The 57,671-nt window shown below is 51.9% G+C and carries 50 protein-coding genes, 1 tRNA gene, 2 rRNA genes, 1 pseudogene and 1 riboswitch (1 of these 55 running past the window's edge); of the genes and pseudogenes, 23 read left to right on the top strand and 31 right to left on the bottom strand.

The genetic code is table 11. From position 1 onward, the window contains the following. Together DW47_RS0111020 and soxR are read right to left on the bottom strand one after the other, a co-directional pair. On the bottom strand, positions 1-1,327 hold the 5' portion of the coding sequence (locus DW47_RS0111020; RefSeq protein ID WP_029686478.1) for an NCS2 family permease. It extends 23 nt beyond the left edge of the window; the window shows 1,327 of its 1,350 coding nt (coding positions 1-1,327); its start codon is at positions 1,325-1,327; the stop codon falls past the left edge of the window. A 160-nt stretch (positions 1,328-1,487) separates the two neighbouring features. Further along, on the bottom strand, positions 1,488-2,018 hold the full coding sequence (soxR, locus tag DW47_RS0111015) for a redox-sensitive transcriptional activator SoxR (protein ID WP_051150909.1): 531 nt from the start codon (positions 2,016-2,018) through the stop codon (positions 1,488-1,490). Positions 2,019-2,118: 100 nt separating this feature from the next. Here soxR and soxS point away from each other — a divergent pair, with 100 nt between their 5' ends. Beyond that, on the top strand, positions 2,119-2,523 hold the full coding sequence (gene soxS / locus DW47_RS0111010) for a superoxide response transcriptional regulator SoxS (RefSeq protein ID WP_029686476.1): 405 nt from the start codon (positions 2,119-2,121) through the stop codon (positions 2,521-2,523). A gap of 167 nt (positions 2,524-2,690) precedes the next feature. Then, positions 2,691-2,972, top strand: coding sequence for a YjcB family protein (locus DW47_RS0111005; protein ID WP_029686475.1), 282 nt, complete (start codon positions 2,691-2,693; stop codon positions 2,970-2,972). On the opposite strand, the gene DW47_RS17900 is transcribed toward DW47_RS0111005, so the two are convergent. Next, positions 2,918-3,790 carry a TSUP family transporter gene (locus tag DW47_RS17900; RefSeq protein WP_420911403.1) on the bottom strand — a complete coding sequence of 291 codons (873 nt, stop codon included), beginning with the start codon at positions 3,788-3,790 and terminating at the stop codon, positions 2,918-2,920. The two genes, DW47_RS0111005 and DW47_RS17900, sit on opposite strands and share 55 nt — an antisense overlap. Positions 3,791-3,897: 107 nt before the next feature. On the opposite strand from DW47_RS17900, the gene DW47_RS0110995 reads away from it, so the two are divergent. Beyond that, positions 3,898-4,671: an AraC family transcriptional regulator gene (locus DW47_RS0110995; RefSeq protein ID WP_029686474.1), complete on the top strand. Its 774-nt coding sequence runs from the start codon at positions 3,898-3,900 to the stop codon at positions 4,669-4,671. 90 nt (positions 4,672-4,761) lie between these two features. On the opposite strand, the gene DW47_RS0110990 is transcribed toward DW47_RS0110995, so the two are convergent. Together DW47_RS0110990 and DW47_RS0110985 are read right to left on the bottom strand one after the other, a co-directional pair. Then, positions 4,762-7,140 carry a glucose/quinate/shikimate family membrane-bound PQQ-dependent dehydrogenase gene (locus DW47_RS0110990; RefSeq protein ID WP_029686473.1) on the bottom strand — a complete coding sequence of 793 codons (2,379 nt, stop codon included), beginning with the start codon at positions 7,138-7,140 and terminating at the stop codon, positions 4,762-4,764. A 663-nt stretch (positions 7,141-7,803) separates the two neighbouring features. After that, a complete protein-coding gene (locus tag DW47_RS0110985; RefSeq protein ID WP_029686472.1) occupies positions 7,804-8,346 on the bottom strand; it encodes a single-stranded DNA-binding protein in 543 nt (180 codons plus the stop codon). Positions 8,347-8,789: 443 nt separating this feature from the next. Here DW47_RS0110985 and uvrA point away from each other — a divergent pair, with 443 nt between their 5' ends. The 3 genes from uvrA to DW47_RS0110970 all read left to right on the top strand — a co-directional run bounded on the left by uvrA (position 8,790) and on the right by DW47_RS0110970 (position 14,134). Beyond that, positions 8,790-11,618 carry an excinuclease ABC subunit UvrA gene (uvrA, locus tag DW47_RS0110980; RefSeq protein WP_029686471.1) on the top strand — a complete coding sequence of 943 codons (2,829 nt, stop codon included), beginning with the start codon at positions 8,790-8,792 and terminating at the stop codon, positions 11,616-11,618. Positions 11,619-11,770: 152 nt separating this feature from the next. Continuing rightward, entirely contained in the window at positions 11,771-12,823 is a 1,053-nt protein-coding gene (locus DW47_RS0110975) for an NAD(P)-dependent alcohol dehydrogenase (RefSeq protein ID WP_029686470.1), read from the top strand. A 129-nt stretch (positions 12,824-12,952) separates the two neighbouring features. Next, on the top strand, positions 12,953-14,134 hold the full coding sequence (locus tag DW47_RS0110970; protein WP_029686469.1) for a uroporphyrinogen decarboxylase/cobalamine-independent methonine synthase family protein: 1,182 nt from the start codon (positions 12,953-12,955) through the stop codon (positions 14,132-14,134). 14 nt (positions 14,135-14,148) lie between these two features. Here the strand turns inward: DW47_RS0110970 and DW47_RS0110965 are convergent, their stop codons facing one another. Next, the gene (locus DW47_RS0110965; protein ID WP_029686468.1) at positions 14,149-15,081 is read right to left on the bottom strand and encodes a LysR family transcriptional regulator; all 933 of its coding nucleotides are present in this window, start codon (positions 15,079-15,081) and stop codon (positions 14,149-14,151) included. Between the two features lie 102 nt (positions 15,082-15,183). Between DW47_RS0110965 and DW47_RS0110960 the strand changes: the two genes are divergently transcribed. After that, positions 15,184-15,573: a tautomerase family protein gene (locus tag DW47_RS0110960; protein WP_029686467.1), complete on the top strand. Its 390-nt coding sequence runs from the start codon at positions 15,184-15,186 to the stop codon at positions 15,571-15,573. 62 nt (positions 15,574-15,635) lie between these two features. Here DW47_RS0110960 and DW47_RS0110955 read toward each other — a convergent pair whose 3' ends face one another. The 4 genes from DW47_RS0110955 to dnaB form a co-directional block, all read right to left on the bottom strand. Continuing rightward, complete coding sequence (locus DW47_RS0110955) at positions 15,636-16,832, bottom strand: amino acid aminotransferase (RefSeq protein ID WP_029686466.1); 1,197 nt, start codon at positions 16,830-16,832, stop codon at positions 15,636-15,638. A gap of 30 nt (positions 16,833-16,862) precedes the next feature. After that, entirely contained in the window at positions 16,863-17,498 is a 636-nt protein-coding gene (locus tag DW47_RS0110950) for a YitT family protein (protein WP_029686465.1), read from the bottom strand. A 220-nt stretch (positions 17,499-17,718) separates the two neighbouring features. Further along, positions 17,719-18,198 (bottom strand): Lrp/AsnC family transcriptional regulator, encoded by a 480-nt coding sequence (locus DW47_RS0110945; protein ID WP_029686464.1) that lies wholly within the window; start codon positions 18,196-18,198, stop codon positions 17,719-17,721. Between the two features lie 65 nt (positions 18,199-18,263). Further along, on the bottom strand, positions 18,264-19,670 hold the full coding sequence (dnaB, locus tag DW47_RS0110940) for a replicative DNA helicase (protein ID WP_029686463.1): 1,407 nt from the start codon (positions 19,668-19,670) through the stop codon (positions 18,264-18,266). Positions 19,671-19,777: 107 nt separating this feature from the next. Here dnaB and DW47_RS0110935 point away from each other — a divergent pair, with 107 nt between their 5' ends. Then, on the top strand, positions 19,778-20,761 hold the full coding sequence (locus DW47_RS0110935) for an NADPH:quinone reductase (RefSeq protein ID WP_029686462.1): 984 nt from the start codon (positions 19,778-19,780) through the stop codon (positions 20,759-20,761). A gap of 188 nt (positions 20,762-20,949) precedes the next feature. Here DW47_RS0110935 and pspG read toward each other — a convergent pair whose 3' ends face one another. After that, positions 20,950-21,222 (bottom strand): envelope stress response protein PspG, encoded by a 273-nt coding sequence (gene pspG / locus DW47_RS0110930; RefSeq protein ID WP_029686461.1) that lies wholly within the window; start codon positions 21,220-21,222, stop codon positions 20,950-20,952. 163 nt (positions 21,223-21,385) lie between these two features. Then, positions 21,386-22,420: a tRNA dihydrouridine(20/20a) synthase DusA gene (gene dusA / locus DW47_RS0110925; protein ID WP_071846639.1), complete on the bottom strand. Its 1,035-nt coding sequence runs from the start codon at positions 22,418-22,420 to the stop codon at positions 21,386-21,388. Between the two features lie 230 nt (positions 22,421-22,650). Here dusA and zur point away from each other — a divergent pair, with 230 nt between their 5' ends. Continuing rightward, on the top strand, positions 22,651-23,169 hold the full coding sequence (zur, locus tag DW47_RS0110920; RefSeq protein WP_029686459.1) for a zinc uptake transcriptional repressor Zur: 519 nt from the start codon (positions 22,651-22,653) through the stop codon (positions 23,167-23,169). A gap of 2 nt (positions 23,170-23,171) precedes the next feature. On the opposite strand, the gene dinF is transcribed toward zur, so the two are convergent. From dinF to DW47_RS0110905, 3 genes are all read right to left on the bottom strand, one after another. Continuing rightward, entirely contained in the window at positions 23,172-24,494 is a 1,323-nt protein-coding gene (gene dinF, locus DW47_RS0110915) for an MATE family efflux transporter DinF (RefSeq protein ID WP_029686458.1), read from the bottom strand. A gap of 163 nt (positions 24,495-24,657) precedes the next feature. Continuing rightward, the gene (gene lexA, locus DW47_RS0110910) at positions 24,658-25,272 is read right to left on the bottom strand and encodes a transcriptional repressor LexA (protein ID WP_029686457.1); all 615 of its coding nucleotides are present in this window, start codon (positions 25,270-25,272) and stop codon (positions 24,658-24,660) included. A 108-nt stretch (positions 25,273-25,380) separates the two neighbouring features. Beyond that, positions 25,381-25,746, bottom strand: a complete 366-nt coding sequence (locus tag DW47_RS0110905) for a diacylglycerol kinase (RefSeq protein WP_029686456.1) — start codon at positions 25,744-25,746, stop codon at positions 25,381-25,383. Between the two features lie 108 nt (positions 25,747-25,854). On the opposite strand from DW47_RS0110905, the gene plsB reads away from it, so the two are divergent. Continuing rightward, complete coding sequence (gene plsB, locus DW47_RS0110900; RefSeq protein WP_029686455.1) at positions 25,855-28,293, top strand: glycerol-3-phosphate 1-O-acyltransferase PlsB; 2,439 nt, start codon at positions 25,855-25,857, stop codon at positions 28,291-28,293. Between the two features lie 139 nt (positions 28,294-28,432). On the opposite strand, the gene ubiA is transcribed toward plsB, so the two are convergent. From ubiA to pgi, 4 genes are all read right to left on the bottom strand, one after another. After that, positions 28,433-29,317, bottom strand: a complete 885-nt coding sequence (gene ubiA, locus DW47_RS0110895; RefSeq protein WP_029686454.1) for a 4-hydroxybenzoate octaprenyltransferase — start codon at positions 29,315-29,317, stop codon at positions 28,433-28,435. Between the two features lie 6 nt (positions 29,318-29,323). Beyond that, complete coding sequence (gene ubiC / locus DW47_RS0110890; RefSeq protein ID WP_029686453.1) at positions 29,324-29,851, bottom strand: chorismate lyase; 528 nt, start codon at positions 29,849-29,851, stop codon at positions 29,324-29,326. Positions 29,852-29,998: 147 nt separating this feature from the next. Next, the gene (gene psiE / locus DW47_RS0110885) at positions 29,999-30,424 is read right to left on the bottom strand and encodes a phosphate-starvation-inducible protein PsiE (protein ID WP_029686452.1); all 426 of its coding nucleotides are present in this window, start codon (positions 30,422-30,424) and stop codon (positions 29,999-30,001) included. Between the two features lie 140 nt (positions 30,425-30,564). Further along, positions 30,565-32,211, bottom strand: a complete 1,647-nt coding sequence (gene pgi / locus DW47_RS0110880) for a glucose-6-phosphate isomerase (protein WP_029686451.1) — start codon at positions 32,209-32,211, stop codon at positions 30,565-30,567. 197 nt (positions 32,212-32,408) lie between these two features. On the opposite strand from pgi, the gene DW47_RS0110875 reads away from it, so the two are divergent. The 3 genes from DW47_RS0110875 to panS all read left to right on the top strand — a co-directional run bounded on the left by DW47_RS0110875 (position 32,409) and on the right by panS (position 37,088). Further along, entirely contained in the window at positions 32,409-34,223 is a 1,815-nt protein-coding gene (locus DW47_RS0110875; protein ID WP_029686450.1) for a cation:proton antiporter, read from the top strand. Positions 34,224-34,274: 51 nt separating this feature from the next. Continuing rightward, positions 34,275-34,473, top strand: a riboswitch (Lysine riboswitch). Positions 34,474-34,554: 81 nt separating this feature from the next. Further along, the gene (gene lysC, locus DW47_RS0110870; protein WP_029686449.1) at positions 34,555-35,910 is read left to right on the top strand and encodes a lysine-sensitive aspartokinase 3; all 1,356 of its coding nucleotides are present in this window, start codon (positions 34,555-34,557) and stop codon (positions 35,908-35,910) included. A gap of 260 nt (positions 35,911-36,170) precedes the next feature. Further along, positions 36,171-37,088: a ketopantoate/pantoate/pantothenate transporter PanS gene (gene panS, locus DW47_RS0110865; protein WP_029686448.1), complete on the top strand. Its 918-nt coding sequence runs from the start codon at positions 36,171-36,173 to the stop codon at positions 37,086-37,088. 34 nt (positions 37,089-37,122) lie between these two features. Here panS and DW47_RS0110860 read toward each other — a convergent pair whose 3' ends face one another. The 6 genes from DW47_RS0110860 to DW47_RS0110835 form a co-directional block, all read right to left on the bottom strand. Beyond that, positions 37,123-38,748, bottom strand: coding sequence for a Na/Pi cotransporter family protein (locus DW47_RS0110860; RefSeq protein ID WP_029686447.1), 1,626 nt, complete (start codon positions 38,746-38,748; stop codon positions 37,123-37,125). A gap of 155 nt (positions 38,749-38,903) precedes the next feature. After that, a complete protein-coding gene (locus DW47_RS0110855; RefSeq protein WP_029686446.1) occupies positions 38,904-39,896 on the bottom strand; it encodes an ABC transporter ATP-binding protein in 993 nt (330 codons plus the stop codon). A gap of 7 nt (positions 39,897-39,903) precedes the next feature. After that, positions 39,904-40,683 carry an ABC transporter permease gene (locus DW47_RS0110850; RefSeq protein WP_029686445.1) on the bottom strand — a complete coding sequence of 260 codons (780 nt, stop codon included), beginning with the start codon at positions 40,681-40,683 and terminating at the stop codon, positions 39,904-39,906. Positions 40,684-40,694: 11 nt separating this feature from the next. Beyond that, positions 40,695-41,540, bottom strand: a complete 846-nt coding sequence (locus tag DW47_RS0110845) for an ABC transporter permease (RefSeq protein ID WP_029686444.1) — start codon at positions 41,538-41,540, stop codon at positions 40,695-40,697. Beyond that, positions 41,537-42,358, bottom strand: a complete 822-nt coding sequence (locus DW47_RS0110840; RefSeq protein WP_029686443.1) for an alkaline phosphatase family protein — start codon at positions 42,356-42,358, stop codon at positions 41,537-41,539. Before DW47_RS0110840 ends, DW47_RS0110845 begins: the two co-directional genes overlap by 4 nt. Before the next feature lie 22 nt (positions 42,359-42,380). Then, entirely contained in the window at positions 42,381-43,442 is a 1,062-nt protein-coding gene (locus DW47_RS0110835; protein WP_029686442.1) for an ABC transporter substrate-binding protein, read from the bottom strand. Between the two features lie 221 nt (positions 43,443-43,663). Here DW47_RS0110835 and DW47_RS0110830 point away from each other — a divergent pair, with 221 nt between their 5' ends. Beyond that, positions 43,664-44,371, top strand: coding sequence for a UTRA domain-containing protein (locus DW47_RS0110830; protein WP_029686441.1), 708 nt, complete (start codon positions 43,664-43,666; stop codon positions 44,369-44,371). Positions 44,372-44,382: 11 nt separating this feature from the next. On the opposite strand, the gene DW47_RS0110825 is transcribed toward DW47_RS0110830, so the two are convergent. Beyond that, positions 44,383-45,069 carry a response regulator gene (locus DW47_RS0110825; protein WP_029686440.1) on the bottom strand — a complete coding sequence of 229 codons (687 nt, stop codon included), beginning with the start codon at positions 45,067-45,069 and terminating at the stop codon, positions 44,383-44,385. Then, positions 45,059-46,695 (bottom strand): annotated as a pseudogene (locus tag DW47_RS16410) (ATP-binding protein). Before DW47_RS16410 ends, DW47_RS0110825 begins: the two are co-directional and overlap by 11 nt. Before the next feature lie 344 nt (positions 46,696-47,039). Between DW47_RS16410 and DW47_RS0110815 the strand changes: the two are divergent. From DW47_RS0110815 to DW47_RS0110775, 9 genes are read left to right on the top strand one after another with little or no spacing between them, the layout of a single operon-like run. Continuing rightward, positions 47,040-48,389: a 2-hydroxycarboxylate transporter family protein gene (locus DW47_RS0110815; RefSeq protein WP_051150907.1), complete on the top strand. Its 1,350-nt coding sequence runs from the start codon at positions 47,040-47,042 to the stop codon at positions 48,387-48,389. 21 nt (positions 48,390-48,410) lie between these two features. Continuing rightward, entirely contained in the window at positions 48,411-49,286 is an 876-nt protein-coding gene (locus DW47_RS0110810; RefSeq protein WP_029686438.1) for a fumarylacetoacetate hydrolase family protein, read from the top strand. Between the two features lie 6 nt (positions 49,287-49,292). After that, positions 49,293-50,312: a [citrate (pro-3S)-lyase] ligase gene (citC, locus tag DW47_RS0110805; protein WP_029686437.1), complete on the top strand. Its 1,020-nt coding sequence runs from the start codon at positions 49,293-49,295 to the stop codon at positions 50,310-50,312. Between the two features lie 8 nt (positions 50,313-50,320). Next, the gene (gene citD / locus DW47_RS0110800; protein WP_029686436.1) at positions 50,321-50,614 is read left to right on the top strand and encodes a citrate lyase acyl carrier protein; all 294 of its coding nucleotides are present in this window, start codon (positions 50,321-50,323) and stop codon (positions 50,612-50,614) included. Beyond that, positions 50,611-51,486, top strand: a complete 876-nt coding sequence (citE, locus tag DW47_RS0110795) for a citrate (pro-3S)-lyase subunit beta (protein ID WP_029686435.1) — start codon at positions 50,611-50,613, stop codon at positions 51,484-51,486. The genes citD and citE overlap by 4 nt, the downstream gene beginning before the upstream one ends. A gap of 10 nt (positions 51,487-51,496) precedes the next feature. Beyond that, positions 51,497-53,008: a citrate lyase subunit alpha gene (citF, locus tag DW47_RS0110790; RefSeq protein WP_051150906.1), complete on the top strand. Its 1,512-nt coding sequence runs from the start codon at positions 51,497-51,499 to the stop codon at positions 53,006-53,008. 3 nt (positions 53,009-53,011) lie between these two features. Next, a complete protein-coding gene (gene citX, locus DW47_RS0110785) occupies positions 53,012-53,545 on the top strand; it encodes a citrate lyase holo-[acyl-carrier protein] synthase (RefSeq protein WP_051150905.1) in 534 nt (177 codons plus the stop codon). Then, positions 53,529-54,386, top strand: coding sequence for a triphosphoribosyl-dephospho-CoA synthase CitG (gene citG, locus DW47_RS0110780; RefSeq protein ID WP_051150904.1), 858 nt, complete (start codon positions 53,529-53,531; stop codon positions 54,384-54,386). Before citX ends, citG begins: the two co-directional genes overlap by 17 nt. Before the next feature lie 60 nt (positions 54,387-54,446). Then, a complete protein-coding gene (locus tag DW47_RS0110775) occupies positions 54,447-55,442 on the top strand; it encodes an aldo/keto reductase (protein ID WP_029686431.1) in 996 nt (331 codons plus the stop codon). A gap of 22 nt (positions 55,443-55,464) precedes the next feature. On the opposite strand, the gene metA is transcribed toward DW47_RS0110775, so the two are convergent. From metA to rrf (DW47_RS16655), 4 genes are all read right to left on the bottom strand, one after another. Then, positions 55,465-56,394 carry a homoserine O-acetyltransferase MetA gene (gene metA, locus DW47_RS0110770; protein WP_029686430.1) on the bottom strand — a complete coding sequence of 310 codons (930 nt, stop codon included), beginning with the start codon at positions 56,392-56,394 and terminating at the stop codon, positions 55,465-55,467. Between the two features lie 954 nt (positions 56,395-57,348). Beyond that, positions 57,349-57,464, bottom strand: a 5S ribosomal RNA gene (rrf, locus tag DW47_RS0110765). Positions 57,465-57,491: 27 nt separating this feature from the next. Beyond that, positions 57,492-57,567, bottom strand: a tRNA-Thr gene (locus DW47_RS0110760). A 14-nt stretch (positions 57,568-57,581) separates the two neighbouring features. Further along, positions 57,582-57,671: ribosomal RNA gene (rrf, locus tag DW47_RS16655) — 5S ribosomal RNA — on the bottom strand; the annotation flags it as partial.

Raw genomic sequence — 57,671 nt, 5'->3', positions numbered from 1 at the left:
AAAATACTGCCAGCGCGATAGCAATGATGACGATACCGCTATTAAGTTTGCCCCACTCACCGGCAAATAATCGACCAATCACCAGAGTGACAAAGCCCAGCATAATGCCGGTAACAATGTTACAGGTCAGCACAATAAACACCGCAGTCACCAGACCGGACAGCGTATCCACCGCATCGTCTGACACCAAGGTGGCGACATTACGCAGCATTAACAGTCCGACGTACATCAGTGCTGGGGCCGTTGCATAGGCCGGTACCATCGCCGCCAGCGGCGACATAAATAACACCAATAAAAACAGCAGCCCGACCACTACTGCCGTCAGCCCCGTTTTACCTCCGGCGGCGGTACCGGCAGCAGATTCGATATACACGGCTGCCGGGGCCGCTCCCACCATCCCTGAAAACAGGCTGGTCACTGAATCACTGGTCAACGCCCTACCGCCATTGAGGATCTGTCCGCGTTCGTCAAGCAGGTTGGCCTGACCTGCTACCGCGCGGATAGTTCCGCTGGCATCAAATACCGCGGTCATCACCAGGGCCAGTACCAACGGCAGTACCGCCGGTTGCAGCGCCCCTAGAATGTCTAAGCTAAACCACTGTGAATGACCACTGGCATCTTGGAAATGAGGCAGTGCAAAAATACCGTGGTACTTCAGGGTCGGATCAATGCCCATACCGATAGCAGAAATGGCAATAATCACCCAGATAATGCTGCCGGTTACCCGACGCTTTTCCAGACCAATAATCGCCGCCAATCCACCAAGGGCCAGTAACGCTTGAAAGGAGGTAAAATGCCCGAGTGCCACCGGTAAACCTGGGCCGGGATTTTTCACCACTAGGCCAACATTATTGGCAGCAATCAACAGTAAGAACAAACCGATACCGACGCCAGTACCGTGAGCAATACCGCGCGGCAGGTTGCGTAAAATCCAGCCACGGATGCCGGTGACCGATACCAGGGTAAACAGTATCCCCATCAAGAAGACCGCACCGGCGGCTACTGGCACCGAGACATGTTTGCCGATCACCAAGCTAAAGGCGGTAAAAGCGGTCAGGGAAATGGCACAACCAATCGCCAGTGGCAGGTTTGCCCACAGCCCCATTAACAATGAACCGAAACAGGCGACCAGACAGGTAGCCACAAAGGTTGCCGCGGGAGGAAAACCGGCTGACCCCAGCATCTCAGGCACCACAATGACGGAATACACCATCGCTAGAAAAGTGGTAATACCGGCAGTCATCTCCTGACGCGCAGTGCTACCCCGTTCAGAAATCTTAAACCACCGATCCAGTCGCCCGAGGGATGACTGTTGGTCTGTAGACATAAATAGCCCCTGGTTATACATGTTATTATAGGTAAGGTGGCACCGACGGCCTGAACCGCTGCCGGCATCCGGAATTTCCGGTGGAGAGTGCCATGCGAGGGAGGTCTACGCAGCACTAGTCCCTGAAAGGTCGGTGATTATCCGGTTATAGGCACGACTTTCAACCTTTGTTTCTGTCCACGGCGGTTTCTTTCTGCTTTTCCGGACTCTCCGTAGAAGATCCCTCTGTGCCCTGAACTCTCTCCAATAATACGGCTCCCTGCCCTTGAGCCGCCAGATGGTCGCCGGCATTGCGTAATGGACAGTCGCGCATCGACAAACAACCGCAGCCGATACAGCCCTGCAGATCGTCGCGCAGATGGATCAGCGTTTCGATGCGTTTATCCAATTCATCTCGCCAATAACCAGTTAGGGTTTCCCATTCACTGGCCGACATCCGCTTATCTGCCGGCACCAAGGCCAGGTTTTCACTGATCGTCGACAGCGGCAGTCCAATACGCTGCGCCACCTTAATCACCGCTACCCGCCGCAACACATCACGGCTGTAACGACGCTGATTGCCGGCGTTGCGGGTACTGGAGATAAGCCCCTTACTCTCATAAAAGTGCAGTGCCGATACCGCAACCCCGCTGCGCCGGGCCACTTCACCAGGTGTCAGCACCGCCTTCGGATAATTTCGCTCTTTTTTCATCACCCACCTTTACCTCAAGTTAACTTGAGGAATTATACTTCACCTTAACGACTCTTTCTAACCCCTTCGGGGATACTGATATCGCGGTAAGGACAGGTTTATGATGCAAGAAGAGATCATTCATTCGCTGACACAATGGATTAACCAAAATCTGGGCAAATCGTTATCGATAGATGAAGTCGCTGCCAAATCGGGCTATTCGAAATGGCATCTGCAGCGTATGTTCCGTGCCGTCACTCAGAAAACCCTCGGGGATTATATCCGTGAACGTCGACTCGTGATGGCCGCCGATGCGCTACGAAAAACCCGCCGTCCGGTGTTTGATATTGCTCTACAGTTTGGTTACGACTCGCAACAGACCTTCTCACGGGTATTTCGTCGGCAGTTTGATCAGACACCGACTGCCTACCGTCAGGCGATGCGTAACACCGCTATCCCTACTAAACCTTATACCTCCCAGGGCAGCGAACACCGCAACAGCTCGTCGATGATGGCTTTCCGCTAATAGATTGCACTCAGCCTGTCCCAATCGCGGACTGGCTGAGGTAACGCCTGTTCATTTTTCCATCAGATTGCCGTATAATGTGATATGAATCACATAATCCGCACTCAGCTCCCCTGGTTGACAGCTCGGCGTTTCGCGGAAGACACAGTTATACGCGGAAAGGTTAAATGGGCACTCTCACTGCAAGTTTTTATCTGGTTCGCTGGGGGTTACTCAGCGCAGTCGCCATGTTTCTCGCCAGTACTCTCAAAACAAAATGCCGACAAAACAGTCGCTTTCTCAGCGGTCTGTTGTGCAGCGGACTGGGGATCGCCATGTCATGCTGGTTTGTCACCGGCCTGATGGGGATCACTTTCTCTGCCGGTGAAGTACAGCTGATGCTGCACAATACCCATCAAACGCTCACTGAGTTGGCGAAAATCACTGCCAAAAGCTGGCCGGAATACTGATCGGCCTTGGCTAACCGCGGATCGGTACACAGAGGATCGCCACCATAGACAGTCCTAACAGCCAAGGATAACACGCGGCATGTAACCGGTCTGGGAGCCATGCAGCAAAGCGCCCCGCCCCCCACATGCCGATCCGAGCGCCTATGATCAGCATGATGCCAGCCTGCCAGTCCACTGGACTTTGGGGGACAGAGTTGCCGCTCAGGGCGGCACTCAATACAGGGTACAAGTAGGTTAAGGTTGCCATCAGGGCCATCGGGAGGGTCAATAGATTGGCTACGGCTGCCGCCTGTGTCATTGACGCACCGCGACGCCGCAATAACGGTACCGTCATCACACTGCCGCCCACCCCGAGAAACGCCGCCAGCAGTCCAATGATCCCCCCCCACCCATGCAGGCCAACCTTTCATTTTCGGAGTGACGGACGTCACGCGCAGAAAGCCAGGTCGCAGCAAACAATCCATTAGTGTCCCCCCTAAATAGAGCACAAACCCATCACGGATCACGGTACTGCCCGCTGCCTGAGCAGCAATAGCTCCAGGAACCGCGCCAACAGCAATAGCTAAGGTTAAGCTGCCGATCCCAGGGAGAGAACGACTATCCGGACGCTGACGGCGTAGCACTGCCAGTAATGAGGTGACTAGCATCACCAGTGCTGAAGTAGCGACCGCCACCGTCATCGGTTGTTGCCCGCCACAAGTGCTGCCGTGACTTAGGGTATAAGCCACGATTGGCACAGTGAAAAAACCACCACTGAAACCAAATAGCACCGTGGTGATGCCGGAAAAAAAACCAGCGAACAAAAGGAAAAACAGCATAAAGGTTTACCTGTCAGTAAAGTCAGGTCAGAGTATAAGAACAGATATCACTGGCCCGCATACGGGAACCGGACAACCAATAACGAATTTAGGCCAAAGGTGAGGCGATGCGTAATGTCCGCATTAACGATGTCGAGCAGATACCCCGGTCGGTGATTGCCCTGGCAACCGACTATACCCCAGGTACCCAACTGGCCCCACACCATCACCGCCGCGCCCAGTTTCTCTACAGTATGAGTGGATTGATGGAGGTCACAACCGGCGATGGCCAATGGATGGTCTTACCCGGCAGCGGCGTCTGGATCCCAGCTGGCACCTGCCACAGTGTGCGGATGCTGGCGGCCAGTACCCGCAGTCTGTATATCGAATCTCAACAAGTCCCGCGCCCGGCGCAGCAGTGTGAAGTCCTGAGCGTCAGCCCGTTATTGCATCAACTATTGCTGGCCTCGGCGGAGATCACGCTACTTTATGACCCTGTGGGACGGGATGCCTTGCTGTTAGAACTGGCACTGGCGGAATTGGCTCGGGCGCCGGTGAACCCGCTGTTTACCCCCTTACCCGCTGATCCGGCACTGGCGGCCTTATGCGGCCACTTCCTACAGCAACCGACTATCCAGCAACGTCCTGAACACTGGGCGGCACAACTGCATAAAAGTCTGCGCACTTTCAGCCGCTTTTTCCGCCAGCAAACGGGACTAGCCTTCAGTCACTGGCGTCAGCGCGCCTGTGTTAACTACAGTCTGGTCGCGCTCAGTCAGGGGGAGAGTGTTACCCGCCTGGCCCTCACCCTCGGCTATCAAAACAGCAGCGCATTCTCCGCTATGTTCCGTCAGGCGACTGGCTTTGCGCCAACAACGCTAACGGCCCCTTCTCGAGGCTAACGCACAGATAAAAAAATCCCCGCTAACCGAAGTCCGCGGGGATGATGCACTTTCTTTCAGAGAGGCCTCCAAGGAGACCCACTCTGTAGATTAAGGCAGTTTATACGCGACGATATAGTCACCCATTTTGCTACCGAACGAACCGTGTCCGCCAGCATTGATAACCAGGTACTGTTTACCGTCTACTTCATAGGTCATAGGCGTTGCCTGACCACCGGCTGGCAGACGTGCCTGCCACAGCAGTTTACCATCACGGACACTGTACGCACGGATGTAATCATCCAGTGTCGCGGCGATAAAGAAGACATTACCGGCAGTGGTGATTGGTGCACCCAGCATCGGAGTACCGACAGTGATTGGTGGCAGTGGGATCGGGCCACCGCTGTCGCGGATAGTACCGATACGTTTTTTCCACACAATCTTGTTGGTTTTCAGGTCAACGGCAGAGACGAAGCCCCATGAAGGTTCCATACAAGGCAGACCCAGCGGTGACAGGAACGGATTCAGTTCAACACCGTAAGGAACACCGTACATGTGCTGCAGACCAGCTTCTGAACCTGAACCACCAGCATGGCCTTCACTTGGTTCTTCTGGGTTGTTAGGGCCACGAGGGATCAGTTTAGAAACAAACGGCAGTTGCATCGGGTTAGCAATCGCGTATTGCTCGCCACCATTGATAGACAGGCCACCCCACTCGAACATCCCCAAGTTACCTGGGAATACTAAGGTGCCCTGCTCTGATGGTGGAGTGAAGGTACCTTCATAACGCAGGCGATGGAACATGATACGACAAACCATCTGGTCGAACATACTGCCGCCCCACATCTGCTTACCGGTCAGTTTCGCTTCTGGACGGAACGTCAGGTCAGAGAATGGCTGAGTCGGAGACAGGTGGTCACCTTTTGCTGGGCCTTGCGGAACCGGACGTTCTGTTGCAGGAACAACCAACTTACCGGTTTCACGGTTCAGAACGAAGATGTTACCCACTTTGGTCGGCACATAGATGACCGGAACAGTGTTGCCATCTTTATCCTGGATATCGGCCAGTGAAGGCTGTGCCGGAATATCCATGTCCCACAGGTCGTGGTGGACAGTCTGGTAGAACCACGCTTCTTTACCGGTAGAAGCATGTAAAGCCAAGATACCACTCGCATAACGTTCTTGGTCTGGAGTACGGTCACCGCCCCAGATATCTGGAGTGGTCACACCCATAGGGATGTAGATCATATCCAGTTTCGAGTCATAAGCAGAAGGTGCCCATGAGTTCGGGGAGTTAGCGGTGTAGTGCTGACCGTCAGCAGGGATTGCGTTCGGATCCTGTGCACCCGGATCGAATGCCCATACCAGTTTACCGGTATTCACATCGAAACCACGGATCACACCAGACGGCTCACGGGTAGAGTAGTTATCGGTTACCGCACCGGCAATCACGATCACATTGTTAGTGATGATTGGCGGAGACGTTGGTTCATAGCCACCCGGGAAGGCATTTGGCTGCTGGTGCTGCAGATCCAAAGTACCGTTATTAGCAAAGTCTTTACACAGCTGACCATTTTCTGCGTCAACCGCGATCAAGCGACCGTCGTTAACCGGCAGGTAGATACGACGTGAACACATGGCCGGAGTGACAGAACTGTTAGCCGGAGCAACAGGCTGAACTTCATGGTAAGAGACACCACGACAGGTCATATGCTGGAAGGTTGGGTTGTATTTGACCTTAGGATCAAAACGCCATTTTTCTTTACCGGTCGCAGCATCGATAGCCACTAGGATCTGGTGTGCAGTACAGCTGTACAGCAGGTTACCAACTTTCAGCGGCGTTGCTTCGTTGGTGATTTCACCCGGATCATCCGCACGCTTCAAGTCACCAGACTGATAGGTCCAGGCTACCTGCAGGTTTTTAACGTTACTTTCGTTAATCTGGCTCAGCGGAGAGTAACGGTCACCGGCCTGAGTACGGCCATAGGCACGCCAGTCAGCAGCCGGCATGTTAGAATCTGGCTGCGCGATACCGGTATTTTGTACATTCAGGGTACCGTTGACTTCCTGCGGATCTTTACCAAAGAAGGCAGTCACCACCATCGCCAGGTTGATGACGATCGCAATCACCATCAGCGCTGTCGATTTTTTGTTGGGGGCTGCCAGCTGGCGATAGACAAACGGCAGGATCATCCAGATACCGAACAGAACCCAGATATCTAGACGCGGCGCTAAAGCCCAGAAGTCGATACCAGCTTCGTAGTAAGACCAAACGGCCGTCGCCAGCAGGATGATGGCATAAAGATAGAAAGCACAGCTTCTTTTCTTTAACAGGAGACCAGTAAATACCGCCATAGCGATACCGCTGACCAAATAGTAAGCACTGCCACCTAAGGAAAGTAACCAGCCACCGCCGATTATTAACCACAAGGTAACGAATACCGAGAAGAGTAATGTGATAAGGCGTAAGCCTTTGCGTTCACGAGACATTGAATAACCTTTTAAGTTAACAATTGTATTTATAAGTAAAAGTCGCCATAGGGTAGTCTTTTTTTGTCTGTTTTAATATCGTTTTTTGTGATCAAACCACATTGACAATAACATTTGCTTAATAATTATGACGACATTGAACCAACAAAAACCCTCATTTATTCGAACAATTTTATGAAAAAAAACCGGACGTTAGCCGCATGTTCCAGAATTTTCTGTAAAACAGCATTATAGCGAAATAGAAAATAAAACCAGGTTGAGAGAATAAATAGGAATAAAAAATCGAGGCTCAGCAGGATCTTGCGGCGAGGGAGACCAGAATTGGTAACGTTTCCACTGAGAATGTCACAATCGTAATATAAAAAAACCTTCATAATGATTTAACAAAAAAGCATCAATCAATGGAAAATATCATGAGACCTGCCAAGGACTGGGCTCCTCTCCATCATCGCACCGAGCCTATCCCGACTAAGCAGACTTCCCGCACGGAGTAGCTGTCGCTCACTGCCTCAAAAAATAACGGCTGCTTTACCCACTTTGGTAATGAAAAGACCTCACTAACAGCCCTCACTCCTGCACGCCACCCCATAACCGCTTTCTGGCGGCCAAAAAAAACCCCGCAGTGCGGGGCTTTTAATTGAAAACGTGGTTCATTCATGGAAATCAGAACGGGATATCGTCATCGAAATCCATCGGTGGTTCACTGCTGGCTGGCGCGCTGTTCTGCTGCGGACGGGCTGCTGGGGCATTACCACCACCGCTGAACTGGTTACCACCTTGTGGCTGCTGTGGCTGTCCCCACCCATTGTTATTGTTGTTGCCTTGACCGCCGGCCGGTGCGCCGCCGGTACCACCCGGACGTCCACCCAGCATCTGCATGGTACCGCCAACGTTGACCACTACTTCGGTAGTATAGCGATCCTGCCCGCCCTGATCCTGCCATTTGCGGGTGCGCAGCTGACCTTCGATATAGACTTGGGAACCTTTGCGCAGGTATTCCCCCGCCACTTCCGCCAGCTTACCGAACAGTACTACGCGGTGCCATTCAGTGATCTCTTTGTTCTCACCGGTTTGCTTGTCACGCCAGCTCTCAGAAGTGGCCAGTGTAATGTTGGTGACAGCACCACCATTAGGCATATAACGCACTTCCGGGTCCTGTCCCAGATTCCCGACAAGAATCACTTTGTTAACGCCGCGACTGGCCATAGAGGTCTCTCCTGAAGAATAAATTACTCAAAGTCTAAGCGGTAAACTATAACATAGTCACGTTTCCTAAGTGATACTTTCGACATGTTTTCCAAAGCTACGTACGCCAAACAGCACACTGCTCAGCAGCATTATTTGTGCTGTCCATCTCTATGGCTCCGCGGGGGTCAAGCCATTCTCTGCCTCCACCCGCGACATCCGTTGCCGCCGATCCTTATCCGCACTATTCGCCCGGTAAGGGCGCAAAATTCTTCTATAGTAACACCGGGCATACGGCGGCTTGCCAGCCGTGAAGTCTGCTCCGTGGCCTCGGGTATGAACCTACCAGGCGACAAACTACTGGATATTTAATCAGTTCATTTTTTATGCCATAATAGTCTGTTTGATTCTCCCTGTTGCCGCCGTCGCGGCGACAGACGATGCTGATACTTCGGGAAAGGTGCATGGATAAGATAGAAGTACGGGGTGCCCGCACCCATAACCTGAAAAACATCAATCTGATTATCCCGCGCGACAAACTGGTTGTTGTCACGGGCCTGTCAGGTTCCGGTAAGTCCTCTCTGGCCTTTGACACCCTGTATGCCGAAGGTCAGCGCCGTTACGTGGAATCCCTGTCGGCCTATGCCCGTCAGTTCCTCTCGCTGATGGAAAAACCGGATGTCGACCACATCGAAGGTCTGTCACCGGCCATTTCTATTGAGCAGAAATCGACGTCACATAACCCACGCTCTACTGTTGGTACCATTACCGAAATTCATGACTATCTGCGTCTGCTGTTTGCCCGCGTGGGTGAGCCACGCTGCCCGGAACATAATGTGCCGCTGGCAGCCCAGACCGTTAGCCAGATGGTTGATCAGGTATTACAGCAGCCTGAGGGGACTCGGCTTATGCTGCTGGCGCCGGTGATCCGTGACCGTAAAGGCGAGCACAGCAAAACCCTTGAAAACCTGGCTGCCCAAGGATATATCCGTGCGCGTATTGATGGCGAGGTCTGTGACCTGTCAGATCCACCCAAGCTAGAACTGCAGAAAAAACACACCATTGAAGTGGTAGTGGACCGCTTTAAAGTGCGTGATGACCTAGCGACTCGTCTGGCGGAATCCTTTGAAACCACCCTCGAGCTTTCTGGGGGCACAGCAGTTGTCGCCAGTATGGATGACAGCACAACACCGGAACTTTTGTTCTCGGCAAATTTTGCCTGTCCAGTGTGTGGCTACAGTATGCGTGAGCTTGAACCGCGTCTGTTTTCCTTTAACAACCCTGCCGGTGCTTGTCCAACCTGTGACGGTCTGGGGGTACAACAATTCTTTGACCCACAGCGGGTGATCCAGAACGAAGAGATCTCGCTGGCAGGGGGCGCTATCCGTGGCTGGGATCGTCGTAACTTCTACTATTTCCAGATGTTGCGTTCACTGGGTGAGCACTACGACTTTGATGTCGAAGCCCCCTTTAATACCCTCAGTGATAAAGTACAGAAAGTGATCCTGCACGGCTCTGGCAAAGAAAATATCGAGTTTAAGTACGTCAATGATCGTGGCGATACCTCGGTACGCCGCCATCCGTTCGAAGGCGTGCTGCATAATATGGAGCGCCGCTACAAAGAGACCGAATCGAATGCGGTCCGTGATGAGCTGGCGAAATACATCAGCAACCGCTCCTGTACCAGCTGTCACGGAACCCGCCTGCGTGAAGAAGCCCGTCATGTCTATGTGGCAGAGACCACCCTGCCAGAAATCTCCGAGATGAGTATCGGCCACGCGACCTCGTTCTTTGGATCTCTGGCCCTCAGTGGGCAGCGGGCACAGATTGCCGAAAAAGTCCTGAAAGAGATCAGTGAACGCCTCAGCTTCTTGGTTAACGTGGGTCTGAATTATCTGTCACTGTCACGCTCTGCCGACACCCTGTCTGGTGGTGAGGCGCAGCGTATCCGTCTTGCCAGCCAGATCGGTGCCGGGCTGGTCGGCGTCATGTATGTGCTGGATGAGCCGTCTATCGGCCTACACCAACGTGATAATGAACGTCTGCTCAGTACCCTGATCCACCTGCGCAACCTTGGTAATACCGTGATCGTGGTGGAGCACGACGAAGATGCTATCCGTGCCGCCGATCATGTTATCGATATCGGCCCAGGGGCGGGAGTACACGGTGGTCAGGTGGTCGCCGAGGGGGATGTCAACGCCATTATGGCTAACCAAAACTCCCTTACCGGCCAGTTCCTCAGTGGTAAGCGTAAAATTGAGGTACCAGCAGAACGAGTCAAAGGCGATCCACAGAAAGTGCTGACCCTCAGCGGTGCGCGGGGTAACAACCTAAAAAATGTCACCCTGACGCTACCGGTCGGCCTGTTTACCTGTGTTACTGGCGTATCCGGTTCTGGGAAATCGACGCTAATTAATGACACCCTATTCCCGCTGGCACAGCGCCAGCTGAACGGTGGCACCAGTATTGAACCGGCACCCTACCGTGATATCAAGGGACTGGAACATTTTGATAAAGTGATCGATATCGACCAGAGCCCGATTGGCCGTACACCACGCTCTAACCCAGCAACCTACACCGGTATCTTTACCCCAGTACGTGAGCTGTTTGCTGGAGTGCCGGAAGCCCGTAGCCGTGGTTATACCCCGGGTCGTTTCAGTTTTAACGTCCGTGGCGGCCGCTGTGAAGCCTGTCAGGGGGACGGTGTGATCAAAGTAGAGATGCATTTCCTGCCGGATATCTATGTTCCTTGTGACCAGTGCCAGGGTAAACGCTACAACCGTGAAACGCTGGAAATTAAATACAAAGGCAAAAGTATCCATGAAGTGCTGGAGATGACCATCGAAGAAGCCCGTGATTTCTTTGAGGCGGTCCCTGCGCTGGCCCGTAAGCTGCAGACTCTGATGGATGTTGGACTGTCCTATATCCGTCTCGGCCAATCTGCCACCACTCTGTCCGGGGGGGAGGCGCAGCGCGTTAAGCTGGCACGAGAGCTGTCGAAACGCGGCACCGGTCAGACCCTGTACATCCTCGATGAGCCGACCACTGGTCTGCACTTTGCCGATATTCAGCAGTTACTGGCGGTTCTCCACCAACTGCGGGATCAAGGCAATACTATCGTGGTGATTGAGCATAACTTGGATGTGATCAAAACCGCTGACTGGATCGTCGACCTCGGTCCAGAAGGTGGCAGTGGCGGCGGTGAGATCTTGGTCGCTGGCAGTCCAGAGGCCATTGTCGAGTGTGAAGCCTCACATACTGCACGCTTCCTCAAACCTTTGCTGGACCAGTAATCACTTCCCCTGAGTGTCGGTACCCCCGGGTACCGACCTCTCTGTGGCCACGATGGACATTATGTTTAGGCAGTTCACTGACCGTCCTGGCACAGTCTTCACCCTCTCCGGCGAACAATTCCGGAATTTTTTTCTTTCTGACAGGAGACATCATGAAAGTTTTTCATGCATATGCAGCACAGAACGAAAAGTCCCCCCTCGCGCCCTTTAGCTATCAGCCACGCGAACTGCGTGACCAAGATGTCGAGATTGAGATCCTCTATTGCGGAGTCTGTCACTCTGACCTCCACCAAGCCCGTAATGAGTGGCGTAATACTGTGTTCCCAGTTGTTCCGGGCCATGAAATCGTCGGCCGAGTCACCGCCACTGGCGCGAACAGCCATAAGTATCAGGTCGGTGATTTAGTCGGCGTTGGCTGCTTGGTAGACTCTTGTCGCCACTGCGAAAGCTGTGAGGACGGTCTTGAGCAATACTGCGAAAACGGCTTCGTCGCCACCTATAACAGTGAAGATCGCTTTGACGGCAAAATCACTTACGGCGGCTATGCGTCCGGTATCGTGGTCCATGAAGACTTTGTCCTGAAAGTGCCAGAAAACCTTGATCCCGCAGGGGTTGCGCCACTGCTGTGCGCCGGGATCACCACCTTCTCGCCACTGAAACACTGGAAAGTCGGCCCAGGACAAAAAGTGGGCGTGGTAGGACTGGGTGGCCTCGGCCATATGGGCGTTAAGATCGCCCATGCGATGGGGGCAAAAGTAGTGCTGTTTACTACCTCTCCGTCTAAAATCGAAGACGGTAAGCGTCTGGGAGCCGATGAAGTGGTGGTCTCTAAAGATGCTAAGCAGATGGAACAACATCTCAACAGCTTCGACTTTATCCTGAATACCGTGGCGGCTACCCATGATTTAACGCCGTTTATTAACCTGCTAAAACGCGACGGCAATATGACACTGGTCGGTGTACCGGAGCATGACCATCCGTCACCGAGCGTCGCCAGCCTGATTTTCAAACGCCGCAGCGTCTCGGGATCGTTAATTGGTGGTATTGCTGAAACTCAGGAAATGCTCGATTTTTGTGGTCAGCACGGTATCACTGCTGACATTGAGATGATCGATATCGATCAGGTTAATGACGCTTACGAACGGATGCTGAAAAGTGATGTGAAGTATCGATTTGTTATTGATATCAATAGCTTGAAAAAGTAGCTATCGCTCCCTCTCCGCCGCCGGCGCACCCTGGTAGCCGGCGGTACAAGTTGAATTAATTTCACCCCTGAGCAGTAGATTTCAGAGTATGGTGTGATACCCACATTTATAATAACCCTGGAAACTATCATGCCAACACAGACTCTCCGTCCCCCATTCCGCGCTGACGTTGTCGGCAGTTATTTACGTCCCGTTGAATTACATCAGGCAAGAAAAGACGCGGCGCAAGGTCGCATCAGCGCCGCACAACTGAAATCTGTCGAAGATAAAACCATCACTGAGCTGGTACGTAAACAGAAGCAGGCCGGCTTACGGGTGATCACTGACGGTGAGTTTCGCCGCAGTTGGTGGCACCTTGATTTTATGTGGGGGCTGAACGGTGTGCACAAACAGCAACTGACACAGGGTTATCGCTTCGCAGATATGGAAACCCGCGCCGAAACCGCACAGATAAGCGGTCAAATCAGCGGTGAAAACCACCCTTTTGTTGAGCACTTCCGTTTTCTGTTATCGCTGGCAGGGGACGATACTGTGCCCCGTATGACTCTCCCTGCCCCCGCCCAGACCTTTAAAGAATTTTGCCGCCCCGATAATAGCACCACCACCAACGCTTATTACCCCGATCAACAGGTGCTGATCCGTGACTTAACAGCGGCTTATCAGAACGTGATCCGTGAACTCTATGCCGCTGGCTGTCGCAACCTGCAATTGGATGATTGCACTTGGGGCATGATGGTCGATGCCCGTTATAACAACAGTGGTATTGCCGAAGATAAACAACCCGGCCACAGCGGTTGTGACTGCCATCCTGGTCAGCACACGGTGATCAGCGATGATCTGAAAGCCCTGACCGAATTGCTACTCAGCATCAATAATGCGGCATTGGTCGGGGCCCCCGAGGATATGGTGCTGACCACCCATGTCTGCCGCGGTAACTATCGCTCGACCTGGGCAGCCAGTGGTGGCTATCAGGCGGTAGCCGAACCCTTGCTGGGCCGGGAAAATGTCTCTGCCTATTATCTGGAGTTCGATACCGAACGCGCCGGGGATTTTTCACCGCTGGCTTACACCAGTGGCGATAAAAAAGTGGTGCTGGGACTGATTTCCTCAAAAAACGGCGAACTGGAAGATAAACAGACCATCATCAACCGTATCCATGAAGCCACGCGCTATTTGCCACTGGAACGGCTCTGCCTCAGTACGCAATGCGGTTTCGCTTCTACCGAAGAAGGGAATATCCTGACCGAAGCACAACAGTGGGCCAAAATCGCGCTGGTTACCGAGATTGCCCGTGAGGTATGGAGCGACTAAGGCAGTCCAGTCACTTAGCGTGACATCCGCTGGTCGCTAAACGCATCCTGTAGCCAATGGCTAAACACAGTGACTGCCCTAGGGACCCGTGGTGAATAAGGGCGCACCAGCCAGATTTTATCCGCAAACCCGCCCTCAATCTGCCAGTCCGCCAGGACTGGGGTCAGTTGTCCTGCCTGCAATGCAGCGCGGGCGCTGAACTCCGGTAGCATCGCAATACCGAGACCCGCAATGGCGGCATCACGGATCGACTCACTGTTATTGGTGGCAAAACTGCCTCTGATGGTGACGCTGCAACATTCCTGCTGCTGGGAATGGCGGAAGCGCCACTGTGGCAACTCGTTGCCGCGGGGGTAATAGAGACAATCATATTGTGTCAGCGCCTGCGGGTGTTGCGGTGTCCCGGCCCATTTCAGGTAGTCCGGTGCCGCCACCAGCAAGGTGCGGGTATCACACAGCGGTAGAACCACATGGGTATCTGCAACCCGATGGCTGTGGCGGATTGCCAAGTCAAACCCTTCACTGGCCAGAGACAGTAGCTGATCAGAGACTTCCAACTGGATCCTCACCTGCGGATACTGTTGTAAAAAACCGCGGATCGGCCCTAACAATTGCTGGCGGGCAAAGGCCACCGGTGCAGTAATGCGTACAGTCCCCCGTAAGGGGCCGCTGCTATCCCGTATCGCCGTAAACTGTTGTTCAATCTGCTCAAACGGCTGGCGTAGCCCACTAGTCAGCGTTTTACCGGCCTCGGTCAGACGAACACTGCGGGTGGTGCGAGTCACCAACGCCACACCGGCTAAGCTCTCTAACTGTTTGATCTTCTGACTCATCGCCGCCTTACTGACCCCTAACTGTTCCGCTGCACGGGTAAAGCTTCCCTGCTCTGCCAGCACCAACAGCCAGTGTAACGGGTTGAGTAATGCGTCAGCCTGACTTCTTTTCATAACGACTATTCACTCTGTTAAACAATCATTTCACGTAGAACGCTTTTTCTACCCGCCCGGAAAAGCCAGAATGGGGATAGATACCCTTAAGGAGTCCGCAATATGCCATTATTACAGTTTGATATTATTGAAGGTCGCAGTGAACAGGAAGTGAAAACCTTACTGAATACGGCTCATCAGGTGGTACTGGAAGCCTTTAAAGTGCCAGAACGTGACCGTTACCAGATTGTTCACGAAAACAAAGCCTATCAGATGGTCTTCCAGGATACTGGACTGGGTTTTGAACGCAGTGAGAAGTTTGTCATGTTGCGTGTTTTTACTAGCCCGCGCAGCGATGAACAGAAACAGTACTTTATGAAGCGCTTAGCGGAAGAGCTGAAGTCGGTCTGTGGTATCGACGGGAATGACCTGATGATCTCCTTTATCAGTAACGGTAAAGGTGACTGGAGCTTTGGCTATGGTGAAGCTCAGTATATGACCGGAACCTTATAATCTCTGGTTTCAGATAAACAAAAAGCGGGATCTCTCCCGCTTTTCACTGCCTGTCGATGAGATTACGCCATCACCGCCGCAAAGGCCTCAGCGACACGCTGAATATTGCGGCTATTGAGGCCCGCGACACACATCCGCCCACTGCTGATCAGATAAATACCGAACTCGTCACGCAATCTGTCCACCTGCTGAGCGCTCAGCCCAGTGTAGCTGAACATGCCACGCTGTTTTTCCAAGTAACTGAAATCCCGTCCCGGTAAGGCCTGATTCAGAGCCGTTACCAGAGCCTGACGCATATCGAGAATACGCAGACGCATCTCTTCCAGTTCATCCAGCCACTGCTGACGCAGAGTATCGTCATTAAGGACCGAGGAAACCAGTAATGCACCGTGGGTCGGCGGGCTAGAGTAGTTACGGCGTACCGCCGCTTTCAGTTGCCCCAGCACACAATTTGCTTCATCACTGTCAGCGCAAATCACCGACAGACCGCCAACACGCTCACTGTATAGCGAGAAAATCTTTGAGAAGGAGTTACTGACCATCACCGGTAAACCCGCTTCCGCAGCAGCGCGGATCGCATAGCAATCTTTTTCTGCACCCGCGCCAAAGCCCTGGTAGGCAATATCCATAAACGGGATCAGACCGCGATCTTTCAGTACTTCAATGGTTTTATCCCATTGCTCTGTTGTCAGATCTGCCCCGGTTGGGTTATGGCAGCAAGGGTGCAGCAGTACCACACTGCGCGCTGGCAAGGCATTCAGCGCATCGATAAAGGCCGGGAAGTTAACACCATGAGTTTGCGGGTCATACCACGGATAACGGTTCACCTTGAAACCGGCACCGGAGAAGATAGCGATATGATTTTCCCACGTCGGGTCGCTGACCCACAGCTCCGAGTCTGGGAAATACGTTTTCAGAAAATCGGCACCCACTTTCAGCGCACCTGAGCCACCGAGGGTCTGGATACAGGCAATACGCCCGCTCTCTGCCAGAGGATGGCCGGCACCAAATAGCAGGTTAATAATCGCCTGGCGATAGGCACTCATTCCTTCCATCGGCAGATAAATTGAGGCTTCACGGGCATTCACCGCCAGACGCTTCTCTGCGTCGACCACCGCCTGCAGCTGAGGAACAACCCCTTCTTCGTTATAATAAAGGCCGATACTCAGATTAACTTTGGCGACCCGCGGATCTTGTTTATATTTTTCCATCAACGTCAGGATAGGATCGCCACCATAGGGCTCGACATGTTGAAACACGCTGTACTTCTCCGTTATTAATCACTGTGATTAGTCGCTGCCCGGTGACACCCTGTAGCGACCGGGACGGTGGTTCATGGCAATAATCAGATTCAGGATCACCGCACCACACACCGATGCCAGCAGCATCGGCAGTGACACCACCCATAGCGAAGCCAGTACCACACAGGTATCGACCGCCATCTGTAATTTCCCTGCCCGTAATCCGATACGTTTCTGCAGCCATAATGCGAGAATATTCACACCACCCAGGCTGGCTTTGTGCCGGAACAGAACAATGAACCCCATGCCCATCACAATATTACCAAATAGGGCGGCATAGAAAGGATTTAAGCTGGAAAAATGCATAAACATCGGGTGCAGGTGGGTAAACAGCGACACCAGTGCCACCGCACTGAAGGTTTTAAGGGTAAATTCCCACCCCATTTGGCGTACAGCCAACCAGTAAAACGGCAGGTTAATCAGAAAAAAGGCCGCGCCAAAGGATAAGGGTGAAATATAACTGATCAGAAACGCAATCCCAGCAGTGCTACCAGTTAGCGCGCCAGCCTGCTTTAGCATCACAATCCCAAAAGAGACCAGCAGAGTGCCAAACAGTATCGCGAGTGCGTCCTCTGCCCAGCTGTGTGGTATATGATCGCTATTTGTAGTGCTTATTGTCGACATCATTCCCCCGTCAGGAATCAACACTCAGCCCGACCCTCTCCCTGAGACAACGCTTCAACAGCCTGTGGAAAGGAAGGAGTGACCTGAGAAAAAGTAATATAGAGTCTTCACATAAGGCGGGGACGACAGCAAATAAGCAAAAGTGCGCATATTGAGTCACCCCATTGCACTATTTACGCATTTTTTTAGGATAATTGCACGATATTGATCGCACCTGAGCCTAATCTCCCCCGGGCAGACCATCGAGCATCAGGCCGTCCTCTTTGATACGGTTAAGCACCACTGAGGTTTTAACATGCGCCACCCCCTGATAACCGGCTACCAACTGATGGATCAGCATGCTCAGGGCGTTGAGGTCCGCTACCGTCACTTTCAACAGATAATCGGCATCACCGGTGGTTTTAAATGCATCAATAATGGCACTGTCTTCCGCTACACGACGGTGGAAGTTATCCACATATTCTGAGCTGTGGTTCATCAGTTGGACTTCTATAAGACCAGTCACTTCCGGCCCCAGTGCATCCGGCGACAATCTGGCGTAGTAACCGAGAATACTGCCGGTCTGCTCCAGTTGAATACGGCGCCGCGAACACTGTGACGCCGATAGCCCAACCAACCCACTGAGTTCCTGATTGGTTAAGCGGCCATTGCTTTGTAACAGCGTCAGGATTTGAATATCATGGTTATCGAGGCGGATCATTGCAGGTTCTCTCAGGCAGACTGCTGGTTAACCGTCACAGCACGGAACTGTGACGGAACAGAAGATTACTCATCGTCGTATTGCGGGCCGGCATAGTTATCGAACCTCGACCATTGACCATTAAATGTCAGGCGTACCGTACCGATCGGCCCGTTACGCTGTTTACCTAAGATAATTTCAGCAATCCCTTTCATATCACTGTTCTCGTGATAAACCTCATCACGGTAGATAAACATAATTAAGTCAGCATCCTGTTCGATGGATCCCGATTCACGCAAATCCGAGTTGACCGGACGCTTATCTGCACGCTGCTCCAATGAACGGTTAAGCTGCGACAGTGCCACCACCGGCACATTCAGTTCTTTTGCCAGTGCTTTCAGCGATCGGGAAATTTCAGCGATCTCCAAGGTACGGTTATCCGACAGTGACGGCACTCGCATTAACTGCAGGTAATCGATCATAATCATGCTCAGACCGCCATTTTCGCGGAATATACGCCGAGCACGAGAACGGACTTCGGTCGGCGTCAGGCCTGAGGAATCATCGATATACATATTTTTCTTTTCCAGCAACACCCCCATGGTGCCAGAAATCCTAGACCAATCTTCATCATCCAACTGACCGGTACGAATACGGGTCTGATCGACACGGGATAGGGAAGCCAGCATACGCATCATCAGCTGCTCACTGGGCATCTCTAGGCTGAAAATCAGTACCGGTTTAGACTGCAACATTGCCGCATTTTCACACAAGTTCATCGCAAAGGTGGTTTTACCCATCGACGGACGTGCTGCGATGATGATTAGGTCCGACCCCTGCAGACCTGCGGTCTTCTTATTCAGATCCTGATAGCCAGTATCGACCCCGGTCACCCCATCATGCGGGGTGCCGACAAGCTCCTCGATACGGCTGATGGTGGCTTCCAGAACCTGTTCAATATTTTGCGGACCGTCTTCTTTATTGGCCCGTTTTTCGGCAATCTTAAAGACACTGGATTCAGCTAAGTCCAACAGATCTTCACTACTACGACCCTGAGGGTCAAAACCGGCATCGGCGATTTCATTCGCCACCGAGATCATTTCACGAACGACAGCACGTTCACGGACAATATCGGCATAAGCACCAATGTTTGCTGCACTTGGCGTATTTTTTGCCAGTTCAGCCAGATAGGCGAATCCGCCAACCATCTCCAATTCTGCCCTCGTCTCCAGCGATTCGGACAGTGTGATCAGATCAATCGGCTGGTTCAGTTCCAGTAGACGCTGCATCTCCGAGAAAATGATCCGATGTGGCCGGCTATAGAAATCTTCTGCCACCACGCGCTCAGAAACATTATCCCAGCGGTTATTGTCCAGCATTAATCCCCCGAGCACAGATTGCTCTGCTTCGACAGAATGGGGCGGCATTTTTACGCCTTCCAGCTGACGATCACGGGAGTCGTTGGATTTGTTCGCGGATGTATTTCCTGCCATAGTGAATGTCATTACCAGTGTTGATCAAGGGGCGACACAGTATACGTTTTTTTTCATCGGATTGTCGCCCTGTCCCCCGGCAAACAACATGATTTCAGGGAGTGCGAATGCCAAATCGAATTCAGTATCGTCAGCATGGTGGCCCGGAAGTGCTTGAATGGACAGCCTTCACTCTGCCAGAACCCGCTGAGCACGAGGTGGTGGTAGAAAATAAAGCCATAGGTATCAATTATATCGATACCTATTTCCGCAGCGGACTCTACCCGTCACCAACGTTACCGGCAGGACTCGGAACTGAAGCCGCCGGCGTGGTAGTCAGTACCGGCTCCGCAGTCAGTCGCGTTGCCCCCGGTGATCGGGTGGTCTATGCACAGTCAGCTTCCGGGGCCTACAGCGAAGCGCATATTGTTCATGAAGATAAATTGGTAAAACTGCCGGACAGTATCAGTTTCGAACAGGCAGCGGCCTCGTTTCTAAAAGGGTTGACCGTGCAATATCTGTTACGTCAGACCTATCCGGTCACTGCTGGTGAAACCTTCCTGTTTCATGCCGCTGCCGGGGGCGTGGGTCTGATCGCCTGCCAATGGGCAAAAGCGCTGGGTGCAAAACTGATAGGCACCGTAGGCTCGGCGGCGAAAGCCGAGGCAGCCTTGGACGCAGGGGCATTCGCCACCATTAACTCTCGTCAAGAAGACATCGCAGCGCGGGTCGCTGAGTTAACCGACGGGCAGAAAGTACCCGTCGTCTTTGATTCAGTCGGCAAAGAGACCTGGGAGGCTTCCTTAGATTCCCTGCAACGCCGTGGATTGATGGTCAGCTTTGGTAATGCCTCCGGACCGGTGACTGGGGTGAACCTGGGGATCCTTAACCAAAAAGGCTCGTTGTTTGTCACGCGCCCTTCGTTGTTTGGTTATATTACGACGCCCGCGGAGTTAGATGCCGCCAGCAGCGAACTCTTCGCCCTGATCGCCAGCGGGGCAATCAAGGTTGAGGTTCCTGACCAGCAGAAATTTGCCCTCAAGGATGCCGCCGAAGCACACCGGCAGTTGGAAAGCCGTACAACCCGAGGTTCCAGCTTACTGATCCCCTGATAGCAGAATGTAAAACGGGCTTCCCAAAGGAAGCCCGTTTCTTTTTTTATTCGCACTGGTGTAGGGACAGAGCGATGAACTGCGATAAACAACTACAAAAATTATCGCTGATCCGGGACGAGAAAAACCTGTGCAGATTCACATTTTAAGACATCAATCATCACTTTTACTGAACAAGACGCCCCTTATCACAAATAACGGTTGAAGCGTGAGACCCTGGCGCGTCTTTTAGCCGCCTGGCGTTGCGCCGGGGTGACTGCCGGTCCGGCCAAAAAGGTCTGATAAATCCATGCCACGGCGACTGCCAGCAGTAACCACGGCAGCACTTTAACGATAAACACTAGAAAACCGGAAAACGCCATCAGCACAGTGGCAACCAACAGGGCTGCCATCACACCCAGCACAGAGACGCCGGTAACCAGTAGCATCACAAAAAAGCCGAGCACAAATAAGACTTCCATAACTTACCTCCGCAGAGATCAACAACGATATAGTTGTCTTACTTACAAGAAACGTGCCACAGTGCGACTTAATCTAACCCTATGATATCACGATAGATTTCAAAATAAGTGAGCGCCACTTTTAGTGAAAAAGACCAAAAAGTGGCGAAAAAGATAGCAAGATTTATTCTCCGGTCACTTTCAACAATGCTTTTTCCAGTACGCTGACATCCGCTCCCGGCTTGTGGGCATTTTCACTCAGATAACGACGCCACTGCCGTGCTCCCGGGATCCCTTGGAACAACCCGAGCATATGGCGAGTAATATGGCCCAAGTAAGTGCCCTGACTCAGTTCTGCTTCGATATACGGATACATCGCCCGAACCACCGCAACCGGATCTGGTTGTGCATGACTTTGTCCATAAATCCGCTGATCGACCTGCGCCAGGATCCCCGGATTCTGATAGGCTTCGCGACCCATCATCACCCCATCCACATACTTAAGATGCTCAACGGCTTCATCAAGGGATTTAACTCCGCCGTTAATACCGATGTTCAGTTGGGGGAAGTCCTGCTTAATCTGATAGACCCGTGGGTAATCCAATGGTGGAATTTCACGGTTTTCTTTCGGGCTCAGGCCAGATAACCAAGCTTTACGGGCATGCAGAGTGAATGACTGACAGCCGCCATCACTGGCGACTGTGCCGATGAAATCACACAGAAATTGATAGCTGTCCTGCTCATCAATACCGATACGCGTTTTCACCGTCACCGGAATACTGACCACATCACGCATGGCTCGGATGCAATCTGCCACCAAAGCCGCTTCGCCCATCAGGCAAGCACCGAAACGCCCGTTCTGCACACGGTCTGACGGACAGCCAACATTGAGGTTAATCTCATCATAGCCGCGGGCTTCTGCCAGCTGTGCGCACTGCGCCAGAGCTGCGGGATCACTGCCCCCCAACTGTAATGCCACTGGGTGTTCGGCCTGGCTGTACGCCAGATAATCCCCTTTGCCGTGAATAATCGCCCCCGTCGTCACCATTTCGGTGTACAACAGCGTCTCAGAGGTCAGCTGACGATGAAAATAACGGCAGTGGCGATCGGTCCAGTCGAGCATAGGCGCAATCGAGAAACGATCGGCACGGTAAACGGGCTGGGAGGTTGTCGGATCTTCACCGGTACTGGGTCCGGCTGTCTGGCTGATTTCGTGCATGTATTTGATATCGTATTTTGGCCGAGGCTGACCTGCGTGACGCAGCCGTCTCGGAAAGAAAGTGTCGGAAAATCTGGCGTACTATAGCATAGAAAAGCGTCACTATGCGGCTGACTCAACATATCCGATGGTGCATAGCCCGCCTATCCGCACCACACAACATCAAGATTAACCGTTGCGGTCGTGATAAGATATAACATCACTTAACCCCTTCGTCGGAGATGGCCATTATGCAACACCCCCTTCCTGCACAAATTCTTGCTGAAGCGCAGGAACTCTGTCTGAAGCGCGGTGCACGAATGACCGCCCAGCGCGCAGAGGTTCTACGTCTGATGGCTGAGCAACAAGGTGCTATCAGTGCCTACGATTTACTAGATAAACTGCGCATTAGCGAGCCTCAGGCCAAGCCTCCGACTGTCTACCGTGCGCTGGATTTCTTGCTGGAACAAGGCTTTATCCACCGAGTAGCTTCTAATAACAGTTATGTGGTCTGCCCGCATTTTGAACACCCCTCTCATACTTCGGTGATGTTAGTCTGTGATCACTGTGCCTCTGTCAGCGAGTGCCATGCTGAAGGCGTCGAGCATCTGATTGCCGCCCAAGCGACTCAGGCCGGTTTTGTACTACGCCACAGCGTCATCGAAGCCCATGGACTGTGTGAAAAATGCGCCGAAGTGGCCGCCTGTCAGGATCCGCAGCAGTGCCAACACGACCACAGCACTGAGCCGCGTAAACGTCCAGCCCGTTAAGGTTACGGGGTAAACCAAGTTCCGCGGCGCTGATGATGCATCCAGCAGGCGCCGAGAGTGATCCCGCGCAGGACCATAAACGCGCACAGTGCCAACCACAGTCCATGGTTACCCAACCAAGGAACGCTCAGTAGCATGACGCCGAATCCCAGCGCCGACACTGCCATACTGTTACGCATCTCGCGCCCGCGGGTGGCACCAATGAACAGCCCATCGAGCAGATAGCCCGCGACCCCGGCTAGCGGCAAGATCACCTGCCAGACCAAATAGCGATCAGCCAACTGCCGTAAGTCCGGTAAAGACGTCAAAATCGCGACAATCTCTCGCCCTGTCACGGCGTAGATCACCGAGAACGCCAAAGCCACAATGCCTGCCTGACGGCAGGAGGCTTTCCAGACCTCTTGCAACTTTCCGTTTTCGCGGGCACCGTAGGCTTCACCAGAGACTGCTTCAACCGCATAGGCAAAGCCATCCAGCGCATAGGCAGTAAAGGTCAGAAACATCATCAGCAGGGCATTGACCGCGACTATCTGGCTACCGAGTCGTGCGCCAGCTATGGTCAGCGAAGCAAAGCAGATCTGTAACAATAGCGAGCGCAACAGAATATCCCGGTTTAGGCCCAGCAGACGTTTGATATCACCGCGCCAGCCGTTTAACAACAATCCGACCGAAATCTGGCGGCGGTTAAGCACCTGATAAACAAGCAGTAGACCACTCAATAACGACACATACTCGGCGATCACTGTTGCAGCGGCGGCCCCTTGAACGCCCATTTTTAGGTGCCAGACAAACCATACTTCCAGCACGATATTCACCAAATTACCGGCCACCAGCAAGATCACCGGTGCTCGGGCATACTGCACCCCGAGAAGCCACCCAAGGATCACTAAGTTAGCAAAGGTCGCCGGAGCACTTAGCCAGCGGGTATCAATGAAAATGCGCGCCTGTTCTAACAGCTGAGGACTGCCGCCAATAAACGAGGTCGCCAGTTGACTGACTGGATGGCGACACAGCATAAATAGCAGCCCGGCCACCAGGCTAAGGATCAACGGTTGAACCAAGGCCCTCGCGAGCGCGGCGGCATCGGCTGCCCCCCAAGCTTGAGCGGTCATTCCGGTGGTGCTCATGCGCAAAAACAGTAGCAACATAAACAGAAAGCTGGTGATGGTCGTCCCTACGGCGACACCGCCCAGATACACAGAACTGTTCAGGTGACCGATAATGCCGGTGTCCACCAGTCCCATCAATGGCACGGTAATATTGGATAACACCATCGGTAAGGCCAGTCGCCAGAGTTGTTTATCTGTTGCACTGAATAAAGGCATGACATTTCCTGAGCAGAAAGCGGGATTATCCGCTGTGCGCAGCAGTGGCCGGGAAGGTGATACTAAAATCAGCCATCACCAGGCAGGAGCATCAGCGGGGGAACATCCGCCACCAGGCGGAGTGCTGGTGACGTTAACACAGGATGAAGGAAAAGGGGGGGAATTACAGCCACTCACCGTTACGAATAATACCGACCGCCAGACCTTCAACGGTGAGGCTCTGCTCGCGCACATCGACCACAATCGGCGAAAACTCACTGTTTTCCGGCAGCAGTTGCACGGTATTACCCTGTTTTTTCCAACGCTTAACCGTGACTTCGTCATCAATTCTGGCCACCACAACCTGGCCGTTACGGACGTCTTGGGTCTTATGAACCGCGAGCAGGTCGCCGTCCATAATACCGATATCTTTCATGGACATCCCGCTGACACGTAGCAGAAAATCTGCGCCCGGCTTAAACAGCCCCGGATCAACCTGATAATGGCTTTCGATATGTTGCTGCGCCAGCAGTGGTTCACCTGCTGCTACGCGGCCAATGAGGGGTAACCCTTCACTGACCTCTTCTTCCATCAGCAGACGGATACCACGAGAAGCACCGGAGACAATTTCAATCACCCCTTTTCGGGCCAGGGCTTTCAGGTGTTCTTCGGCTGCATTTGGGGAACGGAAACCCAGCTGGGACGCGATCTCGGCACGTGTTGGCGGCATTCCTGTTTGTTGGATATGCTCGCGTATCAGGTCATAGACCTGCTGTTGCCTGCTGGTTAATGCTTTCATCCCGCCCCCTGGTTGTTTATACAGTCGCTGTGAGTATATACAGGTATTTGCGAAATGAAAACCAAAAACCGTCATAAAACAAACAACTGTCGCTCACTCTGTGGACAGCTATTGCAGCGACCACAGCACCGAGCCCCATACCACCAGCGCCAGTAAGATCGCCAGCAGTACCGCAGCCGACCCCATATCTTTAGCCCGCCCAGAAAGAGCATGTTGCTCCCCGCCGAACCGGTCCACCACGGCTTCGATAGCACTGTTAATGATCTCGACAATTATCACCAATACGACCGAGCCAATCAGCATCAGCCGCGTCACAAGATTAATATCCAGACAGCAGGCGATGATCGCCGCTAGCACGGCCACTACCGTCTCCTGACGGAATGCCGCTTCATGCTCCCAAGCCGCACGTAAACCCTGCCATGAGTAGCCGGTAGCCTTGACGAGGCGACGCCATCCGGTGGTTTTTCCTGCCATAGTGGGGGACTCCTTTTTGTGATCATTGCTGCGTCCGCAACAGATTTTCTTCGCGGCTTCTGATATGCTTACGCCGCTTTGCTATCAGAAGAGGCTCCCGATTTGTCTATGTCAGGCTGGCGTAAACTTTATTATAAATTGCTCAGTATTCCATTATCTTTGCTGGTAAAAGGCAAAGTGATCCCGGGTGATCCAGTGACCGAACTCGGCTTGGACCCTACTCGCCCTATTATCTATGTATTTCCGTATGACTCCAAAGCAGATTTACTGGCACTGCGTACAGAATGCCTGAAACATGATCTGCCCGATCCCTTGGAGCCCCTAGACATCGACGGTAGTCTGCTGCCACGTCATGTGTTTATCCATGACGGTCCACGCTTACTGCCTTATTTCACCCCGAATCAGGAAACGGTGAAAATTTTCCACGATTACCTAGACTTGCATCGCAACAATCCTTCTCTGGATGTGCAACTAGTACCGGTATCCGTGATGTTTGGTCGTGCGCCGGGTAAAGAAGTTCAAGGCTCACAAACACCCGTACTTCGCGAGCTGAACGGCCTGCAGAAGTTTTTTGCCATCTTGTGGCTGGGACGTGACAGCTTTATCCGTTTCTCACCGATGGTTTCATTGCGTCAGATGGCCGATGAGCATGGTACCGACAAGTCTATCGCTCAAAAGCTGTCACGGGTTGCCCATATCCATTTCTCCCGTCAACGGTTAGCGGCGGTTGGCCCACGCCTACCTGCCCGACAAGATCTGTTCAACAAGCTATTGCAGTCAAAAGCTATCGAGAAAGCAGTAGAAGACGAAGCCCGCAGTAAAAAAATCTCCCATGAGATGGCCCAAAAAAATGCCGTCGCCATGATGGAAGAAATTGCCGCCGATTTCTCCTATGAGGCTATCCGTATCACTGACCGGGTAATGGGTTGGTTATGGAGCCGACTGTATAAAGGGATCAATGTCAGTGGCGGTGAGCGTATCCGTCAGTTGGCGCAGGATGGCCACGAATTAGTGTATGTGCCCTGCCACCGCAGCCACATGGACTACTTGCTGCTCTCTTATGTGCTCTATCACCAAGGCTTGGTGCCGCCACATATCGCCGCCGGCATTAACCTTAACTTCTGGCCGGCCGGCCCGATTTTCCGTCACCTAGGGGCTTTCTTTATTCGCCGCAGCTTTAAGGGCAATAAACTCTACTCCACGGTGTTCCGTGAATACCTGGGTGAACTGTTCAGCCGTGGCTACTCCGTCGAGTACTTCGTGGAAGGTGGCCGCTCCCGTACTGGTCGATTGCTGGACCCGAAAACCGGCACACTGACTATGACTCTGCAGGCCATGCTACGTGGCGGTAATCGTCCTATCACCCTAGTGCCGATCTATATCGGCTATGAACATGTGATGGAGGTGGCGACTTACGCCAAAGAGCTGCGTGGTGCCACCAAAGAAAAAGAAGGTCTGTTACAGATGTTACGCGGCCTACGTAAGCTGCGTAACCTCGGTCAAGGTTATGTGAACTTCGGAGAACCCCTACCGCTGGTCAACTACCTGAATACCCAAGTCCCGGAATGGCGTGAGGCGATCGACCCTATCGAGCCACAACGCCCAGCCTGGATGGCTCCGACCGTCAATGATATTGCTCAGCAGGTCATGGTACGCATCAACAATGCCGGTGCGGCTAATGCGATGAACCTGTGTGTCACTGCCTTACTGGCCTCTCCACAGCGTTCACTGACCCGTGAGCAACTACTGGAACAGCTGGCCTGTTACACCGGATTATTGCGTAATGTTCCTTATGCCGAAGGCGTCACTGTCCCGGACATGAGTTCTGCTGAACTGCTTGATCATGCGATGAGTATGAATAAGTTCACTATCGAACAGGACAATATCGGCGAAATCATCATCCTGCCAAAAGAGCAGGCAGTGCTGATGACTTATTACCGTAATAACATCCTGCACCTGCTGGTGATGCCGTCGTTGATTGCCGCGATTATTCAGCAGCATGGTACCCTGCGTAAACAAGAGTTACTGCGTCAGGTTACTCTGATTTATCCGATGCTGAAGAGTGAGCTGTTCCTACGCTGGGATAAAGACCAATTGGCAGAGGTTATCGATAAGATCTGTGATGAGCTAGTCAGTCAATCGCTGATCATCCGCAGCGATGAACATCTCTCTGTCGATCCCACCCGTCAGCGTGTGCTGGGGCTGCTGGCATCCGGCGTCCGTGAGACACTGCAACGTTACGCAATCACCTTCACTATCCTCAATGCTAAACCGGAAATCAATCGTGGGACGCTGGAGAAAGAGAGCCGTACTTTGGCACAACGCCTGTCGGTACTCCATGGTATCAATGCGCCGGAGTTCTTTGATAAAGCAGTCTTTACCGGCCTAGTGCTGACCTTACGTGATGAGGGCTATATCAGTGATAAAGATGATTCCGAACCGGAGAAAACCCGTGGAATGCGTCAAATCTTGCTTGATCTGATCACCCGCGATGTCCGACAGACCATTGAGAATGCCGTCGCTTCAGACAGCGATGCCGCAGTCTGATCCCGCTATATACTCTCAGGGTGCTCTACAGAGCGCCCTTTTTTTGGCCATCATCTGGACTGGATCTACGACAGACTAAGATAAAAAAGCCCCCGCAGTGCTAACACTGCGGGGGCTGGCAACGGTCAGGATGCTATGTTTACATCAGATTGATAAAGGGTAAGGTGCTTAATACCACGCCCAAGAAAATTACCAACCCGACATAATTATTGTTCAGGAAAGCGTGAAAATAGGCATCCCGATTACGTTCCATCGCCAGCTTTTGCTGATAGATAAAGCATCCTGCTGCCAACATCAGTGACAGACAGAACCACCCATTGAGATGCAGGATCTTACCCGCCATCGCCAGTAGCAGCAAGGTGGCGGACTGCAAGATACCAATAATCAGGCGATCGTAGCGGCCGAACAGGATCGCCGTCGATTTGACACCGATTTTCAGGTCATCATCACGGTCTACCATTGCGTAGAGGGTATCGTAGGCCACCGTCCAACAGACATTCGCCAGAAATACCAGCCAGCAGGCCAGCGGAACCGTGCCACTGACCGCCATCCAGGCCATCGGGATCGCCCAGCCAAAGGCAGCCCCCAGCACTACCTGTGGTAAGTGGGTGTAGCGCTTCATAAACGGATAGGCTGTCGCCAGGATCAGCCCACCCACCGAGAGCAAAATGGTTCGGGTATTCATGGTCAATACCAGCAGAAAAGCCACCGCGACCAAAAGCACGAACAATCCTTTAGCTTCTCTGCCGGTAACCAGTCCTGACGGTAACGGCCGCTGTGCAGTGCGTTTCACATGGCCATCCACCTTACGGTCGGCATAATCATTAATCACACACCCCGCCGCGCGCATCACAAATACACCGATAACAAACACTACCAGCACTTTCAGTGGGGGCAGTGTCATCCCGGACAGCCATAGCGCCCAGAGTGTCGGCCATAACAACAATAAGGTACCGATAGGCCGGTCAATACGCATCAAGCGCTGATAAGCCTGAAATTTTGTCAGTTTTACAGAGTCCTGCACGGGTTGTTATCCTTTCTCCCGGGGTGGATAGGCGGGTGACGCGGGTAAAAAAAGCTCGGTCAGTATCAGCGGCTTTCCTGAGAGTCGCAGCAGCGAATAACGCCCCCACAGTCCGTCACTGTGTCCCGGTAGGATAAAGTCACGGCTCAATTGCGAAGAGGTGAACAGAAAGCGCCCGAGCGGTGATTCGCCAAGCGCCAGCAACGCAGTTTCTGGTCCACTGAGGGTCCCTTCAGGTAACACTGTACGCCCCGAGAGCCAGGGTTTACCGTCGCCATATAATATGACTTCACGCAGCCAATAGCGGTCGGCGTGGTCGAATGCAGTATCACCGGTTTCATGGGGCAGTAATGTCGTTTTAGCCACAAAGCCTTCGCGAACCACCTTTACGGTCAGTTGCTGGCAATGACGCTCAAAACGTGCGGTCAGCGATCCTTCTTCCGACAACCAGTCAGAAATATCGGGGGACAACTGCGGAGCAGAAAACGGTACCCATTGCAACTGATACAATTTGCAGAATTGCTGTACAGACATGACATTCTCAGAAACCAGACAATACCAGCCAGCACGGTATCACCGACGCCAGCAGTTAAGTGCTGAACTATAGCAGACTCGTGACTACTAAACAGGATGATCTGTGTGAAGCTTACTCTTGTGCACAAAAAAACCTCTACCAGAGGATTATTCGCGTTTAAGACGCTTACTGTTCGCTAACCAAAGGGTACCGACCAGGATCAGGATTGCCCCAGAGTAATAGAGGGTATCCAGTGGGTTTTTATGGTCGACAATAATCAGACGAATAATCGCCGTGATACCGATATAAATAAAATAGCGTAATGGGAAGTGAAAACCGGACTTAAAGTACTTCACAATCAAAGCAATAAATTCGAAATAGAGGAAGTAAATGACGATCCCTTCAACCAGTAAATACGACGAAGACTGTTCCCCTGTATGAAACAGTACGTTCGCCAGATGAAGGGTCTCTTTACCTAAGAAGATCACCAGAATGATGGCTAGAATAATCAGACCGATATTTAAAACCCACTGCAATACGGCAGCGATCAGCGTGGCAACGGCCGATTTCACTACTTTATTGGTGTTTTCCATTGTTTCCTCTAAAAACTATCTGCAAAGCAGGGATGATGGGGTAATGTGATAAATATCACAATAATTAATCCTTTGAATATCACGGATGCAATAAAAAAGCGACCCGCAGGCCGCTTTCAATCATGTCATCCACTTAACGCTTAGCGCCAATGTTTATAGCGGTTGATCAGGCCGTTGGTAGAACAGTCATGGCTAGACACCGACTCATCACCCTGTAGCTCTGGTAGAATACGGTTCGCCAGTTGTTTACCCAGTTCTACTCCCCACTGGTCAAAACTGAAAATATTAAGGATTGCACCTTGGGTAAAGATTTTGTGCTCATACAATGCAATCAGTGCGCCCAATGAGTAAGGGGTGATCTCACGTAATAACAGCGAGTTGGTCGGACGATCCCCTTCAAAGACTTTGAAAGGCACAATGTGCGCCACTTCCTGAGCCGTTTTGCCGGTCTTGGCAAATTCTTCTTCAACCGCTTCACGGGATTTACCAAACGCCAGCGCTTCTGTCTGTGCAAAGAAGTTAGACAGCAATTTCGGATGGTGATCACTCAGCGGGTTATGGCTGACCGCTGGGGCAATAAAGTCACAAGGGATCATTTTGGTTCCCTGGTGGATCAGCTGATAGAAGGCATGCTGACCGTTGGTACCTGGCTCGCCCCAGATAATTGGGCCGGTCTGGTAGTCCACCGCTTCGCCATTGCGATCTACGTATTTGCCGTTGGATTCCATATTGCCCTGCTGGAAATAAGCGGCAAAACGGTGCATATACTGGTCATAAGGCAGGATGGCTTCGGTTTCGGTGCCAAAAAAGTTGTTGTACCAAATACCGATCAGCGCCAGCAATACCGGCAGGTTTTCCCCAGCCTCGGTCGTGGAGAAATGCTGGTCCATCGCATGGGCACCACTGAGTAGCTGTTCAAAGTTGTCGTAGCCGACTGACAGGACAATTGACAGACCAATGGCTGACCACAGTGAGTAACGGCCACCGACCCAGTCCCAGAACTCAAACATATTGTCGGTATCGATGCCGAATTCGCTTACCGATTTGGCGTTAGTGGAGAGCGCTGCAAAATGGCTGGCAACGTGTTTTTCGTCACCGGCATTGTCCAGGAACCAGTCACGGGCGCTGTGAGCATTGGTCATGGTTTCTTGGGTGGTGAAGGTCTTGGAGGCCACCAGGAACAGGGTCGTTTCCGGATTAAGAGGGGCCAGCGTTTCCGCAATATGTGTCCCATCAACATTCGACACAAAGTGCATGTTTAGATGGTTTTTATAAGGACGCAGCGCCTCTGTGACCATCAGCGGGCCCAGGTCCGAACCGCCGATACCGATATTCACCACATCAGTAATGGCTTTACCGGTATAGCCTTTCCATTCGCCGCTGATAATACGTTCGGAGAAACTTTTCATTTTTGCCAGCACGGCATTCACGTCCGGCATCACATCTTTACCATCAAGCATGATCGGCGTGTTACTACGGTTACGCAGCGCAATATGCAGGACCGCGCGATCTTCGGTGCGGTTGATCTTCTCAGCCGCAAACATGGATGCGATAGCTTCGCTCAGCTCGGTCTCTTTCGCCAGTGCCAAAAGTTTGTCCAGCGTCTCACGAGTAATCAGGTTTTTCGAGTAATCCACCAGAATCTGATCATCAAAGGTGGCAGAGAATTCAGAGAAACGTTGCGGATCACTGGCGAATAGGTCGGCAATGTGACTATCTTTGATCTCAGAGAAATGCTGTTGCAGCGCCTTCCATGCTGCAGTTTTTGTCGGATTTATATTTTTCATAACAACACTCTTGTGGATTAATGAATTCAGCATCTGGCACAGTAATCGCTCATCCGCTGTCATACTGATCTGTGACATACATTGCCACAAACTACAGGGATGATTAAACAGAAACCCTGCCGGACTTGCATTTACAGTATTGTCCGACAGAGAATTATCCGCAGTATGACGATTACAGCTGTTTTAAGGAAAAAAATATGGCGCTATCCGCCCCGCTCTTACTGGTCATTATCGGCATCAGTTCTTTGGCCGCACAATGGCTTGCTTGGTTATTGCGCTTACCCGCCATTTTGCCATTACTGATTTTCGGCATTGTGTTAGGACCAGCCACCCATGTGTTACAACCGGACCTGCTGTTCGGCAACCTGCTATTCCCTTTGGTATCACTTTCGGTGGCGATCATTTTGTTCGAAGGTGCGCTTACGCTGCGTTTTGAAGAAATACGCGGTCTGGGCGGTGTAGTGCGTAATTTGGTCTCGGTGGGAATGCTGATCACCTTCTTGGTCATCAGCCTCGCCTGCCTGTTGTTACTGCACTTTCCTGCTGAACTTTCTGCGCTGGTGGGGGCGGTCACTGTCGTGACCGGCCCGACGGTGATCGCACCGCTGATGCGAGTAGTGCGGCCAAAAAGCACTATCAACCAGGTGCTGCGCTGGGAGGGGATCATCATCGACCCGGTGGGGGCGATTTTTACCCTGCTGGTATTCGAATTTATTGTGTTGCATCAACAGGCTGCTGGCTCTTACGCCCATTTGTTTATGACCCTTGGTCAGACCGTAGGCGTTGGACTGGTGGCTGGCGCTATCGCCGGAATGGTGGTCGGTACTGCCCTGCGTAAAGTCTGGTTACCAGGCTACCTACAAAACTTTGCTGTGTTGGCGATGATGCTGGGTGCTTTCGGGCTATCGAATTATTTGGCGGATGAATCGGGGCTGCTGACCGTCACGGTGATGGGCATCTGGCTAGCCAATATGCGCGATGTGGACCTGACAGACATTATCGAGTTCAAAGAGCAGTTATCCGCTTTACTGATCTCTGGGCTGTTTATTATTCTGGCTTCACGTCTGGATATTCATGCCCTGTGGAACATGGGCTGGCCACTGGCTGGGGTACTGCTGATTGTCCAGTTTGTCGCCCGTCCGTTGTGTATCGGTGCCTCGACCCTAGGGTCTGCCCTCACTTGGCGTGATCGTTTATTGCTGTGCTGGATTGCTCCGCGCGGAATTGTCGCAGCGGCGGTCAGCTCGTTGTTTGCCCTGACGTTAGAGAAAAACGGCTATCCCGGAGCAGACCGCTTAGTCACTGTGGTATTTGCCATTATTATCGGTACGGTGGTGCTGCAAAGCCTAACCAGCCTGCCCATTGCGCGCTGGCTACGGGTTCAGAAAAAGCAGCCACGGGGTGTACTGATCGTCGGTGCCAATCCGGTGGCCCGCTCTCTGGCGCAGGCCCTGCAGAAGCTCGACTTGCCGGTTCAGCTAACTGATAATAGCTGGGAGAACTATCGCCAGGCACGTATGGACGGTCTTACCACCTATTACGGCTATGCTTGGTCAGAGCACGCCGATAACTATCTGGACCTGAATACCACCGCCCAGGTACTGGCGATGTCGTCTAACCGTCACCAAAATGCCTTGGCGGTTTACCATTTCAGCCACCTGCTGGGTAAAGAGAAAGTATCGGCAGTGCGCTCGGGTAATGCGCAAAACACTAGGCTAAAACATGATAGTGAAAGCAGCCGCTTCCGCCGTCAGGAAAATCTGTTCAGCCCGGAGTACACCTTTGGCCATTTAAGTCGTTTAATTTCCGCCGGGGCCACTATTAAGGCAACACGCCTCAATGAAAACTTTGGCTGGAATGATTACCTCGAGAAGAATCAGGGGGTTATTCCGCTGTTTAGCCTACACGAGGAGAAAAACCTTATGCCGATAGACAAAGACCAAGTGCCAACGCTACCCTGTACCCTGATTGCCTTGGTAAAAAATGAGGTCAGTACGGCCGATAGCCGTTGACACTCGGGCAATTACACGATATTTCTAAAGAAGTTCTTACGTATAGATACGTAGACCAGAAGAGGCGCGTCGCCCAGGCAGTATGTCAGAGGATCCGTATCCGTTAACGACATATCAGGGGGAGCGACGCCGAGGCAGCAAACATGCGGAGTGTTTGAGTCTGTCGACTACAGAGGCTGAATCCTCTGGGTTGTCACCGTAGCGTAGCGTTCGTAAAGAATGTTTCACAAGGTGGAGCGCTTCTGGCTGACTCGTTGTGCGCACCGGTCTGCCTTTCCCGCTCTGCTTTGTGTCAAGACTGAATAAGATCCTGACTCGAGGCTGTATTTGAATGTCCCATCCCGCATTAATCGTTGCTAAGTTTGGCGGAACCAGTGTTGCCGATTACGAGGCAATGAACCGTAGCGCCGATATCGTCCTGTCCCGTTCTGATGTAAAAGTGGTGGTGCTATCCGCCTCCGCAGGCGTCACAAATTTATTAGTGTCCCTGTCGGAAGTTCAGTCCGAAGAGACACGTCAGGCATTGCTACATGATCTTGGCCGTATCCAGTACGCCATCGTCGATCGTCTGCAGGCTGCAACCGTGATCCGTGCTGAAATTGCTCGGATTATCGAGAATATTGCGCAATTGTCCATCCGCGCCAGTGAATCCCCTTCTGCAGAACTGACCGATGAGATGGTCAGCCATGGCGAACTGCTGTCGACCCTGCTGTTTACCGAAATTCTTCGTGAACGTAAAGTGTCTGCACAGTGGTTTGATGTGCGCAGGGTAATGAAAACGAACAATAACTTCGGACGTGCAGAACCGGACCTGGCACAGTTGACAGACCTCTCCCGCACCCAGCTGCTGCCTCTGGTCGCTGAGTCACTGGTGATCACCCAGGGTTTTATTGGCTGTGAAGAAAACGGTCTAACCACCACCCTTGGCCGTGGCGGCAGTGATTACACCGCTGCGCTGCTGGGTGAAGCCTTACAGGCTCAACGTATTGATATTTGGACTGATGTGCCGGGGATCTACACCACCGATCCCCGAGTGGTCCCAGAAGCCGTGCGTATTGATGAAATTACCTTTGAAGAAGCGGCTGAAATGGCTACCTTCGGTGCCAAAGTCCTGCACCCGGCGACACTGTTACCGGCGGTGCGCAATGATATTCCGGTATTTGTCGGCTCCAGCAAAGCGCCAGAGGTGGGCGGCACCTTAGTGGATAACCAGACCTGCCATCAGCCACTGTTCCGTGCCGTAACGCTGCGCCGCCGCCAGACCTTATTGACTTTACACAGCCTGAATATGCTGCATGCTCGTGGTTTTTTGGCTGAGGTCTTCGCCATCTTGGCTCGCCATAATATCTCGGTCGATCTGATCACCACGTCTGAAGTGAGTATTGCCCTGACCCTGGATACTACCGGGTCGACCTCAGCCAAAGGTAGCCTGCTAACTCAAGGACTGCTAACCGAGCTCTCCTCTCTGTGCCGAGTGGAAGTCGAAGAAGGTTTGTCTCTGGTGGCGCTGATCGGCAACCGTTTGGAAGAAGCCCGTGGGGTCGGGAAGGAAGTATTTGGTGTGCTCAATCCGTTTAACCTGCGGATGATCTGTTATGGTGCCAGCAGCCATAACCTCTGCTTCCTGATGCCGGAATCAGAAGCGGAAGACGCTGTGCGCTGTTTGCACCGACATCTGTTCCGTTAATCTCAGCAAACAGGCCGCAGGATATCCTGCGGCCTGTACTACTGCGAAAGCAGATCCCCTAGCCTTTCTTTGTTCTTCCTGATCATTCTCTGCCGTTGACGGCTTTTCCCTTCCAAATACCGTGAACTTAACCTACTACCCTGTTTCATCCAGATCGAAATGTTATGATAAATTTTTACCTGTTATCGCTGACAGGTTTTAAGGTTCTGTGGCAACACTGCTGTAACGACACACTATGAAAATGATAAGGATCACCGGCTATGCTCGCCAAAATCACCCGCTTATTTCCACTGTGGGCCGTACTGCTCTCCGCGGTGGCCTGTTACTCTCCGGGCCTGTTTCTGCCCATTGGCCCTTGGGTCAGCGAACTACTGATGCTGATAATGTTTGCTATGGGTGTGACCCTGAGCATTGATGATTTCAAACGCGTCTTTACCCGTCCCGGACCGGTGGTTGCCGGCACCTTTCTACACTATTTTGTGATGCCGCTGGCGGCCTGGGCACTGGCAAAACTGTTCCATATGCCCCCTGACCTGGCCGCAGGGATGATCCTGGTGGGCAGTGTCGCCAGCGGTACCGCCTCCAATGTGATGATCTATCTGGCGAAGGGCGATGTCGCCTTGTCGGTGACAATTTCCTCGGTCTCGGCGCTGGTAGGCGTGATCGCTACCCCGCTGCTGACACGTCTGTATGTAGACACCCATATTCAGGTCGATATTACCAGCATGCTATGGAGCATTATCAAGATCGTTTTGATCCCCATTACCATTGGCCTCATTGTCCATCACAGCATGACCTCTGTCGTCAAAAAAGCAGAACCTTGGCTGCCGGCCTTTTCGATGATCTGTATTCTGCTGATCATCAGCGCAGTGGTGGCAGGCAGTCGTGGTTTTATCAGCTCGGTGGGCCCGATTGTGATCGTCGCCGTGATGCTGCACAACGCCATCGGTTTGCTCGGGGGCTATTGGGGAGGGAAACTGTTTGGCTTTGATGAGTCAACCTGCCGCACCCTGGCGCTGGAAGTGGGCATGCAAAATTCCGGTCTGGCAGCAACCTTAGGTAAGCTCTATTTTACTCCCGTGGCAGCACTACCCGGTGCGCTATTCTCAGTGTGGCATAACTTCTCTGGATCCCTACTCTCCGGTTATTGGTCAGGAAAGCCAGTGCGCCGTAAGTAACACCCCAGATGCCGGTACTACCGGCATCTGTCACTTACTCGCGATCTTCATCTTCTTCCGGCTGCTCCAGCACACTGTAGGCCACTGCACAAAACAGCGAGTTGAGCCGTTTCATATCGGCCAATAAGCCGAGATGCAGAGAACTGGTTTCCATGCTCTGCACATTTTGTTGATGCAGTCGATTAACGTGGGCCAGAGAATAACGCTGATTTAGGATGCGAAAGCGATGTTTAGCACGTCTTAACCGCTTCGCCGTGGTGGCATCACGGGAGATAAACACCGACAGACTAAGGTGCAGGTTTTTCAGTAACTGCTCCTGCATCGAGGCTAACTCTTCTATCCCTTGTGGCGAGAACGTCCGGTGCTCAGAATGCGACTTACCGGTAATCTCCGCTGACATCCGTTCAATAATGTCACCAGCCTGTTCCAGATTAAGAGCCAGATCAATAATTTCTGCCCAGCGCCGTGACTCTTCCGCCGGCAAGTCTTCCTTCGGCATCTGCGCCAAATACAGTTTAATCGCCGTATAAAGCACATCCACATCATCATCCAACCGGCGGACCGTGCGCTCTTCTCGAACTTCGCCGTCTAGCACTTTTTTCAGTGACAGCAACATCTGTTCAACCACATCCCCGATACGCAGCGTCTCGCGGGCAGCATTTACCAGTGCCAAGGCCGGAGTATCCAGCGCACTGTGATCCAAGTGTTTGGGTTTCAGTTGCTGTTCATTTTCGACATCATCGGCTATTAATCGGCGGCAGATACGCGCCATCAGCTCGCTAAAGGGCACCAGCGCCACACAGCGGATCAGGTTATAGAACACATGGAAGGAGATCACCATATCCGCGGCACTCATTGGTACACGGCTCAACCACTGTGCCAGCAGGTTGACCATGGGCAGAATTATCACACAGCCGATCAGTTTAAACAGCAGACTGCCGAGGGCTACTCGCTTACCCGCAGCATTAGAGGCGCTGTTATTAATCATCGCCAGCAGGCCACTGCCGAAGTTGGCTCCGATCACTAAACAGAGCGCTACCTTAAAAGAGATAACATCTGTTGCCGTTAGCGTGGCGGTGATCAGTACCGCTGCCAGGCTTGAATAGCTGACAATAGCGAATACCGCCCCCACCAGCGCATCCAGTAGAATATCGCCGGTCAGAGAGGAAAACAGCACCTGTACTCCGGCCGCATGAGTAATTGGCCGTGATGCTTCGACAATAAGCTGTAATGCCAGCAGTATCAGTCCCAAACCGATACTGGTCCGGCCTATCTGTCCTAGGCGGGTCTGCTTACGGCTGAGGAAAAAAATCACTCCAATAAAGATAAATAGCGGTGACAACCACGAGAGGTCATAAGTCAGGATCCTGGCCATAATTGCGGTACCAACATCCGCTCCCAAGACCACCACCAGCGCTGGTGTCAGTTCCATCAGTTTCTGGGAAACGAAAGAGGTCACCAGCAAGGTAGTGGCATTACTGCTCTGTACCAATGCGGTCACCCCAATACCCGCCAGAAACGCCAGTGGCTTACGCTGTACGCTACGGCTGATCACCCGCCGCAAATCCGCGCCGTAGACGCGCATGATGCCGGTGCGGACAATATGGGTTCCCCAGACCAGTAGCGCCACCGCAGAAAGTAAATTTAAAAGTGTTAACATGTTAAGGCTGCTCCTTCTGCGGCACCTTTACCGCCGTACGGTCGGATAAGGTGTCCTGCTCCTTTAAATGATAAACCGTTTGACCAAAATCACTGCAGTCAGGCTACCACATTATCGTTCCTTAACATTCATCTGCGCTCAGTAAATCCTTACGGTTAGGCAACTTGCCGTAATGCGGCACCCTCGATCTGTACATCCAACACATGGCCGACTGGATAGAAGTCACTGTCGTTTTTATTAAGAATATCCACCGACAGCTCAATCCCGCGGCACTCAATACGATAACGGATCACATTCCCCAGCAAGCTACTACTGAGGATCCGTGAAGGGATACCCTGACCGCTGGTACAGAATGCCAGTGTCTCCGGGCGGACAGCCACATGGGAGGAAAATGTCTGTCCCGTCAGGGTGCTGGCCTGTGCGGCAGTCAGTAAATTGTAGTTACCAATAAAGCCCGCCGCAAACAGGTCAGCCGGCCGGGTGTATAGCTCTTCCGCGCCACCATTCTGTACGATTTTACCTTTATTCATCAGTACAATACGGTCTGACATGGTCAAGGCTTCTTCCTGATCATGGGTCACAAAGATCGTGGTCAGTTTCAATTCTTGCTGGATCAGACGGATCTGGTCACGGAGATGGCGGCGGATACGGGCATCCAGGGCAGACAACGGCTCATCCAGCAGCAACAGTCGTGGCCGGGTAACAAGAGAACGGGCTAACGCCACTCGCTGACACTGACCACCGGATAACTGATGCGGGTAGCGACCCGCAAATTCATTCAGCTCGACCATGGCGAGCGCCTCATCCACCCGGCGACGGATTTCAGACGCGGCCAATTTCTGCATTTTCAGACCAAAGGCAACATTCTTTTCCACGGTCATATTGGGGAACAGAGCATAGCTCTGGAAGACCATGCCGATGCCGCGCTGCTGCACCGAGAGATCCACGATATCCTCGTTAGCCAGCCAGATTTCCCCGTTATCCACCGGCGTCAGGCCCGCCAAACACCGCAGCAGCGTTGACTTGCCGCAGCCACTCGGGCCGAGTAAGGTGACAAATTCTCCGTCTGCCGCCGTAAAGTTGATGTCCTCAAAAATCGTGGTGCTGCCGTAACTTTTATTTAGATTTTTAACGTTAAGCGTTGCCATAAGGGCCTCATTTACGGTTAAGCAGATTGGCCAGCGCGGTGACCAGTAAAATAACAGTGAAATAGGAGATCACCAGGGCGCTAGTGAAATGCCCACTGCCATTACGCATATTGTAGAGATAGACCTGCAGCGTCTCATAGCTGTTGCCGACCAGCAGGTTAGCGAATACAAACTCACCTATCAGGAAAGAGAACGACAGCAACACCGCCACCAGTACCCCTTTGCGTAGGTTTGGTAGCACTACCCACAGTGCCGCTTTACAGGTTCCGGCACCCAGCAGATGGGCTGCATCCATCAATTCCCTAAGGTTGACGGCCTGAATATTGTTTGCGATAGCTCGGTACATAAACGGCAGTGCAATCGTGAAGTAACAGCCGATCAGGATCCAAGGAGAGCCAGTTAGCATCAACGGCTCTGACGAATAGAGTTGTAACAGGCCGACAGAGGAAACCACCGGTGGGACCGCAAACGGCATCAGGATCAACACGCCCATAAGGTTGTCTAACTTCGGATAATAGTAAGCAATTACAAACATTGCTGGCAGTACCAACAGTAGCGAGAACAGCAGAGCACCGAAACAGATAATCAGTGAGTGCGCCAACGCTCCGAGAAACCGAGGATCCTGCCACAGCTCGATAAACCACGACAGCGTAAAGCCCTGCGGTAAGATGGTATCGCTCCAATCACGGCACAGGGCATAGATCAGTGTCGCAGCCAGGGGTAAAGCTAAGATAATCAAGAAAATGAAGATAACGATCCGGTGATAAAGTTTTTCAGCCTGAGACATAGTGACTCCCTTCAAGTACGTCTGGCGTTAAGGTAGCTGCGGCGCACCAGATACTGTTGAACCACGGTGATCACGGTCAGCAACAGGACCAGTAAAACCGCTAATGCACTGCCCATATAGGGGTCGAGAGAGATATCCCCGGAGACCAGCGCCGCGATGCGTACCGGCACCACATTGAAGTTACCACTGGTTAATGCATAAATCGTGGCATAAGCCCCCAGCGCATTGGCCAGCAAGATCACAAAGGTGCCGAGCAGCGCTGGGCTGAGTACCGGTAACGCAATTAAACGCCAATAGCTGAAACGACCGGCCCCCAGTAAAGCAGCCGATTCCTGCCACTCTGTTTTCAGGCCATCGAAGGCTGGCAACAGTAACATCACCCCGAGAGGGATTTGGAACCAGGTGTAAACCACAATCATGCCATCACTGGAAAACAGGCGGAAATCACCGGCCAGGCCATAATGGCGGAGGATCAGCGTCAGACAACCGTTCAGTCCCAGTAAGATAATAAAGGCAAAAGCCAGCGGAACACCGGCAAAATTACTGGTCATGTTAGTAAAAGCTAACATAAAGCGATGGAGACGGCTCTCCCCCAACTGACTTAGGGAGTAACCCGCCACCAGCGAGATCAGTAAGCCCCATAGGCTCGACCAAATTGCGATATCCAGCGAAAAGCGGATCGCCTGCAAATAGAAAGGGGATGTCAGAATATCGTGATAATTATCCAGCCCCCAACGGCTGTTCACATCGCTCCAGAAACTGTTACCGGCGACCCAAACCAGCGGGGCCACCTGAAACGCTAAATAAAAGAGGCTGAACGGCAGCAGCCAAATTAATGCTAGCTTTTTTCCACTCATCCTTTTCCTCCGGAACTGGCAGCCAGCAGTTCTCGGCATACCGGCTTATCATGGGGCACGCCGAGTACATCGCACAGGGTACCGCACAGTTCGGTCTGCCGTGGGGTAGCCTGCGGATCCCGCGAAAAGCCCTCTCCGAACACAAACAGTGGCACACGGGTTTCTTCCGGTAAGGTGCCGCCGTGAGAGCGATCATCATTCATACCGTGGTCGGCGGTGACCACGACCTGATAGCCCGCTTTCAGCCATTCCGGCATCCAGTGAGACAGCAAGCCGTCGGCAATACGGGCCCGGTTACGATATTGTGAGGAACCGAGACCGAACTTATGACCGGCGTCATCGATATTCATCGGATGGATCAGTAAAAAGTCCGGGTCATACTGACAGCGCAGACTTTCTGCATCTTCAAACAGATGCGAATCGGGATACCCATCATCCGAATAAAAGTGACCGTATTGAATCGGTAAATCGACCGCCAACTGGTGGCGGTCACGGACCGCTTCAAACGGACTGCGGTTATAAAGCTCACTCACCCAGTGGTAGGCTGCGGCGGCAGTGACCTTTCCGGCGGCCCGCGCATAGTGGAAAATACTCTGCTGATGACTAAGGCGGCTGACACCATTATGCACAATGCCACTCACTACCGGCGGTATACCGGTCAGAATACATTCATATAAGGGTCTCGACAGTGACGGGAGTTCACAGGTTAGTGAGTAATAACTTCCTTTGCCTTGTGCACACTCAGCATGCAGGTAACCCATCGCATGCTCCGCCACCACATCGCTCAGTCCATCCAGTACCACCAGGATTGTTTTCATTGTCTGTCTCCGGAATTAATCACTACTGCTGCATATTGATCATCACGTACTGCTGCCACAGGGAAGGCAACATTTTGGACGACTTGTCCCAAGCAGCTTGATCTTTGATCGGACGAGCATTTTTATACTCAGAAGCCGGTAACAGTTTTGCCTGCACATCCGGCGGTAAGGTGATGTACTGGGCTCGGATAGGACGGGCATAGCCACGCGCTAGGTTAGTCTGACCGGCATCAGAGAAAATGAACTCGCGGGCCAGTTTGGCGGCCTCTGGATGTTTCGCGTATTTGTTGATAATGGTGGTATAACCCGAGGTCACGGAACCATCGGAGGGGATCACCACTTCATAGCGGTTTTTGTCGATCTGGTCACGGTAGTTCAAGCCGTTGAAATCCCACACCACAGCGACCTGAATTTCCCCTTTCTCGATATTAGCAATCACAGGATCGGTTAAGCCAAGACGCCCTTGCTTCGCCAAGTCACCGAAGAACGTCAGTGCCGGTTTCAAGTTCTTTTCATCGCCACCCAGGGCATAGTTCGCTGCTAACACACCGTTTGCTGCCTGAGCAGCCACGCCGACATCACCGATAGTGACTACATACTTACCTTTTTTCAGATCCGCCCAGCTATGGGGCACATCTTTGACCTGCTTTTTGTCCACCAAGAACGCAATGGTCCCGGTATAGGCCAGCATCCAGTGACCGCCTTGGTCCTTCGCCCAATCTGGGACCTGATCCCAATGCGTCGGCTTGTAAGCCATCGCCAATCCACGATCTACCGCAATCGGACCGAAAGCCGCACCCACATCACCGATATCGGCGGTAGCATTCTGTTTTTCGGCAGCAAACTTCGCTAACTCCTGTGCAGAAGACATATCGGTATCGCTATGTTTAATCCCATATTGGGTAGTGATGTCATTCCAGGTGTCTTTCCAGTCAGCCCAGCTATCAGGCATACCGACACTGTTGATTTGTCCTTCACTGCGCGCTGCTTTTTCGAGTGCGGCGAGGTCAGAGTCGGCAGCATGGGCCGCCGGAAGAGCAAGAAAAATCGCTACTGATAACAACGTTACGATACTAGTTTTCATGTCAGACTCCTGCGGGTGAGTGATTATGCGCTGGTCTAGTCCAGCAAAAACCACGCCAATATAGTGAAAGCCTATGAAAATTTTATGACAGCGTTGTGATATAGGGGGTTTTACACTACTCTGCGGAAAAACTCGGCCCGGGCGGCAGACTGTGTATCCTTCTGCCTGAGGCCGGCAATGTCTCCGCTAAGTGCAAAGTTGCACCAACACAGGGCTGACACGTGACATCGTCAACGACTAAAACAGTGGATACCATTGCAGAATCACTTTTTAAGCGATTAAAAGAAAAGGAATTTATTAATGGAAGATTGCCTTCAGAGCGTCAACTCAGCGAGGAGTATGCGACTACCCGTATTACCTTACGCGAAGCGCTAGCACTGCTGGAGGCACGTGGAGAGATCTACCGAGAAATCCGCCGCGGTTGGTTTATCGCCCCACCACGACTGGTCTATAACCCATTGTTACGCAGCCATTTTCACGAGATGGCCGCCCGCCAAGGCCGCCAGGCCGAAACCCAGGTACTGAGTGCCGGTGAGCTGTCGGCCACCCCGTTGCTGGCGAAACAGTTGCAGGTCTCGCTGGGAGAAACCTTATTTTGTATCCGCCGACTACGACGCATTGATGGCCGTGCGGTGCTATATGTTGAGCACTACTTGAATCCCGCGTATTTCCCAGACCTGCTACAGGAAGACTTAACCCTCTCCCTGACGGACCTCTATCAGCAGTTGTATAATATCCGCTATGGCGGTGTCCGCTTTACCGTCCTACCCGGCCCGCTGCCCCCAAATTCCGCACCGGCCCTGAATGTCGCCTCCGGCAGTCCGGGGATCTGCATCACGCGGATTAACCGTGATCAGCATCAGCAGATCATTGATTGTGACCATGAATACTGGCGCTACGATGCGCTCTGTATTGATGTAGATATCTGATACAACTGCCATTAACGGCGAAGATATAAGCGCCGTGGATGGCCGATATTACCGTACAGTAATTCGACTTGCAGATACCCAGTTCGAACACAATATTCCAAGTAGCGGCGTACCGTAGTTTTACTTAGGCCGCTTTCGGTCATCACCTCATCGACACTGCGATGGCCACTGTGCGCCGCAAACAGCTGTTTGATCCGCGTCAGTGTGGCCGCATCAATACCCTTATCGATCCGTTGCTGTCGAGAATTTTTAGACTGTAACTGATACAACAAGTCGACATTCTGCTGGTCGACCACTTTCCATTCTCGCTGCTGCTCACTGAAACAGATAAAATTCTGCAGTGACTGGCGTAAGCGCTTCAGGGATACGGGTTTAAGAATATAATCAAAGGCACCACTACGGATCGCTTGGCTACAGGTATGCATGTCACTGGCGGCAGTAATAAAAATGACTGAACAACGGACGCGGTTAAAGTCCGGGGAACTGATAAGGGTAATGCCCTGTCCGTCAGGCAGGTAATTATCCAGTAAAATCAGTTGTGGATGATGCTGCTCAGCCAGCGCTTTGGCCTCTGCCAGAGTAGTGGCAACACCCACCACCTGCAGGCCGACAAACTGCGACACCAACTCGGCATGCAGATCCGCCATCGAGCCCTCATCTTCAACAATCAGCACATCCATTTTGGTATCAGTCTTCATAACGGCAGTCGGCATGGGTTGCAGGGAAAACAATAGGGGTATCGCCTTGTGGAATAAACACTGAGAAGATGCTGCCAGCAGGCGGATTGGCAGAAATCTCAATATAACCCCCAGCTTGGGTCACGATATTGTGCACCAGACAGAGCCCGAGACCATGGTCCGCCGATCCTTTTGAGGTCACGCCGGGATCAAAAATACAGCGCGCAATATCAGGTGGGATCCCGCCACCCTGATCCGCCACTTCGATGATCAGATCTTGGGGAGTCCCTAGGATCAACACCTCAACCGGACGACGTGGCCAAGAACGTTGGCTTGTCGCTTCAATGGCATTATCAAGCAGATTACCGATCACTGAGATCAGCCCCCCTTCAGTAATTCCCTGTAACGGTTGCTGTAACTCGCTGTCGGGGTCAAAAATAAGCTCCACTCCCTTTTCTCTGGCATGTGATACTTTCCCCAACAATAGTCCACACAACACCGGTGAATGAAAATGTGCTGAAATAAAATCAAGAACAGTTTGGGCCTGTTCAGATTGTAGCTGAATATAAGCAATCGCCTCCTGATAACGTGCTGACTGTAATAATCCTGAAATAACCGCTGTCTGGTTTAATTGCTCATGATGCATAATACGTAAATTTTCCAAATACCCTTTTACCTGACTTAGACGGGCGGTCAGGCTGTCTATTTCCTGACGATCCCGAAACGTAATTACCCATCCCTGTAACCTATTTTCGAACCGTATTCTTACCCGACTGGCCAATACTGTCAGTTGATTAAAATGACAGAGTTCATCATGAGTATCCTTATACCACATCACAGAAGGGTCAAAAAAACGAACCGGTGTTATCAACTGCCCGATCGGTCTGCCGAGCAGAGTTTCTACCGGTCCATCCATCCCCAGCAATAATTGTGCAGCTTTATTCACCAACGTAATATTCTGCTGTGCATCGATGGCAATCACCCCTTCATAAATCGACTCCAAAAATGCTTTTTGTTGACGGACCAACAGACCGATTTCCCGAGGTTCCAGAGAGAAAATTTGCTTTTTAATATGGCGCGTAAAAACCACGAGAATATAAAAAGAAGCCCTAATAAAGAGGAAAACACCATCAATGACGTTAAAATTTTACGTAATGTCAGCGTATCCAGTTCACGTTTCAGATAGCCGACCGAAACAATACCGATAACTTGACCGCTGGCATCAAACAGCGGAGCTTTACTACGCAGCGAGACTCCTAGTCCACCCCGGCGGAGAGTAGTCACCGTTTTTCCCTGTAGCACAGCGTGATTATCCCCCCCCACCAGCGGTGTTCCAACACGTTCTTCTGAAACGGAATGATATAAGTGGTTTACTTTATTATCGCCGATAACAATAAAGCTCGCATCACTGAGTGGGATAACCTCTGCCATAAACTGTTTAATTTTTTGAATGTTGTTTTCAGCTACTGCAGATCGCAGCCCTGGCATCGCAGAAATGAATGTCGCCTGTACCCGGGCCCGCGCTCCCATCTCCTGATAGATGCGCTGCTCTTCCTCCAGAGAGGAATAGAGAATAAACAGGATAAAAATTAATGAAAATAGAATTATCAGAGAGATAAACAGCTTTATCTGAAAAGAAATTCTCATGTAATACCTATTATTAAGAGAGCTTCTACTTACTCATAATAGCAGTATTCTATTTATTCTATTTTTGTTTCATAGGGAATTGTGATCGCTTGCACAGCTTAGCCTAATGATCATCAATATTCCCTGACAAAACTGGTCCTCTATCGTATAAAAAACAAAACAAAAAATACACAAACTGATAACCATTCGCTTGCCATAGCCATTACCTTCCGAATTAACACCATAAAAACCTTAATAGCCATACAAATCATAAACACCATTAAATTTACTTACTGAATTAAATACAGGTCACAATAATTATCATTTTCTTTCTGCACACTTCTTTAAAAATAAGGAGATCTTTGATGACAACTGAAATCCCTACGGTAATGCGTACCGACAAAAAGTCGTTAAAAGAAAAATGGTGGCAGATCCTCGACACTTGGAAAATTGGCGTGATCCCACTTCCACTGTTCGTGCTCTGTGGAGGCCTTATCGCTATCGAGTGCCTGAATGGCCGGCTTTCCAGCGACATTGTAGTGATGATCGCCACACTGGCTTTTTTCGGCTTTGCCTGCGGTGAATTCGGAAAGCGTCTACCGGTGATCGGTAAGCTCGGCGCTGCTGCCATCTGCGCGACCTTTATTCCTTCCGCCATGGTTTATTATGGGTTGTTACCGGATGTGGTCGTCGAGTCGACAACCAAATTCTACAAATCGACCAACATCCTCTACTTGTACATCTGTTGCATTATCGTCGGCAGCATTATGAGTATGAACCGCACCACCCTTATCCAGGGATTCCTGCGGATCTTCTTCCCGATGCTATGCGGTGAAATCGTCGGTATGCTGGTCGGCATGGGCGTCGGGCTGGCCCTCGGCTTGGAACCTTTCCAAATTTTCTTCTTCATCATTCTGCCGATCATGGCTGGCGGTGTTGGCGAAGGGGCAATCCCTCTGTCAATCGGCTATGCCGCGCTACTGAATATGGACCAGGGGGTTGCCCTCGGCAAAGTATTACCGATGGTGATGCTCGGCAGCCTGACTGCTATCGTTATTTCCGGTTGCTTAAACCAGTTAGGGAAACGCTATCCGCATCTTACCGGAGAAGGACAGCTGATGCCTGCTGGGGAAGAAACCACCGCCGACACCCCTGATAACGCTCAAGCCGCACCGCTAACCTCAGACGTCACCACTTTTGCCTCCGGCGTATTATTAGCGGTACTGCTGTATATGGTCGGTATGCTCGGCAATAAATTAATCGGGCTACCTGCACCGGTAGGAATGCTATTTGTCGCAGTATTTATCAAGTTGCTCCACGGTGTTTCCCCACGAATGCTGGCCGGCTCTCAGGTAGTGTATAAGTTTTTCCAAACCTCAGTGACCTATCCGATCCTATTCGCGGTCGGGGTTGCCATCACCCCGTGGCAAGAACTGGTCAATGCCTTCACCCTCAGTAACCTGCTAATCATTATCAGTACCGTTGTTTCTCTGGTGGCGACTGGCTTCTTAGTCGGCAAAAAGCTCGGAATGTACCCGATTGATGTCGCCATTATTTCTTGCTGCCAGAGCGGCCAAGGTGGCACTGGTGACGTCGCTATTCTGACCGCCGGTAATCGTATGGTGCTGATGCCTTTCGCACAGATCGCTACTCGTATCGGCGGTGCCATCAACGTATCTGTCTCGCTACTAATTTTAGGTAGCTTCCTGGTTTAATCGCGCTTTACAGGAATTCTAATGAAAATTGCCAGTTATACCTTACAGCATCAACGTAGTTACGGCATTGTTACCCAAGAGGGGATTATTGACCTAGGCTCCCGGCTAGGAGAACGCTATCCGGATCTGAAATCACTACTTCGTGCTGGGCAACTCAGCTTGGCTAAAGACTACAGTACCTGTAGTCCGGATTTTTCCCCGCAGCAGGTATGTTATCTGCCGGTGATAGAATCGCCAGATAAAATCCTATGTGTCGGCATGAACTATGCCGATAAAAGGCGGGAGTTTGAGCAGACAGACCCAGCACCGACCTTATTTATTCGTTTTCCTGACTCACAAACCGGCCATCAACGTAACCTGTTGAAACCTTGTGAATCTGTAGAATTCGATTACGAGGGGGAGCTGGCGGTCATTATCGGTCTGGAAGGCAGTCACATCCCACGTGAGCAGGCACTTCAGCATATTGCCGGTTATAGCTGTTATATGGATGGCTCGGCGAGGGACTGGCAACACAGCTGGTTTACCGCTGGAAAAAACTGGCGGCGCAGCGGCGGATTTGGTCCTTGGCTCACCACCCGCGATGAAGTTAGCGATCCCCACCAACTGATGTTACGTACTTGGCTTAATGGTGAGCTGGTGCAGCAAGATAGCACCGCTAACATGGTCCATAAAATCCCTGAACTGATCGAATATATCAGCACCTTCACTCATTTGAGTGCCGGTGATGTCATTATCACCGGTTCCCCCGGGGGGGTCGGCAAAAAACGTCATCCGCCACTATTTCTGCAGGCCGGAGATTGTATCGAAGTAGGGATCGAGCAGGTCGGCCATCTGACCAACAGGATCGCCGATGAACAACCGCCAAGACCTGAATCTATTACTGCAGGGAGCCGGTAGCGCAATATGCCGACCTCACTCTCCCTCGATTTTAGGATCAGCGATGCTACCAGTACTTCTCGGGACCGAGTAGCCTGCGAACAGCTGCTCAACCGCTGTGATCTACAGCCGGAATCGGATATTCAGTACTTTATCCAAGCTTGGGACGGACCACATTTAGCGGGCTGTGCCGGACTGGCTGGCAATATGGTGAAATGTGTCGCTACTGAATCTGCTTGGCGGGGCTGCAACCTCACCGGCCGTCTCTTATCGGAAGTGGAAAGTATTGCTAACCGGTTAGGCACTCCCCATCTTTTTCTCGCCACCCACCAGAAAAATACCGATATTTTTCGTCATTGTGGCTTCTGGCCGGTGGCGAAAGACACGCGGCATACGGTACTGATGGAGAACGTCCCCGGAGGTCTACGCCGCTATTGCCAGCGGCTGACACGCTTACGCCAGCCAGGAAATACCATCGCCGCTATCGTGATGAATGCGAATCCTTTTACACTCGGCCATCAGTTTTTGGCACAACGTGCCGCTGAGCAGAGCGACTGGCTACACCTCTTTTTGGTGCGTGAAGATGCCTCTTTTTTCCCTTACGCCGACCGGCTCGAAATGGTCAAAAAGGGGGTCGCCCATCTGCCTAATGTTACGGTGCATGAGGGATCCAGCTATATGATCTCCCGTGCCACCTTCCCGAGCTATTTCCTGAAAGAAACGCCGCAGGTGGATCACGCTTGGAGTGATATTGATCTGACGATCTTTCGTGATCATATTACACCAGCCCTGGGGATCACCCACCGCTATATTGGATCAGAACCTTTTTGTGGCACTACCCGCCGTTATAACCAGAACATGCATCTCGCGTTTCAGGGAAAGATCTCGGTGATTGAAACTGAGCGCCTTGCCCTTGACAGCGGCCCAGCTATCTCGGCGTCTGAAGTTCGACGCCTGCTCATTGAAGAAAAGTCAGCGCTATTGCGCCACAAAGTACCGGCCACCAGCTGGCACTGGCTGAAAACCCATTACCTGACACCACCGTGAGAACATTTATGAAAATTATCAAAGAGGCATTGGCGGGTACCCTCGAGTCCGGAGATGCAAAAGTCAAAGTTATTCCTGCCGAAGGCGGGCCGGAAATTATCATCAGCAGCGATGTGATTAAGCAGTTCGGTTCGCAGATCCGTAAAGTTGCCGACACGACCCTACACCAATTGGGCGTCAATAATGGACTGATCATCATTGAAGATAAAGGCGCACTCGACTGTGTACTGCGGGCCAGGATCCAGTGCGCGGTGCTGCGCGCTTCAGCAGACGCGTTATCAGAATGGGAAGCCTTATCATGAAAAAACTCCGCCGTAGTATGCTGTTTCTGCCGGGCACCAGTGCTGCCATGTTATCTACAGCCTTTATCCATCGCCCAGATTCGGTCATGTTTGACCTCGAAGATGCTGTCTCTCTTCATGAAAAAGATGCAGGTCGACTGCTGGTCTTTCATGCACTGCAGCACCCGATGTACCAAGATATTGAAACGGTAGTCCGTATTAATGGCTTGAACACCCCCTTTGGTGTGGATGACCTCAATGCCGCGGTACGTGGCGGGGCTGATGTGATTCGCTTACCAAAGACCGACTCACCCCAGGATGTTCATCAGTTAGAAGAACAGTTGGAGAACATTGAGCAAGCCTGTGGCCGACCGGTAGGATCGACCCGCTTGATGGCTGCCATTGAATCGGCCAGCGGAGTCATCAATGCCGTGGCCATAGCCCGCAGTTCCCCACGCTTGATCGGTATCGCCCTCGCCGCGTTCGATTATGTGATGGATATGCAAACCTCCCGTGGCGATGGCAGTGAGCTGTTTTATGCCCGATGTACCGTGCTGCATGCGGCAAGGGCGGCCGGCATCGATGCCTTTGATGTTGTCTGGCCCGATCTCAATGATGAGCAGGGCTTCCTGCAAGAAGTCGATGTGATCCGCAGGATGGGTTTTAACGGAAAATCCCTAATTAATCCGCGTCAAATAGCCCTGCTACACAATGCATACGCCCCGACCGCTGAAGACGTCCTCTATGCACAACAGGTGATCGGAGCTGCCAGCGATGGAGAAAAAAAAGGATTGGGGGTGATCTCGCTGAACGGAAAAATGATCGATGCCCCGATTATTCAACATGCTCATACGGTGCTGGAACGTGCCGCTGCCTCCGGATTACACCAATAAGGAGAGAATTATGAAAGATATTGAGCTGTTTTCTGAACAGGGTTATCTGCCGCCATTTTCTGGAGCCCATGCCGCTACACCTTGGCTAAAAGATCGTCATGAAAAACGTCGCCGTAAACTGTGCCATTCTCTGGAGGAAGCCATCCGTCGCAGCGGCCTTAAGGATGGGATGACGATTTCATTTCACCACGCATTCCGTGAAGGGGATACCGTCATTAATCAAGTAGTCGGCACTCTGGCAGAGCTCGGCTTTAAAAACCTGACCCTGGCGTCCAGTTCACTAATGAGCTGCAACAGCCCGCTGATCGATCATATTCGCCAAGGCGTGATCACCCGGATCTACACTTCCGGAATGCGCGGTAAGCTGGCTGAAGCGATCTCTGACGGATTAATGGTAGAGCCGGTCCATATCCATTCCCACGGTGGGCGGGTGAGAATGATCCAACAAGGAGAGATCACTATTGATGTGGCTTTCCTTGCGGTCACTGGCTGTGATGAATTTGGCAATGCCAGTGGCACCGCGGGTAACTCTGCCTGCGGTGCGCTGGGCTATGCAATGACCGATGCCCACTATGCACACCAGGTAGTGTTACTGACCGAACAGATCCTACCCTACCCTTATTTGCCCGCCAGCCTCCGACAAGACCAAGTGGACTATATTGTCCCTACCGGCAGTGTCGGCGATGCGACCCAAATCAGCACCGGTGCCACCCGTATCACTAACAATCCCCGTGAATTACTGATTGCCCGCACTGCCGCTGACGTGATTGAGCATTCCGGCTATTTTGTTCCAGGCTTTTCTCTACAGACCGGCTCTGGTGCCGCTGCGACCGCCTGTACCCGTTTTCTCGGTGAAAAAATGGCCCGCCACCAGATCACTGCCCGTTTTGCATTAGGAGGTATCACCGCAGGGCTGGTCGAACTACACGAACAGGGACTGATTGATATCCTGCTGGATACCCAGAGTTTTGACGGACAAGCGGCCGCCTCCTTAGCCCGCAATCCGCGCCATATCGAAATTTCGACCAATGTCTATGCCAACCCGGCCGGTAAAGGAGCCAGTTGTGATCAGCTAGATGTGGTGATCCTCAGCGCACTGGAAATCGATCTGCAGTTTAACGTCAACGTCATTACCGGTTCGGACGGTGTCATGCGCGGCGCGTCAGGTGGACACTGTGATGTCGCCGCTGCCGCCGACCTGACTATCGTCGTGGCTCCCCTGATCCGCAGCCGTATTCCGACCGTGGTCAAACAGGTAACCACCCGTGTCACGCCGGGAGAAAGCATTGATGTGCTTGTGACAGATCAAGGTATTGCCGTCAATCCAGCACGTCCCGAACTGTACCAGCGTCTGACAGAGGCCGGTATCAAGGTAATGACCATTGAGGATCTCTGGCAACGTACCCGTCTGATCTGCGGCGATCCGCAACCGATAGCCTTCAGCGAGAAGATCGTCGGTATCATTCACTACCGTGACGGATCCGTGATTGATGTGGTCCGCCAGATCGCCTCCGAGGATTAAGCAATGATCGATAATGGCCATGCGGAACTGTCAGCCCGTTTACAGGCACAGCTTACCGCAAAAGAACAGCGAGCTGCCCGTCAGCAGGAATGGCTGCAGCGTTATCAGCAGCCTATAATTTCACTGACGCTAGTCACGCCTGGTCCTATTAAAAATCATGCTCGTTATCAAAATGTGATAGGCGTTGCGCTGCGTATGGCGGATCACTGGCTACGGGAAAACCGCTGGCTAGTGATTGATCGTGTTGTCCGTTTTGCAGCGACCGGTCCTGAAGCTTTATGGTGCGTTGCTCATCCGGCAGTGGAGATCAAAGCACAGCTAGCCACTATCGAACAGACCCACCCACTGGGACGGTTATGGGACTTTGATGTGATTTGTCCGCAGGCCGGGCCTGTTGGCCGCCAGTCTCTAAATCAACATGGCCGCCGCTGTCTGGTCTGTGATCAGCCAGCATTAGTGTGCATCCGCTCACGCCAACATTCGGCGACTGAGCTGCTTAACGCTGTAGAGAAAATTATCAATGATGGTTTTGCCTAACTCTCAACCGCCGGCAGATAACCTACCAGCCAAAGCAGTCAGAGCGCTACAGGAAGAGCTATTACTGACGCCGAAGCCTGGCTTGGTGGATGCCCACAACAGTGGTGCGCATCACGACATGGATCATACCTTATTTACCCGCAGTATCACGGCGATCAGTCCCTGGTTTGAGCGGTTCCAACAACTTGGTCAGGAACAGGCTTATCTGCCCGCCGATGAGCAGCTTTCAACGCTGCGCCCGATGGGACTGGCCTGTGAACAGGCGATGTTCGATGCCACTGGCGGGGTGAATACGCATCAAGGGGGAATTTTTTCTCTTGGGCTACTCTGTTGTGCTGCCGGCAGGCTAATCGGCAGACAACAGCCCGTAGACTGCAATGCACTCTGCCTGGAAGTCAGTGAGATATGTAAGGGTATAGTCGGCCGAGAACTGACCACCAATAATAGCGCCAGCGCCCGTTTATACCAGGCCTTCTCACTCAGTGGTGCCCGTGGTGAGGCGGAGAGTGGCTTTGCCACGGTACGCCATTATGTATTGCCTTATTGGTATCAAGATCACGGCAATCGTCAGCGCCATCATGCTTTATTACGACTGATGGCCGTCAATGCAGACACCAATCTGGTTTCCCGTGGCGGTCTTGAAGGATTACACCATGTGCAGCAGGCTGCCCGCCAGTTACTCAACAGAGCTTGGGAAGTTATTGATATTTATAAAATGGATCATGAGCTTATACAACGTAACCTCAGCCCCGGAGGCAGTGCTGATCTGTTAGCCGTCGCGACCGTCCTGGCTGATTATCTACCTGCAACCACAGAGTACCGCTTAAGAACCCTCCCCTAGTAATGGCCTACACTAGGAAATATAGTAAAACTCGCGCCACTGGATGAGGTTCAGAAACATATGCACTACCAGCCTTCAGAAGATCGTTACTCGGTAATGAAATATGCCCGCTGTGGTCACAGCGGCCTGCATCTACCACGGATTTCATTCGGTTTATGGCATAATTTCGGTGATGACACCACGGCAGAGCAATCACGCCGACTGGTACAACATGCGTTTGACCAGGGGATCACCCATTTTGATCTGGCGAATAATTACGGCCCACCGCCTGGTGCAGCAGAAGAACGTTTCGGTCAGTTTCTCCGCCAAGATTTACTGCCTTGGCGAGATGAGCTGATTATTTCCACCAAGGCTGGCTATACCATGTGGCCCGGTCCATATGGTGACTGGGGATCACGTAAGTATCTGATCGCCAGCCTGAATCAGAGCCTTAAGCGAATGGGGCTCGACTACGTGGATATTTTTTACCATCACCGTCCTGATCCAGATACCCCGATACAAGAGACTATGGGCGCATTGGCAGATATCGTCCGGCAAGGAAAAGCATTATATGTCGGGATTTCAAATTACCCAGATGCTCTCGCCGCCCAGGCGATTACACTGCTGCAACAAATGGGCATCCCTTGCCTGCTCCACCAGATGAAATACTCAATGCTGCAGCGCACCCCGGAGCAGGGTTTACTTCATACCCTGCAAAAGAAAGGAGTCGGCAGTATCGCGTTCTCCCCACTGGCTGGTGGCCTGCTGAGCGATCGTTATCTGAAAGGTATTCCACAAGATTCACGCATGGCCGGTAACAGCCCGTTCCTCACCGAGGACAGGCTCAGCCCTGAACTGCGACAAACATTGTCAGAACTGAACGGGATAGCACAACAACGCGGGCAGACCTTGGCACAGATGGCGCAGTGCTGGCTGTTACGAGACAATTTACTGACGTCAATACTGATCGGTGCCAGCAAAATGACGCAGATTGATGCAGCGGTCGCAGCCTTACAGGGGCCTGCATTCACGGCAACGGAGCGGAGAAAAATTGAAGAATTGCTGGCCGGCCATTGAAACTGACCGGCAGTATCTACCTTTAATCAAGAGTCGGGGTCATATGCTTAAGATCGTACGGCGTAATCTGATAAACATAATAGTTTAGCCAGTTAGAGAACAGCAGATGACCATGGCTGCGCCAACTTGCCTGCGGCGTTAACCGTGGGTTATTTCCAGGGAAGTAGTTATAAGGAACTGGGGAAGCAATCCCGGCACCGATATCACGTAAATATTCAGAGGCCAAAGTATTGGCATCATACTCAGGATGGCCGGTGACAAAAACCAAGCGTTTATCACGGCTCGCCATCAGATACGCTCCGGTCTCTTCCGAGGCGGCAAAAATGTCTAAGTCCGTATGCTGGCGAATAATGTCTGTTGGGAAATCGGCATAGCGAGAGTGCGGTGCCAAGAACTGATCATCAAAACCACGGGTCAGCAATGCATGAGGTTGTTCCAAACTATGCTGGTAAACGCCAGATAGCTTCTGCTCACGGGTGATCTTAGGGATGTCATATAGGATATTAAGCGCGGCCTGAACTGCCCAGCAAACAAACATCGTTGAGGTGACATGGTCTTTTGCCCAGTGCAGTACCTGTTGGATCTGCGGCCAGTAGGCCACATCGTCAAAATCGACCAGTCCTAAAGGTGCACCGGTGACGATCAAACCATCATAATTCTCGTCCTGAATATCATCGAAATTACGGTAAAAGGTATCCAGATGCTCAGTAGGCGTATTTTTGGACTCACGATTATCGATACGCAATAACTGAATATCCAGTTGCAGTGGCGAGTTCGACAATAACCGCAAAAACTGATTTTCAGTTTCGATCTTCTTCGGCATCAGGTTAAGGATCAGGATTTTCAGCGGACGAATATTCTGCACCAACGCCCTGGATGAGGTCATCACAAAGACGTTCTCATGACGTAAGAAGTTTACTGCGGGGAGATCATCCGGCACTCTGATTGGCATTACCTGACACCTTTATTAACCATTTAAACGTTTAGACATCCAGACAGCCAAGACTAGCTTGCTCGGCCTAAAAAGTCGAGCCTCATCTTTTGATGATGAAAATCTTTCAGCTTTCCTTAGCGGAAATTTCACTAAGCATTACTGCGTGTCTTATCCTATCTATCTGCCTAGATCCTATGCCAATACATCATCACAGAGTTGTCGGGTTTTATCTGACTCTTAACCTAATTTAGAGGAAAAATAACTATTTTAGGCATAAAAAAATCGTTATTTACCCTAAGAAGTGAGCGATAACCCTTAAGCGATAGCCTTAATATCCCTACCTACTGAAAAAATACTCTAAAGAGTCATCTTTTCTCTACCATCAGCTCATCAACATCACTAAGTCGGTAAAATCAGCTTTAATCTAGAAAAAATCACCCCTTTCTTATGGGTAATAAATGAGGGAAGGTATAAAAAAACATCGGCAGAGTTTTCTTTTCCCCAATGCAGAAAGGCCATCCGTGAGGATGGCCTTTCTGACTGTTTGGATGCCTGGCAGTTTACGGCTCACTGCGTTCACCGCCCTACGGGCCGTTGCCGCAGGCAACGTTCAAAAGCGAGCTTTTGTCCTACTCTCGCAGCGGGAGACCCCACACTACCCTCGGCGCGACAGCGTTTGCCCTACTTTACGGCTTATTTCGGATTATTTGCCCCAATGCAAAAAGGCCATCCGTGAGGATGGCCTTTTTGACTTTTTTGGTGCCTGGCAGTTTACGGCTCACTACGTTCACCGCCCTACGGGCCGTTGCCGCAGGCAACGTTCAAAAGCGAGCTTTTGTCCTACTCTCGCAGCGGGAGACCCCACACTACCCTCGGCGCTACAGCGTTTGCCTTACTTTACGGCTTATTTCGGATTATTTGGCCCAATGCAAAAAGGCCATCCGTGAGGATGGCCTTTTTGACTTTTTTGGTGCCTGGCAGTTCCCTACTCTCGCATGGGGAGACCCCACACTACCATCGGCGCTACGGCGTTTCACTTCTGAGTTCGGCATGGGGTCAGGTGGGACCACCGCGCTCTTGCCGCCAGGCAAATTCTTTCACTACTTTAGTATAACTGGTGCTGATACCCAGAGTCGAACTGGGGACCTCACCCTTACCAAGGGTGCGCTCTACCAACTGAGCCATATCAGCACTTAAAATTGGATGCCTGGCAGTTCCCTACTCTCGCATGGGGAGACCCCACACTACCATCGGCGCTACGGCGTTTCACTTCTGAGTTCGGCATGGGGTCAGGT

The sequence above is a fragment of the Tatumella saanichensis genome (assembly GCF_000439375.1).
Taxonomy (GTDB): domain Bacteria; phylum Pseudomonadota; class Gammaproteobacteria; order Enterobacterales; family Enterobacteriaceae; genus Tatumella; species Tatumella saanichensis.
Note: the sequence above shows the minus strand (reverse complement) of the source record. Positions and strands in the feature narration are given on the sequence as shown.

What these genes read in the sequence shown, in the direction of transcription:
- soxR (WP_051150909.1), bottom strand. Translation starts at nt 2,018, where the DNA reads ATGAAAAAAGAGCGAAATTATCCGAAGGCGGTGCTGACACCTGGTGAA.
- soxS (WP_029686476.1), top strand. Translation starts at nt 2,119, where the DNA reads ATGATGCAAGAAGAGATCATTCATTCGCTGACACAATGGATTAACCAA.
- DW47_RS0111005 (WP_029686475.1), top strand. Translation starts at nt 2,691, where the DNA reads ATGGGCACTCTCACTGCAAGTTTTTATCTGGTTCGCTGGGGGTTACTC.
- DW47_RS17900 (WP_420911403.1), bottom strand. Translation starts at nt 3,790, where the DNA reads ATGCTGTTTTTCCTTTTGTTCGCTGGTTTTTTTTCCGGCATCACCACG.
- DW47_RS0110995 (WP_029686474.1), top strand. Translation starts at nt 3,898, where the DNA reads ATGCGTAATGTCCGCATTAACGATGTCGAGCAGATACCCCGGTCGGTG.
- DW47_RS0110990 (WP_029686473.1), bottom strand. Translation starts at nt 7,140, where the DNA reads ATGTCTCGTGAACGCAAAGGCTTACGCCTTATCACATTACTCTTCTCG.
- DW47_RS0110985 (WP_029686472.1), bottom strand. Translation starts at nt 8,346, where the DNA reads ATGGCCAGTCGCGGCGTTAACAAAGTGATTCTTGTCGGGAATCTGGGA.
- uvrA (WP_029686471.1), top strand. Translation starts at nt 8,790, where the DNA reads ATGGATAAGATAGAAGTACGGGGTGCCCGCACCCATAACCTGAAAAAC.
- DW47_RS0110975 (WP_029686470.1), top strand. Translation starts at nt 11,771, where the DNA reads ATGAAAGTTTTTCATGCATATGCAGCACAGAACGAAAAGTCCCCCCTC.
- DW47_RS0110970 (WP_029686469.1), top strand. Translation starts at nt 12,953, where the DNA reads ATGCCAACACAGACTCTCCGTCCCCCATTCCGCGCTGACGTTGTCGGC.
- DW47_RS0110965 (WP_029686468.1), bottom strand. Translation starts at nt 15,081, where the DNA reads ATGAAAAGAAGTCAGGCTGACGCATTACTCAACCCGTTACACTGGCTG.
- DW47_RS0110960 (WP_029686467.1), top strand. Translation starts at nt 15,184, where the DNA reads ATGCCATTATTACAGTTTGATATTATTGAAGGTCGCAGTGAACAGGAA.
- DW47_RS0110950 (WP_029686465.1), bottom strand. Translation starts at nt 17,498, where the DNA reads ATGTCGACAATAAGCACTACAAATAGCGATCATATACCACACAGCTGG.
- DW47_RS0110945 (WP_029686464.1), bottom strand. Translation starts at nt 18,198, where the DNA reads ATGATCCGCCTCGATAACCATGATATTCAAATCCTGACGCTGTTACAA.
- dnaB (WP_029686463.1), bottom strand. Translation starts at nt 19,670, where the DNA reads ATGGCAGGAAATACATCCGCGAACAAATCCAACGACTCCCGTGATCGT.
- DW47_RS0110935 (WP_029686462.1), top strand. Translation starts at nt 19,778, where the DNA reads ATGCCAAATCGAATTCAGTATCGTCAGCATGGTGGCCCGGAAGTGCTT.
- pspG (WP_029686461.1), bottom strand. Translation starts at nt 21,222, where the DNA reads ATGGAAGTCTTATTTGTGCTCGGCTTTTTTGTGATGCTACTGGTTACC.
- dusA (WP_071846639.1), bottom strand. Translation starts at nt 22,420, where the DNA reads ATGCACGAAATCAGCCAGACAGCCGGACCCAGTACCGGTGAAGATCCG.
- zur (WP_029686459.1), top strand. Translation starts at nt 22,651, where the DNA reads ATGCAACACCCCCTTCCTGCACAAATTCTTGCTGAAGCGCAGGAACTC.
- dinF (WP_029686458.1), bottom strand. Translation starts at nt 24,494, where the DNA reads ATGCCTTTATTCAGTGCAACAGATAAACAACTCTGGCGACTGGCCTTA.
- lexA (WP_029686457.1), bottom strand. Translation starts at nt 25,272, where the DNA reads ATGAAAGCATTAACCAGCAGGCAACAGCAGGTCTATGACCTGATACGC.
- DW47_RS0110905 (WP_029686456.1), bottom strand. Translation starts at nt 25,746, where the DNA reads ATGGCAGGAAAAACCACCGGATGGCGTCGCCTCGTCAAGGCTACCGGC.
- plsB (WP_029686455.1), top strand. Translation starts at nt 25,855, where the DNA reads ATGTCAGGCTGGCGTAAACTTTATTATAAATTGCTCAGTATTCCATTA.
- ubiC (WP_029686453.1), bottom strand. Translation starts at nt 29,851, where the DNA reads ATGTCTGTACAGCAATTCTGCAAATTGTATCAGTTGCAATGGGTACCG.
- psiE (WP_029686452.1), bottom strand. Translation starts at nt 30,424, where the DNA reads ATGGAAAACACCAATAAAGTAGTGAAATCGGCCGTTGCCACGCTGATC.
- pgi (WP_029686451.1), bottom strand. Translation starts at nt 32,211, where the DNA reads ATGAAAAATATAAATCCGACAAAAACTGCAGCATGGAAGGCGCTGCAA.
- DW47_RS0110875 (WP_029686450.1), top strand. Translation starts at nt 32,409, where the DNA reads ATGGCGCTATCCGCCCCGCTCTTACTGGTCATTATCGGCATCAGTTCT.
- lysC (WP_029686449.1), top strand. Translation starts at nt 34,555, where the DNA reads ATGTCCCATCCCGCATTAATCGTTGCTAAGTTTGGCGGAACCAGTGTT.
- panS (WP_029686448.1), top strand. Translation starts at nt 36,171, where the DNA reads ATGCTCGCCAAAATCACCCGCTTATTTCCACTGTGGGCCGTACTGCTC.
- DW47_RS0110860 (WP_029686447.1), bottom strand. Translation starts at nt 38,748, where the DNA reads ATGTTAACACTTTTAAATTTACTTTCTGCGGTGGCGCTACTGGTCTGG.
- DW47_RS0110855 (WP_029686446.1), bottom strand. Translation starts at nt 39,896, where the DNA reads ATGGCAACGCTTAACGTTAAAAATCTAAATAAAAGTTACGGCAGCACC.
- DW47_RS0110850 (WP_029686445.1), bottom strand. Translation starts at nt 40,683, where the DNA reads ATGTCTCAGGCTGAAAAACTTTATCACCGGATCGTTATCTTCATTTTC.
- DW47_RS0110845 (WP_029686444.1), bottom strand. Translation starts at nt 41,540, where the DNA reads ATGAGTGGAAAAAAGCTAGCATTAATTTGGCTGCTGCCGTTCAGCCTC.
- DW47_RS0110840 (WP_029686443.1), bottom strand. Translation starts at nt 42,358, where the DNA reads ATGAAAACAATCCTGGTGGTACTGGATGGACTGAGCGATGTGGTGGCG.
- DW47_RS0110835 (WP_029686442.1), bottom strand. Translation starts at nt 43,442, where the DNA reads ATGAAAACTAGTATCGTAACGTTGTTATCAGTAGCGATTTTTCTTGCT.
- DW47_RS0110825 (WP_029686440.1), bottom strand. Translation starts at nt 45,069, where the DNA reads ATGAAGACTGATACCAAAATGGATGTGCTGATTGTTGAAGATGAGGGC.
- DW47_RS0110815 (WP_051150907.1), top strand. Translation starts at nt 47,040, where the DNA reads ATGACAACTGAAATCCCTACGGTAATGCGTACCGACAAAAAGTCGTTA.
- DW47_RS0110810 (WP_029686438.1), top strand. Translation starts at nt 48,411, where the DNA reads ATGAAAATTGCCAGTTATACCTTACAGCATCAACGTAGTTACGGCATT.
- citC (WP_029686437.1), top strand. Translation starts at nt 49,293, where the DNA reads ATGCCGACCTCACTCTCCCTCGATTTTAGGATCAGCGATGCTACCAGT.
- citD (WP_029686436.1), top strand. Translation starts at nt 50,321, where the DNA reads ATGAAAATTATCAAAGAGGCATTGGCGGGTACCCTCGAGTCCGGAGAT.
- citE (WP_029686435.1), top strand. Translation starts at nt 50,611, where the DNA reads ATGAAAAAACTCCGCCGTAGTATGCTGTTTCTGCCGGGCACCAGTGCT.
- citF (WP_051150906.1), top strand. Translation starts at nt 51,497, where the DNA reads ATGAAAGATATTGAGCTGTTTTCTGAACAGGGTTATCTGCCGCCATTT.
- citX (WP_051150905.1), top strand. Translation starts at nt 53,012, where the DNA reads ATGATCGATAATGGCCATGCGGAACTGTCAGCCCGTTTACAGGCACAG.
- citG (WP_051150904.1), top strand. Translation starts at nt 53,529, where the DNA reads ATGATGGTTTTGCCTAACTCTCAACCGCCGGCAGATAACCTACCAGCC.
- DW47_RS0110775 (WP_029686431.1), top strand. Translation starts at nt 54,447, where the DNA reads ATGCACTACCAGCCTTCAGAAGATCGTTACTCGGTAATGAAATATGCC.
- metA (WP_029686430.1), bottom strand. Translation starts at nt 56,394, where the DNA reads ATGCCAATCAGAGTGCCGGATGATCTCCCCGCAGTAAACTTCTTACGT.